Source organism: Vibrio sp. JZG10, assembly GCF_054064075.1.
Genome location: NZ_JBSUGE010000024.1, coordinates 1 through 57,671, shown reverse-complemented (window position 1 = coordinate 57,671; position 57,671 = coordinate 1). Strand labels below are relative to the sequence as shown.

The following is a 57,671-nucleotide window of genomic DNA, read 5'->3' as shown; positions in this document are numbered from 1 at the left end:
AATTAGCAAGAACTTCGCGACCTAGGTCAGCGTTAGTACCTTCTAGACGAACAACAACAGGTACGCTTACACCTACTTCTTTAACCGCACCGATAATACCTTCTGCGATCATGTCACAACGTACGATACCACCGAAGATGTTAACAAGTACCGCTTTCACGTTGTCATCTGATAGGATGATCTTGAATGCTTCAGCAACACGCTCTTTCGTCGCGCCGCCACCTACGTCTAGGAAGTTAGCTGGTTTGCCGCCGTGTAGGTTTACGATATCCATCGTACCCATTGCTAGGCCTGCACCGTTAACCATACAGCCAACGTTACCGTCTAGTGCTACGTAGTTCAGTTCCCACTGAGCTGCGTGTGCTTCACGCTCATCTTCTTGTGATGGATCGTGCATTTCACGAAGCTTAGGCTGACGGTAAAGAGCGTTTGAATCGATGTTGATCTTACCATCAAGACATAGCAGGTTGCCTTCACCAGTAACCACAAGCGGGTTGATCTCAAGTAGAGCAAGGTCGTACTGAGAGAACATAGTGCCAAGACCCATAAAGATCTTAACGAATTGTTTGATTTGGTCACCTTCAAGACCAAGTTTGAACGCAAGCTCGCGACCTTGGTAAGCTTGTGGGCCTACTAGTGGATCGATTGCTGCTTTGTGGATAAGCTCCGGCGTTTCTTCCGCAACTTTTTCGATTTCCACACCACCTTCTGTTGAAGCCATGAAAACGATCTTACGGCTTGCACGGTCAACAACCGCACCTAGGTATAATTCGTTTGCAATGTTTGAAGCTTCTTCAACAAGGATTTTTGTAACTGGCTGACCGTTAGCGTCAGTTTGGTAAGTCACTAGGTTTTTACCTAACCACTTTTGTGCAAACTCTTTAACGCCTTCTTTTGTATCGTGCAGCTCTACACCGCCCGCTTTACCACGGCCACCAGCGTGAACCTGACATTTAACTACTTTCTTTTCTGTACTGATACGGCCTGCGGCTTCAAAAGCTTCTTGTGGTGTATCACACGCGTAGCCTTCTGGCACAGGCAAACCGAATTCTGCAAACAGCTGTTTGGCTTGGTATTCATGCAAATTCATTTCGATATTCCGTTTGTTTTTCCCTTAAGGGATTTATTATTTCCATAACGCTGCAGTCTTGGCTGCTTGTACGTCTGTAGGGTCTTCTCAAATCAATCCCTCATCACGAGTCCTCATGGTGTGGGATTCAAATGAAGGCCAGACGTTGAGCCAGTCTAGCCATTGAAATTTTTAACGTCTAGCTACCTACGATAACTAGACGTTTTAGCGATATTAAACGTCTAATAGGAGACGGGCTGGATCTTCTAGCAACTCTTTAATCGTCACTAGGAAGCCAACAGACTCGCGACCATCAATTAGGCGGTGATCGTAAGACAGCGCTAGGTACATCATCGGCAAGATTTCAACTTTGCCATCCACTGCCATCGGACGCTCTTGGATCTTATGCATACCAAGAATCGCTGATTGAGGTGGGTTGATGATTGGTGTAGACATTAGTGAACCGAACACACCACCGTTTGTGATAGTGAAGTTACCGCCCATTAGCTCGTCTACCGTTAGCTTGCCATCACGACCTTTGATAGCCAGTTCTTTGATGCCTTTTTCAACATCAGCGAAACCAAGCTTGTCACAGTCTTTTAGGACAGGTGTAACTAGACCACGTGGCGTTGATACCGCCATGCTAATGTCGAAGTAGTTGTGGTAAACAATGTCATCGCCATCAATCGAAGCATTTACTTCTGGGTAACGCTTAAGCGCTTCTGTTACTGCTTTTACGTAGAAAGACATGAAGCCCAAACGAATACCGTGACGCTCTTCGAACTGATCTTTGTACTGCTTACGAAGGTCCATGATTGGTTTCATGTTCACTTCGTTAAACGTCGTTAGCATTGCCGTGTTGTTCTTCGCCTCTAGTAGACGGTTAGCGACTGTCTTACGCAGGCGAGTCATTGGAACACGTTTTTGGCTACGAGCCGCTGCCGGCACGTCAACCACTGCTGGTGCTTCTTCTTTTGGCGCAGCTTTAGCGTTCGCAAGATGCGCTTCAATATCTTCGCGCGTAATACGACCACCAACGCCAGTGCCTTTCACTTGGCTTGCTTCTAAGCCATGCTCAGCCAATAAACGACGTACTGCTGGGCTTAGTGCATCATTGCTTTCTTCGCTAAGCGCAGCTTTATGACGTTTATCAGGAGATGCTTCCGTACCTTCTGTTTTGTCTGCGGTAGGCTCACCTGCAACTGCACCTGGCTTCAATTTAGCAATGATTTGTTTAGAAAGTACTGTCGCACCTTCTTCTTCAACGATAGCTTCCAAAACGCCTGCTTCCGGAGCTGGCACTTCTAGCACGACTTTGTCTGTCTCGATGTCAACCAAAACCTCGTCACGCTCTACTGCGTCGCCTGGTTGTTTGTGCCATGTCGCTACGGTTGCATCAGCAACTGATTCAGGTAAATCTGGAACCAGAATTTCAATTGTCATATCTGTTTCTTCCTTTCACTTCTAGTTCTTAATTCGAAGTTTTTGAGTTCACGTTCAGAGCGTCTTCAACCAACGCTTTTTGTTGTTTCAAGTGCACCGACATGTAGCCAACTGCTGGCGAAGCAGAAGCTGGGCGACCTGCGTATTTAAGATCTGCACCTGCAGGAATAGCGGCACGGAAGTTGTGTTGGCTACAGTACCAAGCACCTTGGTTCTGAGGCTCTTCCTGACACCACACGAAGTCTTCAACGTTGGTGTATTGAGCAATCGCTGCTTGTACTTCTTCCATCGGGAATGGATAAAGCTGCTCGATACGCACGATAGCGACATCGTCTTGCTCGTTATTACGGCGCTGCTCCAGTAGGTCAAAATAAACCTTACCTGAACAGAACACGACGCGTTTTACTTTGCTTGGGTCTAAATCATCTACTTCTGGAATTGCAGATTGGAATGTACCGTCCGCTAAGTCTTCAATTGTCGAAGTACATAGAGGATGGCGCAGCAAAGATTTTGGCGACATAACAATCAGAGGTCGACGCATTGGGCGCACAACTTGACGACGAATCATGTGGTATACCTGAGCCGGTGTTGAAGGAACTACAACCTGCATATTTTGCTCAGCACACAACTGAAGGTAACGCTCTAGACGTGCAGAGGAGTGCTCAGGGCCTTGACCTTCGTAACCGTGAGGTAGAAGCATTGTGAGACCACACAAGCGTGCCCATTTCTGCTCACCTGACGAAATGAATTGGTCAATCACAACCTGCGCGCCGTTGGCAAAGTCACCAAACTGCGCTTCCCAGATAGTCAAACCACCTGGCTCTGCTGTTGCGTAACCGTATTCAAATGCCAATACCGCTTCTTCTGACAGTACTGAGTCAAACACTTGGAATGGACCCTGATTGTCATGAATATTCGCTAATGGAATGTACGTACTTGCATCTGTTTGGTTATGAAGAACCGAGTGACGGTGGAAGAAAGTACCACGACCCGAATCCTGACCAGAAAGGCGAATACGCTTGCCATCATCAACTAATGTTGCATACGCCAATGTTTCGGCCATACCCCAGTCGATTGCTTTTTCACCGGTCATCATTGCTAGGCGATCGTTGTAAAGCTTATTAACACGGCTTTGCAGTTTATGGCTTTCTGGATACTGACAAAGACGATTACCCAACTCGATAAGACGCGTCTTGTCATATTTTGAATCCCACTCCATATCCCATTCATGCCCTAAGTAAGGGGACCAGTCTACAGAGTGCAACGCCATTGGACGCCATTCTTTAACCACCACTTCACCGCGGTCTAATGCGTCGCGGTACTCATTGACTAACTGAGTCGCTGTCTCGATATCTGATTCGTTTTTATCGATCAGAATATCCGCATACAATTTGCGTGGTGTAGGGTGTTTTTTGATTTTTTGGTACATCAAAGGCTGAGTCGCGTTTGGCTCATCGGCCTCGTTGTGACCATGGCGACGGTAACACACCAAATCAATCACGACATCGCGCTTGAACTCGTTGCGGTAATCCAAAGCAATACGAGTAACAAAAGCAACCGCTTCTGGGTCATCGGCATTCACGTGGAAAATTGGCGCCTGAACCATCTTCGCGATATCTGTACAGTACATCGTTGAACGCGTGTCACGAGGGTTAGACGTCGTAAAGCCAACTTGGTTGTTAATAACGATACGCACCGTACCACCGACTTGGAAACCACGAGCCAGTGACATGTTGAACGTTTCGGCAACCACACCCTGACCAGCGATTGCAGAGTCACCGTGGATAGTGATAGGAAGCACTTTGCTACCTTGATTATCACCCAAGCGATCTTGACGTGCTCGCACCGACCCCATGACTACTGGGTTGACGATTTCTAGATGCGATGGGTTAAATGCAAGAGCTAAGTGAACATCACCACCTGGGGTAGCAAAGTCGGCAGAGAAACCTTGGTGATATTTCACATCACCGGTGCCCCAAGTTTCGTCGTGTTTACCGGCAAACTCATCGAATAGATCTTGAGGCTTCTTACCAAGCACGTTCACCAGCATGTTCAAACGACCACGGTGAGCCATACCGATAACCACTTCACGCATCCCACTTGTTCCCGCGTGACGGATCAACTCTTTCGTCATCGGAATCAGTGCGTCACCACCTTCTAGAGAGAAACGTTTTGCACCTGGGAATTTCGCTCCGAGGTAACGCTCCAAACCTTCAGCGGCTGTTAGCTCTTCTAGGAATGTGCGCTTCTCATCTTTGTTGAATGATGGCTGGCCTACGACAGACTCAAGACGTTGTTGGATCCAACGTTTTTGCTCTGTGTCAGTCATGTGCATGTATTCAGCACCGATGGAACCGCAGTAAGTTTTGTTGAGGGCTTCATAGATGTCTTTCAACTTCATGGTTTCTTGCCCAACAGCAAAAGAACCTACGTTGAAAGTTTCTTCGAAGTCATCTTCGGTAAGATTATGAAAAGCAGGGTCTAACTCCGCCACGGTTGGGCGTTGCCATAGACCTAGTGGGTCTAATTCTGCAGCTTCATGTCCGCGGAAACGGTATGCGTTGATTAGCTGTAGAACTTTTACTTGTTTTGCATCGACATCTGGGTCACTAACTTGGACATTGTAATGCTTTGTTTCTCTAGCGAGTCGACGGAAGTAGTCACGGACACGTGAATGTGGTTGTTCTGCCACTTCTTCTGACGGCTTAGGTAAGCCTTCAAAAACACGTTTCCACTCCTCACTTACCAGATCGGGATCACTTAGATACAGTTCGTAGAGGTCCTCTACATACGTTGCATTGGCGCCAGCCAAGTGTGAAGACTCGAGCCATGCCTTCATCACGCCGTTGTGCATATTTTCCCTTAACCAGTAGTTTTCACGTTTGCTTCGGTCTTTGCCGAGCTATAAGAGCCGACCAGAACTAGTCGGCAATTTTTGTATTCTTTACTCGAAATATTCTTGAAGCAGTGAAGCGGTCATATCGGGTGATCCGCAACACTGCGACATTCCTAAGAGCGAGTAAATTAAACCGAGCGATTAACCAGCATCGACTTAATATGGCCGATGGCTTTTGTCGGATTTAATCCCTTAGGACAAACACTTACACAATTCATGATGCCATGGCAACGAAAAACGCTAAATGCATCATCAAGATCAGACAAACGTTCATCTGTTGCCGTATCACGGCTATCAATTAGCCAGCGGTACGCCGCAAGAAGACCTGCTGGACCGATGAATTTGTCAGGGTTCCACCAGAATGATGGGCAAGACGTTGTACAACATGCACACATAATACATTCGTACAATCCATCTAAATGCGCACGATCATCAGGCGATTGTAGGTTCTCGCGTGATGGTGGTAATGCACCATCATCAATCAAGAATGGTTTAACTTTCGCATAGTTATCATAGAACTGCGTCATGTCAACGATAAGATCGCGCACGACAGGTAACCCTGGCAGTGGACGAATAACTATCTTATCACCTTGTAGAGCAGATAACGGTGTGATACACGCTAGACCATTTTTACCATTCATGTTCAAACCATCAGAACCACATACCCCTTCACGGCATGAGCGACGGAACGCGATGCTTGGATCTTGCTCTTTTAGCAGAATCAATGCATCAAGCACCATCATGTCTGAGCCTTCGTCTACCTCAAGGGTATACTCTTTCATGTAAGGCTTGGTATCTACATCCGGATTGTAACGGTATAAAGAGAAGTTCAATTTCATAGTCGTATCCTCCCTTTAGTATGTACGTACTTTCGGCGGGAAAGCTTCACGATGCGTTGGCGTCATGTTCACATCACGCTTAGTCATCGCTTCTGTTTCCGGGTTGTAGATAGAGTGGCATAGCCAGTTCTCATCATCACGCTCAGGGAAATCGAAACGTGCATGTGCGCCACGGCTTTCAGTACGGTAGTTCGCCGCTACGGCTGTAGAGAATGCTGTTTCCATCAAGTTGTCTAACTCTAGACACTCAATACGTTGCGTGTTGAATTCAGAAGACTTGTCCGCTAGGTGCGCATCTTTCAGACGTTCGCGAATTACTTTCAACTCTTCTAGACCCGTTGCCATTGCATCGCCTTCACGGAATACCGAGAAGCTGTTTTGCATGCAAGCTTGTAGGTCTTTACGGATTTGAACTGGATCTTCACCGCCAGTACTATTTTCCCAACGCATGGTACGCGCTAGAGATGCTTCAATATCAGATTCAGTTGCAGGGCGTGCCTCAGCTTGCGCTGCGAGCGTTTCGCCAAGATGCAAGCCTGTCGCGCGACCAAATACGACTAAGTCTAGTAATGAATTGCCGCCTAGACGGTTTGCTCCGTGTACTGATACAGAAGCAATCTCACCACATGCATATAGACCTTGTACTTCCATCTCGCTGCCGTCAGCCTTTTGCTTGATTGCTTGGCCAGACACTTGAGTCGGTACACCACCCATCATGTAGTGACAGGTTGGAATTACTGGAATTGGCTCTTTCACTGGATCAACGTGCGCGAAAGTACGAGACAGCTCACAGATACCAGGCAGACGTGACTCAAGCACTTCTTTACCAAGGTGATCCAACTTCAGCTTAATGTGTGGACCCCAAGGACCATCACAACCACGGCCTTCACGAATTTCGATCATCATTGAACGTGCAACTACGTCACGACCTGCAAGGTCTTTCGCGTTAGGAGCATAGCGCTCCATGAAGCGTTCGCCATCTTTATTTAGAAGGTAACCACCTTCACCACGACAACCTTCTGTTACAAGAACACCTGCACCAGCGATACCCGTTGGGTGGAACTGCCACATTTCCATGTCTTGCATAGGTACACCCGCACGCAATGCCATACCTACACCGTCACCAGTGTTGATGTGTGCGTTAGTGGTCGACGCGTAAATACGACCTGCACCACCTGTTGCTAGAATCGTTGCTTTTGATTTGAAGTAACAGATCTCGCCTGTTTCCATACAAATCGCAGTACAGCCCATTACGGCGCCGTCTTGGTTTTTCACCAAGTCTAGTGCATACCATTCCGAGAAAATGGTGGTTTTGTGTTTCACATTTTGTTGGTAAAGCGTATGAAGAAGCGCGTGACCTGTACGGTCCGCAGCTGCTGCTGTACGTGCAGCTTGCTCACCACCAAATTCTTTTGACTGACCACCGAATGGACGTTGGTAGATAGTACCGTTATCAAAACGAGAGAATGGAAGGCCCATTTTTTCTAGTTCGATAACGGACTCAGGGCCATTCTTACACATGTATTCAATCGCATTTTGGTCACCGATGTAATCGGAACCTTTAACGGTATCGTACATGTGCCATTGCCAATCGTCTTTGTGCGAGTTACCCAGAGCGACGGTAATACCGCCCTGTGCAGACACAGTATGAGAACGTGTTGGAAATACTTTTGACAACAAAGCACATGATAGGCCTTGTTCTGAAATTTGTAGTGCAGCGCGCATACCTGCACCACCAGCGCCGATTACTACGGCGTCAAACTCACGAACTGGAATAGACACTTACGCACCCCACAGAATAAATAGACCAGAGAAGACATAGCCGAATAGCACGGCAATAACACCAAGTTGCAGTGCGCCACGCAGTTTCGCGCACTTAATGTAATCCGTTAATACCTGCCACAAACCGACCCATGCGTGGATCAGGATCGAGACAAGTGCCAACATGGTGAATACTTTAGTGAAGGTACCACCAAAGAATTGGGTCCAAGATGCGTAAGAGATATCTGAAAATGCACAGAAGCTAATCAGATAAATCGTGTATAGCGTCATAATGATTGCAGTTGCACGAATTAGTAGGAAATCGTGTACACCATTACGACCAAATGAAGATACGTGTTTTACCATACCAAGATCCCCGCCAATAATGATAATACTGCTGTTGCACCAAACGCGACTTTAGCGCTCATCGTGCCAGAATCTAGCTCTTCAAAGTGACCTAGATCCATCAACAAGTGACGGATACCACCTGCAATGTGGTAGGCAAGTGCAGTAAGAATTCCCCACAGGATGAATTTTACGAAGAAGCTATCGACGATGTCAGCGGCTTCCATAAAACCCATTGGGGATGACAGAGAAATGGACAGTAACCACAGTAGTATACCCACCGCAACAAACGTAATTACCCCAGACACACGGTGTAGGATGGATGCGATTGCTGTGATAGGAAAGTGGATGGTCTGTAAATCTAAATTAACAGGTCTTGACTTTCTTTCTTTCACGGGCTTGCTCACTCAGCTCCATTGAGCATTTATTGTTATAACCAATTTCAGCTTCCAAACGTACAAAAGTTAACATCTATTTAACAAATATCGCGAGTAACCACCCAGATAATTGTAAACAACTTGTTAACAATCGGAGTCCAGCAACAAACCTCACTCTTTGTTTCTAGCCCCGAATTTATAAGGATTTAACTAAAATTTTCTTAGCCAATATACGGCGAGCAACATTCTAATACAATTGGTGTAACAAATTATGCTACATAGAACAGATTTTTAACGATTTTCATGAGAAAAATCATAACAAGTGCACACAAAGATGGAGAAAAATTGACTTTAAGCTTTAACAACAGTACAAAAATGGCACATAAACATCCTGGACGGATTAAATAATAAACAAAGGAGATTGTTATGGCGGATAAGAAAGCGACCCTTCATGTTGAAGGTCAAGCGCCAATCGAACTGCCAATTATGGACGGTACGCTAGGTACACCTGTAATTGACGTTCGTAAGCTGGGAGCCAATGGTTACTTTACTTTTGACCCAGGTTTTCTTGCCACTGCATCTTGTGAATCATCAATCACGTACATCGATGGCGGCAAAGGTATTCTTTTGCACCGCGGTTTCCCGATTGATCAATTAGCCAATAACGCAGATTACTTAGAAGTATGTTACATCCTTCTTTATGGTGAAGCCCCTACCCGAGAACAATACGAGCAATTCAAGACGACCGTAACGCGTCATACTATGGTCCACGAACAAATCGCAAGCTTTTTCCATGGCTTCCGACGTGATGCTCACCCAATGGCAGTAATGTGTGGTGTAGTCGGTGCACTTGCAGCCTTCTACCACGACTCTCTTGACATCAACAACGACGAGCACCGCGAGATCGCGGCGTACCGTCTGCTATCGAAGATGCCGACACTGGCTGCAATGTGTTACAAATACTCTATCGGTCAGCCATTTATCTACCCACGCAACGATTTGAGCTACGCAGAAAACTTCCTACACATGATGTTCGCAAACCCTTGCGAAGAGTATGAAGTAAACCCTGTCGTTGCTCGTGCAATGGATAAAATCTTCACGCTACACGCAGATCACGAACAGAATGCGTCGACGTCAACTGTACGTCTAGCTGGCTCTTCTGGTGCTAACCCATTTGCATGTATTGCCGCTGGTATTGCATCACTTTGGGGACCTGCTCACGGTGGTGCAAACGAAGCGTGCTTGAGAATGCTAGAAGAGATTGGCAGCGTCGATAACATCCCTGAGTATGTAGACCGCGCGAAAGACAAAGATGACCCATTCCGCTTAATGGGCTTTGGTCACCGCGTTTATAAAAACTACGATCCACGTGCGACAGTAATGCGCGAAACGTGTCATGAAGTTCTCAAAGAGCTAAACATTCAAGACCCTCTACTAGATGTAGCAATGGAACTTGAGCGCATTGCGCTTTCTGATGAGTACTTCGTTTCTAAGAAGCTGTACCCGAACGTAGACTTCTACTCAGGTATCATTCTTAAAGCGATTGGTATTCCAGTTTCTATGTTTACGGTTATCTTCGCGATTTCTCGTACCATCGGCTGGATTGCTCACTGGAACGAAATGCACAGCGATCCACTGAACCGCATCGGTCGTCCTCGTCAGCTATACACTGGTGAGACACAGCGTGAGTTTTCTCCACTTCACGAACGTGAATGATCTTTTTAGTTAGAAGATAAACAAACAAAAGGGTTGAGATTTTGTCTCAACCCTTTTTTCTTTTCAGCGTCTCACGTTATGAATAGCGAACACTAAACCGGATTATCAATATCGATAAACTCCACATGTAGGCCGTATTCATCCGCTAGCCATTTTCCTAAAGCCTGAACACCATAACGCTCAGTAGCATGATGACCTGCAGCAAAGTAATGAATGTCCATTTCTCGCGCAGTATAGGTTGTACGCTCAGAAATTTCGCCAGAGATAAACGCATCTAATTCGTGTTGTACAGCAAGCTCAATAAAATCCTGCCCTCCACCAGTGCACCAACCGACTGTCTCAATCATCTTATCAGTATTCTCTGGCGCAATATGTAGTGGTTCTCTATCAAGTACTTGATTGATCTTGCTCGCAAACTCAGCACCAGACATCGGTTTTTTCAAGCGTCCAAACATGGCTACTGATTGAGGATGTCCTTCAAGTCCACCTTCTACTTCGATTTCAAGTAAGCGAGCTAATTCGGCGTTGTTGCCTAGCTCTGGGTGAATATCCAGAGGAAGGTGATAACCATATAAGTTGATATCGTTTTTGATCAGACTACGAATTCGTTTACCTTTCATACCACGAATTGGCTCAGGTTCACCTTTCCAAAAATAACCGTGATGAACGAGTAATGCGTCTGCATTAAGCTCAATCGCTTTATCGATTAAGGCTTGAGAGGCAGTTACGCCAGTGATAACACGCTTTACGGCTGGCGTCCCTTCTACCTGTAACCCATTTGGTGCGTAATCTTTAATTAACTGCGGTGACAGTTTGTCATTAAGAATCTGTTCTAGCTTTAAGTTATTCATTATTACTTCCAATTTCTAGCGCATGTAAACCTAAATAACCTCTCGATGAAATCAGACCGAGAGTGTGCAACCTAGTTGATACAACAACGTTTTGACATCTGGCACCTTGATATCATTTAGGTACTTAAAGTGTATCTCGAACCCCAATATCGATGCTAGCCACCCTACCCTCAAAAGCAAATTTAGTTACAATAACAAAGCTTGTCGCCTCACCATACATATAGGGATACGGATGAACCAACTGCAACGCTTTTACCAATGGATCGCCACTTCACCTCCTCTTTTCAAGTTACGCCCTCCGTTTACAACCTTAGAGGATCTTTCGGTAACGCCTTTAAATAACGCTGAGCAATACAATGGTAATCCAAGATTGGGCTTTTTATATCAGCACTTATGCACTGCAGTTCTCTCTAGTTCAGAACGATATCAGGTTATCGCGGAAGAGGTTCAGTTAAACGACATCGAAGGTAAGACCATTGGTGCTATCGACTTGGTGTTGCGGAATACAGAATCAAATCAAATAGAACACTGGGAAGTGGCGATTAAGTTTTATCTTCTTTATAACGGCGTTTGGTATGGTCCGAATGCTCACGACCAGCTGCATACAAAACTGAATAGAATGCTTACTCATCAGTTGAAAATGAGCGATCGCCCGGAATTTCAAAAAATAATTCCGTTAAACGACGCCCCACAAGAACGTCTATTGATGCAAGGACGACTCTATATTAATCCGTTTACTCCAGAGCCAACTCCTAGCGAGTGCTTGGGTTATGAACTAAATCCAAGTCAGATTAGTGGTTACTGGTGCTACCAGAGCCAATGGGAGTTAATCGGTAAGCCACTTTATCATTTACACAAACCATGCTGGGCGATTGGTACGGACGATTTATCTCAACCCATTGAAAAGCCTTCAGACAGATTTGTACATGCACAAACGGAGGACGGTCAATTCTGGTTTGTGGTACCGGATTCCTGGCCCGGAAACAACTGAGTTCAGGAATCTTAAAACGCAAAAGGGTTGATGCTTGCACATCAACCCTTTGTTTTCTAAATCGACTATTGAATGGTTTACAGGCCGGCAGCTGCAAACACTTGATTAACGATCTCTTGTGCTTCTGCTTCAATTTGTTTTAGGTGCTCTTCACCTTTGAAGCTTTCACAGTAAATCTTGTAGATGTCCTCTGTGCCTGATGGACGAGCAGCAAACCAGCCGTTTGCCGTCGTTACTTTTAGACCACCGATTGCAGCACCATTACCAGGCGCATGCGTTAGACGAGCAGTGATAGCATCACCCGCTAGAGTTTCAGCCGCTACCATTTCTGCTGACAACTTCTTCAGTACGTCTTTTTGAGGGCCATTCGCTACAGCTTGAATACGGTTGTATTTCGACTCACCGTGTTTCGCCGCTAGCTCTTCATAGTAGTCTTGTGGGTTCTTACCCGTTACCGCAGTGATCTCTGCCGCTAGAAGACATAACAAGATGCCGTCTTTGTCTGTTGACCAAGGCGTACCATCTTTACGAAGAAAAGATGCCCCGGCACTTTCTTCGCCACCGAAGCCGAATTTACCAGTGTACAGACCATCAACAAACCATTTAAAGCCTACTGGTACTTCACATAGCTCACGACCTAGATCCGCAACAACACGGTCAATCAGTGCACTTGATACTAGTGTTTTACCAACCGCTACATCTTTACCCCATGCGTCACGATGGCGGTATAGGTAGTCGATACAAACGGCTAAGAAGTGATTCGGGTTCATCAAACCTTTTGGCGTAACGATACCGTGACGGTCGTAGTCAGGATCGTTACCAAATGCTAGATCGTACTCATCTTTCAATGCCAATAGACCCGCCATTGCGTAAGGAGAAGAACAGTCCATACGTACAACACCGTCTTTATCGAGAGACATGAATTGGAAAGAAGGATCAATCGCTTCACTTACTAGCGTTAGGTCTAGGTTGTATGCCTGACCAATTTGACGCCAGTAATCGATGCCGCTGCCACCCAATGGATCTACACCAATCTTCAGATTTGCTTTTTGGATTGCTTCCATATCGATAACGTTCACCAGATCATCGATATAGGGTTTAACCAAGTCCATCTCCACAAACAGATCCGATGCTTTTGCTTCTGCTAGTGGTAAGCGTTTAACACCTTGTATACCTTCGGCAATCAGTGCGTTCGCACGATCTTCTATAGCTTGAGTCAACTCAGCTTCTGCTGGACCACCGTGAGTCGGATTGTATTTGATACCGCCGTCTTGTGGTGGGTTATGAGATGGCGTAATCACAATACCGTCTGCTTTTTCATCGTGCTTGATGTTGTAAGTCAGAATTGCGTGCGAGATACCTGGTGTTGGCGTGTAGCCGTTATCCTGCTGTACGATGACTTTTACGCCATTCGCAATCAAAACTTCAATCACGCTAGAAAATGCAGGTTCAGACAAAGCATGCGTGTCTTTACCGACAAACAAAGGACCTGTGGTCCCTTGCTGGGCACGAACTTCTGCAACCGCTTGAGCAATAGCCAAAATGTGGTTTTCGTTAAATGTATGCTTATCAGCGGTACCACGGTGACCTGATGTGCCGAATTGAACCTTGTGATCGGGGTTCTTAGCATCAGGTTGAAGCAAGAAGTAATTGGCAACAAGTGCCGGAATATTATGAAGATCTTCCTGCTGCGCTTTTTGCCCAGCACGAGGGTGCATAGCCATGTTTGACATCCTTTCTTTAAATACAAATAAAATTAAAAAAGCCTCATAATATCCGCTAACTGCGACACATTATGAGGCTTCTATCAGGTTTCTTAGATTGAACCTGTTACTTTTTCTATTAAGTCAGGTTGGTACCCCATGTGTGTCATCACTTGTTCAACCATCTGTCTTTTACGACTGGTATTGTTGTTCGTGATAACCCAAAACGGTGTGCCAGGAATGGCTTTTGGCTTGGTCGTGTTGCCATTTGCCAACAAGGTTTCTTCATTATCTGCAAAGTACACGCGTTTGCGTCCCTTTACATTCGTAGCCTGCGCGAAACCTTCTGGATTTAATTTATGTAAGGTCGATAGTACTAACATAAAGCGATCAATCGCTTTTTTTAGACCGGCAAACTCATCAGAAATAAGCAGCGAACGCATTTCTTTCACTACATCAACAGATTCCGTTTTACCCGCATCTTTACTTACTACAATCCCTTGTGGCTTCTCTACTACAGGCGCGGCTTCAGCTTCCTGCAACTGACCATCAAGGTTTAAAAGGCGTCGCAAAATATCCGAGGCGCTTTCACCGATATGCTTAGTTTGGCTAGCAATGTAACGGTATAGATCCTCATCAACCTCAATTGTTTTCATTCGCTTTTCACATTCTCAATGTTTAAACTCTGGGGGATTATAACGAGATCCTCTCGGATACTCCACGTTAAACCCATCACGAATAAGATAAAATGTCAGCATTACTCAACTATAAGCAGGAAGGCCAAGGCCAAACAGTTGTTTTGATTCACGGATTGTTTGGTAGTTTAAGTAATCTGGGTCTACTAGCCCGCGATCTTATTAAAGATCACACGGTGATCAGTATTGATCTGAGAAATCACGGCCTCTCTTTTCACTCAAACATTCATAATTACGCCGACATGGCAAAAGATGTGGCACAACTCCTACAACACTTAAATGTTGATCCATCTATTATTATTGGGCATTCAATGGGTGGAAAGGTCGCGATGACACTGGTGGACATTGCTCCAGAGCTCGTCAAACAGTTGGTTGTGCTCGACATGGCACCTGTCGCCTACACAGCAAACCGTCACGACAATGTGTTTAATGGTTTACACGCCGTAATTAACGAAAAGCCAGCAAGCCGTCAACAAGCGATGGATATCCTAGCTCAACATGTTGAGATCGACGGTGTAAGACAATTTCTCTCTAAGTCACTATACAAAAATGGCGATAAAATGGACTGGCGGTTTAACGTACCGAGCCTTTTTGAGAATTACGCACAAATTATCGGCTGGCAGGAAATTGCCCCAACAGACATACCCACTCTGTTTATTAAAGGTGGTGATTCCGATTACTTAATGCCAGAGCACCAACCTGCGGTGCAAAAACAGTTCAAACAAGCAAAAGCACATATTATCGCTAATACTGGCCACTGGCTTCACGCCGAAAAACCGGCTGAAGTAATGAGAGTCATTCGGAAATACATTTCGAGTTAACAAATTCGAAAAGCAACAATAGATTATTGAAATAACCCTTCTTGTAGTGCATTAACTTTACCGTTTAACAGTGGTATAGTGCGCCCAAGATTTTTCGGCATGAAGGACTAAAATGCTTTACGACTATATGGATATGCTCGAGTCTATTGGGCTCGATCTTCTTTTTGCTGCTATCTTCTTTTTCATCGGGATGGCGATAAAAGATGTGCTAAAGCAAGGCAATGTACCTGTTTTTGGTCGTCGTATTGTGTGGTTAGTCCTTTTCCTAGGCTGTGCTGGCTTTATTGCAAAAGGTGTAATTCAGCTAACTTGGGAAGGCTCTGGGTTAGGTTAAACCCTTAGTACCATCGCCAATAACAAACAATGTAAAGGTATAGACTCTATGGCAAGTGTAGGTATCTTCTTCGGTAGCGACACAGGTAATACTGAAGCCGTTGCAAAGATGATTCAAAAGCAACTAGGTAAGCATCTAGTTCACGTTCAAGACATCGCGAAAAGCAGCAAAGAAGACATTGATAACTTCGATCTTCTTCTTCTAGGTATCCCAACTTGGTACTACGGTGAAGCACAATGTGATTGGGATGATTTCTTCCCTGAACTTGAGCAAATCGACTTCTCTACTAAGCTAGTGGCTATCTTTGGCTGTGGCGACCAAGAGGACTACGCAGAATATTTCTGTGACGCGATGGGCACAGTACGTGATATCGTTGAGTCTAAAGGCGGCACAATTCTTGGCCATACTTCAACAGAAGGCTACGAATTTGAAGCGTCTAAAGCACTTGTTGAAGGCGACGACAGCCAGTTCGTAGGTCTATGTATCGATGAAGACCGTCAACCGGAACTGACTGACGAGCGTGTTGAAAACTGGGTTAAACAGATTTACGAAGAAATGTGTTTAGCTGAGCTTGAAGGCTAAATAAATCGAATTATACAAAGACCTCCGATTGGAGGTCTTTTTGTATATTTTCACAAAGCATCGGTGAGCACTTCCTCTTCGCGATACTGAGGTTTCTTTCTTACATAAAGCTTGCGTTGAACCTCTGAAACCACATTCCCCTGCTTATCTTTTACATGGGTAATAAATTCAGGAAAACACTTTTCTCCATTCCGTGTCATTTGATAAATGTTTTCTAGCATTCCTTCAGTGACCTCGAATTCTGCAAATAAATCACTTTGCCCTGGCTTAATAAAGTTAATACTCGCCTCTTTATCCCACACATAATACTCCTCGCGTAGAATCCCCATCAGCATCAACGAGTAAATGGGATCAGTTAAAGAGAAAATACTGCCACCATACTGAGTACGATTGGCGTTTTTATTCCACCAGCGAAGTTTCAAACGCACCTTCACAGTACGAAAGTCTTCAGAAATATGTAAGATTTTAATACCAGCGCCCCAAAAAGGTGGCCAAATATTGAGTGCGAATTTTACAATTCCTGGTTTGTATATCTTCGCAAGTCGCTTATTCATCGCAGTCCGTGCCCTCTCCAAGCTCAATGTTACATAATTGTAACTGGTCAGATCTGTAATATAATCGACCTGTTTCTAATTTACAAAAAGATTCTATTAACCCTTTGAAGTTCGTGGTTTAATGTTCTGAGCGCTTATCCTATAATGGTAGGAAGATTGAATTCTGTTAAATCGCTGCAGATGATCCAACGGGAAAGTATATGTCAGATAATAATCAGGCGCTGAAGGATGCGGGTTTAAAAGTAACCCTTCCAAGGCTAAAAATTCTAGAAGTACTTCAGCAGCCAGACTGCCAGCACATCAGTGCTGAAGATTTGTACAAAAAGTTGATTGATCTAGGTGAAGAGATTGGCCTAGCAACTGTTTACCGAGTTCTAAACCAATTCGATGATGCTGGTATTGTAACTCGTCACCACTTTGAAGGTGGTAAGTCAGTCTTCGAATTATCGACTCAACATCACCACGACCATCTAGTGTGTCTAGACTGTGGTGAGGTAATTGAATTTTCTGACGATCTTATTGAAGAACGTCAAAAAGAGATTGCAGCTAAGTACAATGTCACGCTAACAAACCACAGCTTATACTTGTACGGCAAGTGCAGTGATGGTGGTTGTAAAGACAATCCAGATGCACACAAACCAAAAAAATAACGGTTTGTTGATTTAAAATAAACGTCAGCTCATGCTGGCGTTTTTTGTTTCTGAGGGCGATATCTTTCAATAGCTGAATTGCCGTACCAACTTTTGTAAAGCGTCGATTAGACTTACCAATTCAAACCTTAATAAACATCATTGTTTTGCCTCCAAACCGAACATTTATCAAACGTCCCTCGTTCTTAAGCAACTCCCTACACTACCTATAACCGCCGCATTACGATAATGAGAATAAAAAATGCCAGCATTTGCTGGCATTTTTATCGGCTTTTGCATTAATCGAGATTATTGGTTCTCAATTTTTGCCCAAGTATCACGTAGACCAACCGTGCGGTTGAATACTAGTTTATCTGCTGAAGAATCTTTCGAGTCTGCGCAGAAGTAACCCATACGCTCAAACTGGTAGCCTTTTTCTGCTACTGCAGACGCTAAGCTAGGCTCTACAAAACCATTGATCACAACTAATGATTCAGGGTTGATTGTAGAAGCAAAGTCTTCTGCTGCACCCGGGTTTGGAACCGTAAATAGACGATCGTACAGACGGATTTCCGCTGGTAATGCTTTATCAGCTGATACCCAATGAATCACACCTTTTACTTTACGGCCATCAGCCGGGTTCTTACCTAGTGTGTCTGCATCGTAAGAACAGAAGATAGTCGTGATGTTGCCTTCGGCATCTTTTTCAACACGCTCTGCTTTGATCACGTAAGCACCACGTAAGCGAACTTCTTTACCTAGCACTAAACGCTTGTACTTTTTGTTCGCCTCTTCACGGAAGTCTTCACGCTCAATCCACAACTCACGAGTGAATGGTACTTCACGCACACCCATCTCTGGTTTGTTTGGGTGATTAGCAACCGTCAAGTTTTCTACTACACCTTCTTCAAAGTTTTCGATAACAACTTTAACAGGATCCAGCACAGCCATTGCACGCGGAGCGTTCTCGTTTAGGTCATCACGAATACAAGATTCTAATGAGCTAAACTCGATCATATTTTCTTGCTTCGTTACACCAATACGCTTACAGAACTCACGGATAGATGCTGGCGTGAAGCCACGACGACGCAGACCTGAAACTGTTGGCATACGTGGGTCATCCCAACCGTTAACCAGTTTTTCAGTGACGAGTTGATTAAGCTTACGCTTAGACATCACCGTGTATTCAAGGTTTAGGCGACTAAACTCGTACTGATGTGGACGGCTTTCGATCGTGATGTTGTCCAGAACCCAGTCGTACAGACGACGGTTATCCATAAACTCAAGCGTACAGATAGAGTGTGTAATGCCTTCTAATGCATCAGAGATACAGTGCGTGAAGTCGTACATTGGGTAAATGCACCACTTATCACCAGTTTGGTGGTGCGTAGCAAAACGCACACGGTATAAAACTGGATCGCGCATAACCATGAATGAAGAACCCATGTCAATCTTGGCACGAAGACACGCTTTACCTTCTTCAAATTCACCAGCGCGCATTTTTTCAAATAACGCTAAGTTCTCTTCAACAGAACGGTCACGGTATGGGCTTGGTTTACCTGGCGCCTTTAGCGTGCCACGGTATTCACGAATCTGCTCTGGACTTAGCTCATCTACATACGCTAAGCCTTTGTTAATCAATTCAATTGCATATTCGTAAAGCTTATCGAAGTAGTTTGATGAGTAACATACTTCACCACTCCACTCAAAGCCCAACCAGTTTACATCTTTCTTGATAGACTCAACGTATTCGATGTCTTCTTTTTCAGGGTTCGTATCGTCGAAACGTAGATTACATTGACCCTGGTAGTCCTGAGCAATACCGAAGTTCAAACAGATAGACTTAGCATGACCGATATGCAGGTAGCCATTTGGCTCCGGCGGGAATCGAGTATGCACGCTAGTGTGTTTACCATCCGCTAGATCTTTATCAATGATCTGGCGAATAAAGTTTGATGGACGAGCATCAGCTTCACTCATCTATAGCACCTCAAAAATATTAGTATTGTCAGAGAAAACGGAACTCTGCATCCAAGTATGGTTTTGCAGAGTACATTGTTTCTAATGATCCACAATTCTAAGCAATTAGACAACAAGAACTCGCGCTAAAACGACAATATTTATCGAGTTAGAGCGAAAGCACAGCAGATTCAAAGTGCCAAAACAAAAAAAAGACCTCCCGAGGGAGGTCTTTAGTCAGATATCAGTTCGATGTAATTAAGGCAATTTTACATTCGATAGGTCTTCATTAGCACCGATTGCTTTCATTTCGCCAGCAACGATTTCAGCTAGAGGGCCAAGGATAACTTGAAGGTTGTTTTCACCAAGTTTAACCACACCTTTCGCACCCAGTTTCTTCAGTACTTCCTCATCAGCGACTGAACGATCTTTTAGCGTCAAGCGTAGTCGAGTGATACATGCGTCGATTGAAGTTAGGTTGTCATGACCGCCAAGTGCTTTTAAGTATTGGCGAGCTAGGTCACCACTTTTCTTCTCACCAGCAGGCGCTGCAGCTTCGCTGTCGTCATCTTCACGACCAGGCGATTTCAAGTTGAATGCGCGGATTGCGAAGCTGAATGTGAAGAAGTATAGAGCACCAAAGCCAAGACCAACTGCACCAAGTAGTAGCGGTTTAGTTGCTAGACCGTAGTTCAACAAGTAGTCAATTAGACCAGCTGAGAATGTGAAGCCGTGTAGCGTACCAAGCATGTTAGCAACAACTAGCGACAGACCAGTGAACACGGCGTGAATCGCGTATAGTGCAGGCGCTAGGAATACGAACATGAACTCTAGAGGCTCTGTGATACCAGTTAGGAATGAACAGAATGCAACAGAGAACAATGCACCACCAACTTGGCTACGTTTCTCAGCAGGAGCCGCTAGGTACATTGCAAGCGCCGCACCAGGTAGGCCGAACATCATTACTGGGAAGAAACCGTTCATGAACACACCAGCGCTCTTATCGCCGCCGAAGAAACGGTGTAGGTCACCAGATTTAACTGTTTCAGTTACTTCCTTCACTGTTGCAGTGATTTCAGGAGTGACAGCATTAGCGAATTCAAATGTATGAGTTTGACCTGCAACAAGCGTTTTCGCTAGCGCAGGATCCACACACAGTTGTTGTAGAGCAGGAAGCGCTTGACCCGCAGCGTTTGCACCAGTTACTAGCACTTCTTGACAAGACCCCATACCAAACCAGAAGAATGAGTTAAGTACGTGGTGTAGACCTACAGGAATAAGGGCTCGGTTCAGTGTACCGTAGATAAACTGACCAATAGCGCCAGAAGTTGAGATGCCATGAGCAAGCGCATCTAGACCACCTTGAATTGTTGGCCATACAATGCCACCAACTGCACCAGCAACTAAAGCGAATAGACCTGCCATAATCGGCACTAAACGTTTACCAGAGAAGAAAGCAAGCCACTCAGGAAGACGTGTAGCATGGAAAGCGTTGTAAGAGTGGCCAGCAATAATACCTGCGATGATACCACCAAAGAACGACATGTTTACTGATGCATCAATTGTTGACGCTGTCGCTGTCAGTACAAAGTACGCAACTGCACCAGCAAGGCCAGCTGCACCTTGACCGTCTTTAGATAGACCGATCGCAATACCAAGGCCAAATAACAATGGAAGGTTAGAAAAGATTGAGTTACCTGCTTGTGCCATAAATGCGATGTCAAAAACATCCGGCTGGCCCAAGCGCAGTAACAAGCCTGCGATTGGCAAAGTCGCAATAGGAAGCATAAGAGCTTTACCTAACTTCTGCGCGTATCCGAGAATATTCACCTTAAGTTCCCCCTATAGGATTAGATGTTATGTTGAATGACTTATTTCAGTCGTCCAATTTAGTCATCCTCAGTTTATGACATTAATTTTGCTCCGCAAATTAAAAGCTCACCGTTTGTGATCATAATCACCACAATTTGCCCTTTCGGAAGGTTTTTGCTAGCGAGATCATAAAACTTATTTTATTATACGAAAAAATAGCGTTTTAAAGATAATATTCTCGCACTTTATGCAAGGCAGAATCAGTGTTATTTTGGTATCTAGGCGGGTAAATCACTGTAACTTTGCTCTGAAAAAGAATCATAAAAAACCATACAATTATTACTTTTCAGTTAGTTACTATGACAATAACATCGATAAAACGCGACTTGCTGTATGTGACTCGTTATCTAATTCAGTGATACAAACTAAGTACCCATATGACTAAAGCAGTCGCCACTTAGGTAACGATATAGAAATTGAATTCTCATCTATAAGGACTAGCTGACTATGTACGCGCTAAGTAACTGTAAAATTTATACCGGTAGTGATGTTCTTACCGATCATGCGGTCATCATCGAAAACGACCTTATTCAATCTATTGTACCGGCTGCAGAGCTACCTCAGGGCATCGAAGTGAAAGACCTCGCAGGCGCAAACCTAAGTCCGGGCTTTATCGACCTGCAACTGAATGGCTGTGGCGGTGTAATGCTAAACGATGCAATCACACCGGAAACCATGCAAATCATGCACGAAGCAAACCTCAAGTCCGGCTGTACTAGCTTCTTACCAACGCTCATTACTTCATCAGACGAAGATATGCGAACTGCAATTTCTGCCGCTCGTGAATACCACAACCAATATCAAAACCAATCACTTGGTCTACACCTAGAAGGTCCTTATCTTAACGTCGCGAAAAAAGGTATCCACAACGTCGATTTTATTCGCCCGTCAGATGAAAGCATGATTGATCTTATCTGCGCAAACGCCGATATCATCGCTAAAGTAACGCTTGCACCAGAGCAAAACGATCCAGAACATATTGCACGATTAAAAGCAGCCGGCATCGTGGTTTCTATTGGTCATACAAATGCGACCTACGCCGAAGCGCGTAAAGGCTTTGAAGCAGGTATTACTTTTGCCACACACCTATTTAATGCGATGACACCAATGGTTGGTCGTGAACCTGGAGTTGTTGGTGCAATTTACGATACTCCTGACGTTTATGCTGGCATTATTGCTGATGGTTTCCACGTAGACTACGCAAACATCCGAATTGCTCATAAAATCAAAGGTGAAAAGCTTGTTTTGGTGACGGATGCCACAGCTCCAGCAGGTGCTAACATTGATCACTTTATTTTTGTCGGTAAGAAAGTATATTACCGAGATGGTAAGTGTGTTGATGAAAACGGCACACTAGGCGGCTCAGCTTTGACAATGATAGAAGCAGTTCAGAATTCAGTTGAGCACGCGGGGATCGCTTTAGACGAAGCTCTACGAATGGCCACGTTATACCCAGCAACTGCAATTGGTGTTGAGGATCGCCTTGGCCGAGTTCGAAAAGGGATGGTTGCAAACCTAACCATTTTCGATCGTGACTTCAAAGTAAAAGCGACGGTTGTTAACGGACAATACGAGCAAAATTAAGCATGAATGGCGGACAGATTGGTAATGTAGATTTAGTAAAACAGCTTAACAGCGCTGCGGTATATAGGCTGATTGATCAGCAAGGTCCTATCTCCCGTATTCAAGTCGCAGATGTGAGCCAGCTCGCACCTGCTAGTGTTACCAAAATAACCCGCCAACTTTTAGAGCGCGGCCTTATTAAAGAGGTCGCCCAGCAAGCTTCAACTGGTGGTCGTCGTGCAATCTCTCTGACCACCGAAGTCAAACCCTTCCACTCTATTGCGGTTCGTTTAGGTCGAGATTACGTACAATTTTGTTTGTACGATTTAGGTGGCACTGCACTTGCGGAAGATCAGCACGAACTGCATTACACCAACCAAGCTGACTTGATCGCTGGGCTTATCGATTTACTTAAAGAATTCGTAAACCGTTGCGAAGACAAAATTGATCAGCTCATCGCAATTGGTATTACACTACCGGGCCTTGTAAACCCAACAACAGGCGTAGTTGAGTACATGCCGAATACCGATATCGATAATCTGGCGCTGGGTGAAATTGTTGGAGAGAAGTTTAATACCGCATGCTTTGTTGGGAATGACGTACGTGGCATGGCGTTAGCGGAGCACTACTTTGGGGCAAGCCAAGACTGTCAGGACTCCATTTTAGTTAGCGTTCACCGCGGTACTGGCGCAGGTATTATCGTTAACGGCCAGGTTTTTCTTGGCTTTAACCGCAACGTCGGTGAAATTGGTCATATTCAAATCGATCCGCTTGGTGAACAGTGCCAATGTGGGAACTTTGGTTGCTTAGAAACCGTAGCAGCGAACCCAGCCATTATCCAACGAGTAAAACAACTGATTGCTCAAGGCTATGAGTCAAGCTTGACTGACCTTGAAAACATCACGATTGAAGCTGTGTGTCAGCATGCAATGGATGGTGACGAACTTGCAAAGCAAAGTTTAGTGCGAGTGGGTAACCAGTTAGGTAAAGCGATTGCAATTACCGTTAACTTGTTTAACCCTCAGAAAATTGTCATTGCGGGCGACATTACTGCCGCACAAGACATAGTCTTCCCTGCCATTCAACGCAATGTCGAAAATCAATCTCTCAAAACTTTCCATAACGACCTTCCTATCGTGGCTTCACACATTGATAAGCAGCCAACGATGGGTGCATTTGCGATGATTAAACGCGCAATGCTAAACGGAGTTTTGTTACAAAAGTTACTTGAAGACTAAGTTTATACAACTAATTGAGTTACAATCTCGGGCTGTGTTTTCACAGCCCGTTTTTGTATATCAGGAATACAGCTCAACAGTATGGAAATTATTCTAATTACAACAGCTTTTTTAGCTGGCTTTATTGCGCTTAAATGTAGCCTCCCTCCCCTCGTTGGTTTTCTACTGGCAGGATTTGGTTTGCATGCATTTGGCTATCAAAGCAATGACGTTATCGTCACTCTTGCAGATCTTGGTGTCACTCTTCTTCTATTCACGATCGGACTCAAGCTTGATGTCAAAACGCTACTGTCCAAAGAAATATGGGGAGGAGCGACCGCCCACAACATACTGTCTACCGCTTTTTTTGCACTAGCGCTATCAGGTTTAAAACTACTGGGCTTAACTTCGCTCGCCAGTATGGATAGCGGTCAAATCCTACTTTTAGCTTTTGCACTATCGTTCTCCAGTACCGTTTTTGCCGTAAAAGCATTGCAAGAAAAAGGGGAAATGAACGCTACCTACGGCACACTCGCGATCGGTATCTTGGTTATGCAAGATATTTTTGCCGTGGTATTCCTGACTGCTTCAACTGGCAAAGTCCCAGAATGGTATGCCATTGGTTTGTTCGCATTGCCTTTCCTTCGTCCGCTATTCTATAAGCTGTTAGATAAAGTTGGCCACGGCGAAATGCTGGTGCTGTTCGGTATTTTCTTCGCGCTTGTTGTTGGGGCAGGGCTATTCGAACTGGTCGGTATGAAACCAGACTTGGGCGCGCTGATTTTAGGCATGTTGCTCGCAGGCCACCCTAAAGCTTCAGAGCTATCCAAATCGCTATTCAATATGAAGGAGCTGTTCTTAGTCTGCTTCTTTTTAAACATTGGCTTGTCCGCTTCATTGAGCGTCAATGGCGTCGTACTCGCCCTACTATTTATCTTACTGCTGCCAATAAAAGGGCTCTTGTACTTCGTCACGATTAATCACTTTAAGTTTCGAGTACGTACCTCTTTGCTCGCCTCTTTATCGCTGTTCAACTACAGTGAGTTTGGCCTTATAGTAGCAGGGTTGGCCTATAAAATGGGCTGGATGCCAAGCGATATGCTCGCTGCGATTGCGGTTGCGGTGTCTGTGTCCTTTATTATTTCTGCGCCACTTAACCGCCTTAGCCACAAAATTTATCAACACTCCGGCAAGTGGCTGCAAGAGACAGCCGCAGAAAAGCTTAACCAGCGTGACCAACTCATTAACCCTGGGCATGCCCAGGTATTGATCTTAGGCATGGGGCGCATCGGGACTGGGGCCTATGATGAATTACGTGCGCGCTATGGCAAAATTTCACTAGGCATAGAAATTCGTGAAGATGCAGCACATCAGCACCGTTCAGAGGGAAGAAACGTGATCGCTGGCGATGCCACAGACCCAGATTTTTGGGAACGAATTTTAGATACAGGTCATGTCAAACTGGTGCTGCTTGCCATGCCTCATCATCAAGGTAACCAAACCGCACTTGAGCAGCTTAAACGCAGAAAATATAAAGGGCAAATAGCTGCTATCGCCGAGTACCCAGATCAGTTGGAAGGTTTGCTGGAAAGCGGAGTTGACGCCGCATTCAATATATACAGTGAAGCAGGTAGCGGTTTTGCTCGACATGTGTGTAAACAACTCGAACCTCAGTTCACACCAATAAAATAAGCAACCATACTAATATTTTTTAAAAGCCTTTCTATCAATAGAAAGGCTTTTTTGTATGGTTTTTATACCAAACCTTGATTTCATTCACCAAACGAGCCATTAAATTAAATAATATTTACACAACAAGGCTTTTTATCATTTTTATAATCACAAAACGTTGCTTTTTTTACTAGTAATGGCAAATTGAAGCCATACCGATTAGAAATTATTTAGTTTAGTAAGGATGTAGTATGTGTTCAGTATTTGGCATTTTAGACATTAAAAGCGATGCAGCCGCATTGCGCCCTATCGCATTAGAAATGTCGAAAAAACTTCGTCATCGTGGCCCTGACTGGTCTGGGATTTACTCTTCAGAGCGCGCTATTTTAGCGCATGAGCGCTTGGCGATTGTTGGTCTAAATAGTGGTGCACAACCGCTATACAGCCCTGATAAAAAGCTCATCCTTGCAGTCAATGGTGAAATCTACAACCATAAAGAAATTCGTGCTCGTTACGAAGGAAAATACGAGTTTCAAACCGATTCAGACTGTGAAGTCATTCTTGCACTGTACCAAGATATGGGTGCAGATCTCCTTGAAGAACTAAACGGTATTTTCGCTTTTGTTCTGTACGATGAAGAAAAAGACGAATACTTAGTCGGTCGCGACCACATTGGCATTATCCCTCTTTATCAAGGTCATGATGAGCATGGCAACTACTATGTTGCATCAGAGATGAAGGCACTTGTTCCAGTATGTAAAACAGTGAGCGAGTTCCCTCCTGGTAGCTACTACAGCTCAAAAGATGCCGAGCCAACGCGTTACTATGTTCGTGACTGGAACGAATACGCTGCCGTTCAAGGTAACACCACCAGCAAAGAAGAACTGACTGAAGCGCTAGAAGCAGCGGTTAAACGCCAACTAATGACTGACGTGCCTTACGGTGTACTTCTTTCAGGTGGTCTAGATTCTTCTATTACATCTGCGGTAGCAAAACGCTTTGCAGCGATGCGTATTGAAGATGATGAAAAGTCTGAAGCTTGGTGGCCACAACTGCACTCTTTTGCTGTTGGCCTAGAAGGCGCGCCTGACCTGAAAGCCGCTCGCGAAGTTGCCGACCAAATCGGTACCGTTCACCATGAAATGACTTATACAATTCAAGAAGGTCTCGACGCGATTCGCGACGTGATTTACCACATCGAAACGTACGATGTGACCACCATCCGCGCATCCACACCTATGTTCTTAATGGGTCGCAAGATCAAAGCGATGGGCATTAAGATGGTACTTTCTGGTGAAGGTGCAGATGAGATCTTTGGTGGTTACCTATATTTCCACAAAGCACCAAACGCGAAAGAGTTCCACGAAGAAACAGTACGTAAGCTGCTTGCTCTGAACATGTTTGACTGCGCGCGCGCAAACAAATCGCTAGCGGCATGGGGGGTTGAAGGCCGAGTACCGTTCCTTGATAAAGAGTTTATTGATGTTGCAATGCGCCTAAACCCAGCAGATAAGATGTGTGGCAACGGCAAAATGGAAAAACACATTCTACGCGAGTGTTTTGAGCATTACTTGCCAGAGTCGATCGCATGGCGTCAAAAAGAACAGTTCTCTGATGGTGTAGGTTACAGCTGGATTGATACGTTGAAAGAAGTCGCAGAGCAAAAAGTGACGGATCAGCAGATGGAAACAGCTCAATACCGATTCCCATACAACACGCCAACCACAAAAGAAGGTTACGTGTACCGAGAAATCTTTGAAGAGCTATTCCCACTACCGTCAGCGGCTGAGTGTGTGCCAGGTGGTCCTTCGGTAGCTTGTTCATCAGCGAAAGCGATTGAATGGGATGAGTCATTCCAAAACTGTGTAGACCCGTCAGGTCGTGCGGTGCAAACCGTCCATAACGACGCTTACTAAGCAACTAAGTAGGGTGTCATGCCCTACTCCTAATCGGTAATCATCGTTGTTTTGCTAAGCTCGCTAACAGCGTCCCACTGCTGGTGATTACCAGCAAGATTAAAAAAGAGGTGCCAAAGCACCTCTTTTTTTGTTTGTACGTATTAGCTATTGCAAGTCTAAATCGCTGTTGTCAATGCTGACAGGCACTCGTTTAGTGATCATCTGCACTAACATGATTGAGCGTTTCTCACCATCTTGCTCTTGGAAGATAGCATCTATACCTGCAAACTGACCGCTCTTAACTCGGATTTGATCACCTGGTTTTGGCATACACTCAGAAGCGGCATTTTCATTACAGCATTTTTCTAGCTGCATCAATTCAAAGACTAAGTCACCTTGGACTTCTTTTGGTTGAGCACCAAAACGCACAAAATCAACAACCCCTCGAGTGGAGCGGACTGAGGTGAAGTTAGGTCCCTGTTCATAATCAAAGTAAGCAAACACATAACAAGGAAACAGCGGCTCTTCGACTTTTTGTCTTTTCCCGCGCAAAATCTTCTCAACTTCTACAGTTGGATAAAAGCACTCTACACCTTGGTTTTCAAGGTGCTGTTTCGCCCTAACCTGCTCCCCACGTTTACAATAAAGTAGATACCAACGTTTCATCTTTTTTACTAGCCAATTCTATTTTGTTTTTATCCTAGCATTAAGCCAAAGTTGAGTCATTGACATTCAGTTTATCTATAAAAGTATGATTATACATCGCTCGCATTAACGGTATCTTTTCAAGAGCTTACGAGAAGAAGTCCATAGACAAAAATGGAAATTAAGTTTGTAACACAGCCAACACACCATCATATCATCTGCAAATTCATCCAAAAACAGTCACTTAACAAACAGATTTAGTCGTAAGGCAAAATTTTATTGTTTGTCACTCATTAAATTGCAATGTATACGTAGAAGTCGTTAAAAAATGTAATAACTATTATTAGAAGAGCTTATGTCAAACCAACATCAATATTTCGGCCATCCTCGTGGCTTGTTCTTATTGTTCGGTACTGAACTGTGGGAACGCTTTTCTTACTACGCAATGCGCGCCATTCTAGTACTTTACCTTACAGATACAACGATGAATGGCGGCCTTGGCTGGTCAACCAAAGACGCACTAGACCTATACGGTATTTATACTGGTCTTGTGTATATCACACCTCTCATCGGAGGTTACTTAGCGGATAACTATCTAGGTCAACGCCGTTCAATTTTGCTTGGTGGCGCGTTAATGGCTATCGGCCAGTTTACACTTGCACTTCCTGCTGACGCTCTGGGTATTGGTTCACTACACAGTTTCTATTTAGGTCTTGGTCTGCTTATCACTGGTAACGGCCTCTTTAAGCCGAATATCTCAACCATGGTTGGCGATTTATATAAAGAGGGTGACAACCGTCGTGACGGTGCATTCACCATCTTCTACATGGGGATCAACTTAGGTGCATTGCTTGCAGGCGTCGTTTCTGGCTCTGTGACAACCTCTTACGGTTGGAAAGCCGGTTTTGTGGCCGCAGGTGTAGGTATGATTATTAGCTTAGTGATGCAAATGGTGCTAGCTCAGTCTTGGCTTGGTGACATCGGTCGCGAGCCCGCAGCAAAACGAGATCTAAGCAACAAAAACTCAACCACGAAGCAACCCCTAACGAAAGAAGAAGTAAACCGACTAAAAGTAATTTTGGTTATGAGCTTATTCACTATCGTCTTCTGGGCTGGCTTTGAGCAGGCCGGTGGCCTAATGAACATCTACACTCAACAATATACTGATCGTATGATTGGTGGTTTTGAAGTACCTGCTGCGTGGTTCCAATCGCTAAACCCATTTTTCATTATTACCCTAGCACCAGTTCTGGCGGTCCTTTGGGTAAAACTGGGTAAACGCGAACCTACGTCACCAGTGAAATTTGCGATGGCACTATTTTTCTTGGCAATTGGCTTCCTATGTATGGTTGGCGCTGTGCTAGAACAAGGTGGAGACACAACGGTAAAAACATCAATGTTGTGGCTGGTGGGAGCTTTCTTCTTCCATACATTGGGCGAACTGTGCTTATCTCCAATTGGTCTTTCACTAGTGACCAAGTTAGCACCGCTTCGCTTAGCTTCACTCATGATGGGTGCATGGTTTGGCTGTAATGCGATTGCAAACTACGTTGCGGGCTATGTGGGATCTCACGTAGGAGAATTGGGCGCAATGGCTATCTTTAGTGGCATTGCAGTCAGCGCTACCGTGAGTGGTGTCATCCTACTTCTGTTCTCGAATACGCTCGTTCGCTGGATGCATGGTGCAGAGAATACTCACAGCACAGCAGAACAAGTCGAAGAGCAGCAAGTACAAGTCGCTTAATCGCTCTACAAAAAAGGGTCGCTTAATCGCTCTACAAAAAAGGGTCGCTTTTGCGACCCTTTTTTGTACCTAAAGCTTAGAGTGAACTAACTCAGCCATCATTTCTATATGAAGCTCACTATCGTTCAAACAAGGAATGTAAGTAAAGCTTTCACCACCTGCTTCAAGGAAAATCTCTTTACACTCTTCCGAGATCTCTTCCAACGTTTCTAAACAATCCGAAGAGAATGCTGGTGTCACAACATTGATATTCTTTACCCCTTTTTCAGGAAGTGCCTCTAGGGTTTTATCGGTGTAGGGCTGTAACCACTCTTCTCGGCCAAATCGAGACTGATACGTCATACCTATCTGTTGCTCGTTTAACCCTAACGCTTCAGCGAGTAAGCGAGTCGTTTCTTCACAGTGCTGAGGGTAAACATCTCCATTATCAGCGTAACGTTTTGGAATACCGTGATAAGAACATAGCAAGTAGTCTCCCTTACCATACTCTTGCCAATGATCACGAACTGAATGCGCTAACGCTTCAATGTATTTCGGGTGATTGTAGTAATCCCGAATAAAGCTAAAGCCCGGCATCACGGGCAGGTTTTTAAACGCTTTAGTGATTCCGTCAGAAACCGCTGCCGTTGTTGTGCCCGAGTATTGCGGATACAAAGGTAAAACGATGACTTCCTCTACCCCTTGGGCCAACAGCGCTTCAAAACCTGATTGCAAACTTGGATTTCCATAAGTCATGCCAAGTTCGACTGGCATATCAAGCTTTTGAGCCAACTTTTCTGTTTGACGCTTAGAGTACACCATCAGTGGCGAGCCCTCTTCCATCCAAACTGATTGGTAGAGTTTAGCAACCTTGGGAGCTCGGATTGGAAGGATAACGCCGTGCAATAGCGGACACCAAAGCCATCGAGTCATGTCTACCACTCGGTGATCATGAAGAAACTGACTTAAAAAGCGCTTTACGGCAGGAGCGGTTGGTGCGTCAGGAGTACCCAGGTTCACTAGGAGTACACCCTGTTTATTATTCTCTTTCATAACATCCTATTCATGGTAAACGGCTTGGTTCATATACTTAAATAGCCTCAAAGTGCTGCATCGCTGCAGCTTGAAGTTATTTAGATATATGTTTACGAGTAAACTAAAAAAGCGACCACTTGGGTCGCTTTCAATATATCAAAATATTAAATTTTTGACTTCAGCAAATTAAGAAAGTGCTTTCTCGATATCTGCACTAACTTCAGCTACTTGCTTAGTACCATCAAACTTAAGGTACTTAGTGTTGCCTGCTTCAGCTTCTTTACCGTAGTAGTTGATTAGTGGTGCAGTTTGCTCGTGGTAAACACCTAGACGTGCACGTACTGTTTCTTCTTTGTCGTCATCACGAACAACAAGATCTTCACCAGTTACGTCATCTTTACCTTCCACTTTAGGTGGGTTGTAAACAACGTGGTAAGTACGACCAGAAGGAAGGTGAGCACGACGACCTGCCATACGCTCAACAATCACATCGTCAGCAACGTCAAATTCGATAACGTAGTCTACATCAACGCCCATTTCTTTTAGGCCGTCAGCTTGAGGAATAGTACGAGGGAAACCATCCAGTAGGAAACCGTTTGCACAGTCTTCTTGAGCGATACGCTCTTTGATAAGACCAAGGATGATTTCATCAGAAACTAGCTGACCAGCGTCGATAACAGCTTTAGCTTGTTTACCAAGCTCTGTACCTGCTTTGATAGCAGCACGAAGCATATCACCAGTAGAGATTTGTGGAATACCGTATTTTTCCATGATGAAGTTTGCTTGTGTGCCTTTACCTGCACCTGGAGCACCTAGAAGAATGATGCGCATGATTTATCCTCTTTAATATTTAAGATTTATACCGAAGCTCACAATAGCTGGGCTTCTTAGACACAAGCCCGAGAAGCACTCGCAACGATAAGTTTCGGTATAACGTATATAGGCGAGCAAAAATACACGCCTTATTACTCACATTCAAGTCGCAGATTCTATCACAGGTTCGCCGCGCAAAGAGTGTATTAAGACTAAAGAATGTTAACGATACCCTCTTTCACGCCCTATTGATTATTAACTCAACACCTGAGATGCAAAATTTTGCGACAACAAACAAAAAGCTCGCGAAATGCGAGCTTTTTGATGTACTGAGGTTATTACACCTTAGTCAAAAGTTTATTAACAGCTCCTAAGAACTCCGTCGGGTCCTCAATTGAGCCTCGCTCTGCAAGCATTGCTTGACCAAGCAGGACTTCTACCCAACGACCAAATGCCTCTTCATCCGCTTCGTCAGCCATGCGCTTAACCAGCTCGTGCTCAGGGTTTAGCTCAAAGATGTACTTCACTTCTGGCACTGCCTGACCCGCCGCTGCAAGAAGCTTCGCCATTTGAGTGCCCATTTCGTAATCGTCCGTTACCACAACAGCAGGTGTAGACGCGAGTTTAAAGGTCGTACGAACTTCTTTCACACGATCGCCTAGGTAAGACTTCGTGCGTTCTACAACCGACTTAAACTCTTCTTCAGTTTCTTTCTGCTTCTCTTTTTCTGCTTCATCTTCAAACTGACTTAGATCGAGCCCAGCTTTTGTGATTGACTGGAACTGCTTGCCGTCAAACTCAGTTAAGTAGTTCATCAGCCACTCATCAATGCGGTCGTACATCAAGATAACTTCAATGCCTTTCGCTTTGAACTGCTCTAAGTGAGGGCTGTTTTTCGCAGCTGCATAGCTGTCTGCCGTCAAGTAGTAGATCTTATCTTGACCTTCTTTCATGCGCTCAACGTAAGCAGCTAGACCCACGGTTTGCTCCGCAGAATCCACTTCAGTTGAAGCAAAGCGCAATAGGCCTGCAACTTTCTCTTTGTTTGCGAAGTCTTCTGCCGGACCCTCTTTCATCACAAGACCAAACTCTTTCCAGAATGATTGGTATTTCTCTTCATCATTCTTAGCCATGCGCTCTAGCATCGTTAGCACACGCTTAGTACAAGCATTACGTAGAGACTGAGTCACTTTGTTGTCTTGTAAGATCTCACGCGAAACGTTGAGTGGCAGATCATTGGAGTCTATTAAGCCACGTACAAAACGTAGGTAAGACGGCATGAACTGCTCTGCATCGTCCATAATGAACACGCGTTGTACGTACAGTTTCAAACCTGATTTGTGGTCGCGGTTCATCATATCCCATGGCGCTTTAGATGGGATGTAAAGCAAGCTCGTGTAATCGTTTTTACCTTCTACACGGTTATGGCTCCAAACCAATGGATCGGCAAAGTCATGTGATACGTGCTTGTAGAACTCTTGATACTCTTCATCTGAGATATCCGATTTATTACGCGTCCACAGAGCTTGAGCTTTGTTGATTTGCTCCCACTTCTTCTCATCCGTTTCTTTGCCTTCGTCATCGCGAACAACAGTTTGGATGGAAACTGGGATGCCAATGTGATCCGAGTACTTGCTGATCACATCACGTAGACGCCATTCATTTAGGAATTCTTTACCTTCTTCACGCATATGAAGAATGATGTCAGTACCACGCGATTCTTTAGTGATGTTTTCGATGGTGTACTCACCTTCACCGGCTGAGTGCCATTGTACTGCTTCATCAGCGGCTAGGCCCGCAGCACGAGTGCGTACGGTGACGGCATCAGCAACGATAAACGCCGAGTAGAAACCAACACCAAACTGACCAATAAGCTGAGAGTCTTTGCTCTGCTCTTCAGACAGCTTTGAGAAAAACTCCGCGGTCCCAGATTTTGCGATCGTACCTAAGTGCTCGATCACATCATCGCGGCTCATACCGATACCGTTATCAGAAATGGTTAAGGTATTTGCGCTTTCATCAAACGACAGTTTCACGCAAAGGTCTGCATTACCTTCATATAAGTCTGGGTTAGATAGCGCTTGGAAGCGCAGCTTGTCCGATGCATCTGATGCGTTAGAAATCAGCTCGCGCAAAAAGATCTCTTTATTTGAATAAAGAGAATGGATCATTAAATGCAGTAGTTGTTTTACTTCTGATTGAAAACCACGAGTTTCTTTGTTTTGAGATACGGTTTCGCTCATGTGTGCTCCATAACATCTAAACTAATTGGTTTTTTCATGGAGATAAGTTTGTGACTTTCCCCTTGAAATTACCTTACTGAGATGTCATTTAACATGTGGCTGACAAATGTAAATTCAAGGTCAATATTGCTAAAAACGGTGTTTTTTTAGAAAAATTTAATTATCCTACCAGCCTAAAAGCATCTAAAATGTCGTGCGCACTCCATGCGCTTCGGTAATTTTGTGACATAAATCACTATAATTACAACATCATCCATCTAAGAAGAACTAAATGACTAACATCGGCACCAAATTTCTACTTGCTCAAAGGTTCACCTTTGATCCAAATAGTAATTCGCTCGCTGACCAACAAAACGGCAACGACGTTGTACGATTAGGAAGCAACGAAAGCCGTATACTTCTGATGTTGGCAGAGAGACCAAACGAAGTTTTAACCCGTAACGAGCTTCACGAGTTTGTTTGGCGTGAGCAAGGTTTTGAGGTGGATGACTCAAGCCTGACTCAAGCGATCTCTACTCTGCGTAAGATGTTGAAGGACTCAACAAAATCTCCAGAGTTTGTTAAAACGGTTCCTAAACGCGGTTATCAACTCATTTGTTCAGTGGAACGCTTAAGCCCATTATCTGCTGACTCTAATACTGACGTTGAAGAAGCCACTTCTGAAAATGAAGTGCACGCTGCGGAAATAGAAACAAGTGACGCGCCGTCAACAGAAGCGGCGACAGACACCACGACTGAAGTAGAGCCTCAAGTAGAACTACCTAAGGCACAGCCAAAACCAGCAGCTAACACTAATAACTGGCTGCCGCGTATGATCGTTCTTTTGTCTCTGCTGCTTCCTATTTGTGTATTGCTCTTCACCAATCCTGCAGAATCCCAATTCCGTCAGATTGGTGAGTATCAAAATGTACCTGTGATGACGCCAGTGAACCACCCGCAAATCAATAGTTGGTTGCCGTCCATTGAGCAGTGCATTGAACGCTACGTAAAATACCATGCAGAAGATTCAATGCCGGTAGAAGTGATTGCTACAGGTGGCCAGAACAATCAGCTGATTCTGAACTACATTCATGACAGTCAACATTCATATGAGAACGTGACATTGCGTATTTTCGCTGGTCAAAATGACCCAACCGATATCTGTAAATAAGGAGGCCAGAATGAAGATAAAATTAGCATCTGCGGTTTTGGCCGTATCCGTTCTTTTCAGTGGTTGGTTATATTGGGGTAGCGACCTAAAAGTGGAACAGGTCCTCACTGCCAATGAGTGGCAGTCAACCATGGTGACGGTCATTACAGACAGCTTGCCTGACGATCCTGTCGGCCCACTGCGTCGTGTTAATGTTGAATCAAATGTGAAATATCTCCCTAATGGGGACTATATTCGCGTAGCAAATATCAAACTATTCGCTCAAGGTTCAACGGCAGAATCCACGATTAATATCTCGGAAAAAGGGCGCTGGGAAGTCAGTGACAACTATTTGTTGGTTTCGCCTTCTGAGTTTAAAGATATTTCATCTTCTCAATCAAAAGACTTCTCCGAAGCACAGCTACGTTTGATCACTCAAATCTTTAAGCTTGATGCTGAGCAAAGTCGCCGTATTGATGTCGTGAACGAAAAAACGCTATTGCTCACTAGCTTGAACCACGGTTCTTCGGTGCTGTTTAAAAACTAACTTTGATTTGATGATAAGGGGGCAAGACGCCCCCTTTATTTTGCTTATGGATTGGCTAGATACCCTCACCCTCTTTTTCGGCTCACTTATCGCCAATACTCTGGCTTCGCTTTCTGGCGGCGGTGCAGGCTTACTTCAATTCCCTTTGCTCATCTTTCTCGGCTTGCCATTCTCGGTTGCGCTGGGGACACATAAAGTGGCTTCCGTCGCTTTAGGCTTAGGGGTAGTAAGCACACACTTAAAAGCAGGCACAATTAAATGGAAGGTCGCGCTCTACCTTATAGTCTCTGGCAGCATTGGCGTAGTCTTAGGGGCGAACCTAATTGTCCAAATACCTGATGGTGTGGCGGAAAAAATGCTAGGGAGCATGATTCTCGCGCTCGGCATCTACTCACGATTTAAGAAATCGTTAGGCCAATCAGAAATAATACGTAACCGTCACCCAATCGGTTGGGTCATCGGCGGTGTCGGACTAATGCTCATCGGTATCATCAACGGGTCGCTGACCGCAGGTTCTGGTTTACTCGTGACATTATTTTTAGTTCGCTGGTTTGGGTATAACTATAAACAAGCCGTTGCTTACACCATGATTTGCGTCGGGTTGTTTTGGAATGGCATTGGAGGCATTGCCGTCGTCCAAGCTGGCGCTCCGATACATTGGGCTTGGTTGCCTGTTTTATTGTTAAGCTCATTTCTAGGCGGCAGTTTAGGCGCATGGGCCGCGACTCGATACAGCAACCGAGTGATTAAAATTGCATTCGAAATTCTCACGTTTTCCGTGGGTATCAAGTTGCTAGTTTAAACCGATTAAAAGGAAAGTTTCATGGATAAAGCAATCATTGATATTTATTACTGCCGCCAATGCAACTGGATGTTGCGTTCAACTTGGCTATCGCAAGAACTACTGCATACTTTTAGCGAAGAAATAGAAACGATCAGCTTACACCCAGATACGGGTGGTCGCTTCGAAATTTTCTGCAATGGCCAGCAAATTTGGGAACGGAAAAAAGACAGCGGCTTTCCTGAAGCAAAGGTGCTAAAACAGCGCGTAAGAGACATTATCGACCCAGAACGCGATTTAGGACATTCAGACACAAAATAGGGAGCAATTCGCTCCCTATATTTTTACTTAGTAAAACCGTTAAATCATGGTTTGTGCTAATACTTCGCCTTCTGGCGTTTTTACCGTTAGCGTATTGTCTTCTAAAGTACCAAAGCTTCTTGGTAAACCATTACGTGGAAATGTCATCGAGCCTGGGTTAAAAATAATGACCCCATCTTGCATCTCTGCGACAGGAACATGCGTATGACCGTGGGCGATGATATCACCTTCACGCAGTGGCGGCCGTTTTTCAGAGTTGTACAAGTGACCATGAGTCAAAAAGATTCTCTTACCAGATTCAAGTAGCACCCACGAGTAATCCATCATCATTGGAAACTTCAATAGCATTTGGTCCACTTCACTATCGCAGTTACCACGCACAGAAATAATTTGATCACTGTATTGGTTCAGTAGCTCCGCCACCTGCGGTGGGTTGTAACCTTCTGGAATCGGGTTTCTTGGCCCGTGGTTTAGCGTATCCCCCAACAAAATCAGGTGCTCCGCACCAGAGGCTAAAAATAGCTCAATAGTTTCTTTAGTTGCTGGCAAAGAGCCATGCAGATCTGAGGCAAAAAATAGTTTCACGACATCGTCTCCTCACAAAGTACGAGGTCATTCTACGGCATTTTTATGACAGCTCAACCAACGACTACTGATAACGCAATGATTCAATGACCATAGGCAAAATATAGAACCATGCGGCATACGCAGTTCCAACCAACACCAGTATCCAAAACACCATCGACATAAATTTTGACTTAGCTAGGTGGTGCAGCGGGTCTGGCTCTCCGCATCCTGGACATGCGTGAGCGCGCTTTGAGATTTGTTTCTCACACACAGGGCAAGAGACTAAAGGCATGATACAAATTCCTCGACAATAGACTTAGGGCGCAAAGAATAATGGTGAATTAACACATATGCAACCTAACATATATTAAATATTTTAGTTCTTTGTAACAGTCGCTGACTTGAGAAAAATGCGTTGATTTTTCATTTATATCAACCTATTACACTTCTTCTCTCACCATGCCATTGATGACAATATTGTTATAACTCACCATGCCAATGACCTCCCCATCTTCAATGACCGGAGCTCGGCTAATGCCAAATCGTTCAAATAGGCGCGCACAATATTTCACATTCATATCAGGGTCGACACACAAAGCGGGCTTGGTCATGATCTCATAAATATTCGTGCGCTGTGGAGAGCGATTATTCGCCAACACCTTTTTGGCGATATCATTCATCAAGACGATGCCATATTCATCGTTGTCATCTCGCTTTTTCACCACCAGCGCTTTGACTTGGTATTTTTTAGCCAACGTTATGCCTTCATAAACTGTCATTAGCCCATCAACCATGACATAAGTAGCCGCCATTACATCTCGAACTCTAATTATCGTTTGACTGCTCATAACTCATCCTCGACCACTTTGGTCAACGTCTCTACTTGATGCGCGACACCGACTGCATCCTCAATATCGATCTGAATAGCAATGCCCTGCCCCGACTCTCGGTCGAACTCACCAACTTCATTGATGGTTTCTAATATGTGTCGAGAAAGGTGCTCCTCAACGACAAACAGCAGCACATCTTTTTGTACTTCCAGCGTTAAGCCAAAAAACGTTCGCTTTTGATTTAAACCTTGCCCGCGAGCATTGTTAATCACTGTAGCACCGGTCGCACCAGCATCGCGTGCAGCGTCCAGTACCTTGTCTGTTTTGCTGTCTTCAACAAACGCAAGTATCAATTTAAAGCGCATTTTCTTCGTCCTCCGAGACATCTTTATTCAGCCATTGGGTTATTTGCGCATAGCCCATCACAGAGATCATAGGAAACAGACTGGCAAAAGCGATCAAGCCAAAGCCATCAATCATTGGGTTTCTTCCTGGGACGGTAGAAGCAAGCCCCAGCCCTAATGCGGTTACAAGCGGAACAGTGACAGTAGAAGTCGTGACGCCTCCAGAATCGTAGGCGAGTGGAACAATAAGCTTTGGCGCATAAAACGTTTGAATCACAACCACGATGTAACCCGCAATGATGTAATAGTGAATAGGGTCACCGACAACAATCCGATAGCTCCCTAGCGCGATGCCAATGGCTACCCCAAATGCAACGGCCACGCGTAAGCCGTTAATACTGATGCTGCCACCAGAAACTTGGTTTGCTTTTATCGCTACAGCGATTAGAGAAGGCTCAGCAATCGTGGTACTAAAACCGATAAAAAAGGCGAAGGTATACACCCAATAGTAGTCGACCCACACTAAGGCTTTTCCCACAGAGACTTTAAACTCTTGTAAAAATTCCGGTGCCGTCAGTTGCACGGCCATGGTCTCTCCGAGCGGAAACAGAGCCATTTCTAATCCGAGCAAAAAAAGAGCGAGCCCAAGAATCACATAAACAAACCCAAGCAAAACCTTCTTAAGGTTGTTAACTGGACGCCTTAACACCGCTAACTGAAAACCAAAAATAATGCTGGCGATGGGAATGACATCTCGAACGGTCGATAATAAAGTGTCTAGGAAATGTTCAATTGAAATCATGTTACGACCATTCCGTAAACCATCACAAACATCATCGGTAGCAGCGAGGCAAAAGCGATCAAACCAAAACCATCCACCATGGGGTTGCGCCCTTTAATCGCCGATGCTAAACCAACCCCTAGTGCAGTGACCAAAGGCACGGTGATAGTCGACGTCGTCACACCTCCAGAATCATAAGCAACGCCAATAATGGCTTCCGGTGCAAACCACGTCAGGACGACAACGCCGACGTAGCCGCCGATGATCATGTAATGAATTGGCCACCCTTTTAAGATGCGCAGAACGCCAATAACGATGGCGATCCCCACCGAAAGTGCCACCGTTACTCGTAGCCCTTGTCCATAATCCTGCATCGATTGCTCTGAGTTTGTGATCATCCCTCCTTCTGCCGCAACTTCTGATGCTTCTTCTGCTACGGCCGTTAATGCAGGCTCGGCGATCGTGGTGCCAAAGCCTAGACAAAACGCAAAAACTAACAACCATAATACGCTGCCTTTTTTTGCAAAGGCTTGAGCCATACTCTCTCCGATAGGAAAAAGACCAAGCTCTAGACCAAAAATAAAAAACGTTAACCCTAAAACCACAAGCAATAAGCCAAAAAGAATGGAGATGAGATTAGGAAGTGGCTCTTGCAAAACAACTAATTGAAAAAAAGTGATAACAACAACGATGGGTAGCAGATCGCGAGCACTATTAAGGAGCGCTCGAAAAAGAGCAACAAATGCTTCCATACCTATCCTCCTTGATGGTGCAAACTGATTACGCTTGTTCCGTTAGCGATGTTTTTAGTCTGGCATAGATTTAGTTCTCCTACCGTGAACGAATTAGCGCCATGCATAACATTTGGTTACATTTTTTCAATATGTGAAGTCAGTAGCCTCGCTACAGGCTTGCCACTATCCTAGAAATAATAGTCGTGAGATGATCAAGCTCAGCACAAAACGACTATAATGTTCTAATACGTGTACATTCAAAGAGATAACATGAAGATATTACTCACAGGTGGCACTGGGTTTATTGGTTCGGAGTTGCTCAAGCTGCTATCCACTCACCAAGTTATGCTACTTACGCGCTCTCCAGAGCATGCAAAACAATGCCTCCAGCACGCTGATTTGGGTAATATCGAATACCTTGACTCGCTTGAGTCATTCGCCGATCTCAATCACATTGATGCCATAATTAATCTTGCGGGTGAGCCTATCGCAGATAAAAGATGGACCAGCGAGCAGAAAGAAAAAATCTGCAAAAGTCGCTGGAAAATTACCGAACAAATCGTTGAGCTGATCCACGCCAGCACAGAACCTCCCGCTGTTTTTATTAGTGGCTCGGCCGTTGGTTACTATGGCGATCAACAAGACCACCCGTTTGATGAGTGCCTGCATGTTAACAGTGAAGACTTTCCTCACGAGGTTTGTGCAAAGTGGGAGCAAATAGCCAAACGCGCAGAGTCTGAACAAACACGTGTTTGTCTATTGCGAACTGGCGTGGTGCTCGGTCTTAATGGCGGGGCTTTGGCGAAAATGCTCTTACCTTACAAACTTGGCGTAGGCGGCCCGCTCGGGAACGGTAACCAGTACATGCCTTGGATTCACATTCTGGATATGGTCCGCGCCATCATGTACTTGCTTGAAACACCACATGCCCACGGTGCGTTCAATATGTGCGCACCTCACCCTGTGACTAACCGTATCTTTAGCGGCACGTTGGCAAAAACGCTCAAACGACCACATATCTTGTTCACGCCTAAATGGGCAATGGAACTCCTAATGGGTGAATCTTCCTGTTTATTGTTCGATAGCATGAGAGCCAAACCCAAAAAGCTCACCGAACTTGGCTTCAAATTTAGCTACTCCAGAATAGAGCCGGCACTCAAGCACTTGCTTCATGACCGGAGCTGATGAATGATGACCTCATTCAATGTTGCTTGAGGCTGAATTTATGAAAAAGTCGATTCTTATTACGGGTTGCTCAACCGGTATCGGTTACGTGTGCGCTCACGCCCTGCAAAACGAGGGATTTCATGTCATAGCATCTTGTAGGAAAGAGCAAGATGTCCAACGCCTAATTAATGAAGGCCTAACCTGCATCAAGCTAGACCTAAACAGCCCTGAAAGTATTTCTTCGGGCGTAAAGCAAGCATTAGAACTAGCAGAAGGTAAGCTTTATGCCGTGTTCAATAATGGTGCCTATGGCCAGCCCGGTGCATTGGAAGACTTGCCCACCGAGGCTCTTCAAGATCAATTTCAGACCAACTTTTTTGGTTGGCACCAGTTAGTCAGAGAAGTGCTTCCTCACATGCGCATACAAGGCGAAGGACGGATAATACAAAACAGTTCTGTTCTTGGCTTTGCTGCAATGAAATACCGCGGCGCCTACAATGCGTCAAAGTTTGCCCTAGAAGGCTGGACTGACACACTACGGCTAGAGCTTGCGGATACGAATATCAAAGTGGCATTGATAGAACCTGGGCCTATCGAAACTCAATTTAGAAACAATGCATTAAAAGCCTTCGAGAAGTGGATTGATATTGAATCCAGCCCTCACCGCCTCGCCTATGAAGGACAAAGAGAGCGACTCAACAAAGACAAATCTAATAATCGATTTGTTTTACCTGCAGAGTCCTGCGTCGCACCTGTTCTTCATGCATTAACTAGCGCTTCACCTAAAATTCGCTATCGAATTACTACGCCGACTAAATTATTCGCAATCTTGAAAAGGTTATTACCAACCCGTGTGCTTGATAAAATTTTGCGACAAGCTGCATAAAAAAGTTTTGTCACAATGTAATTTCATCGTAACAATGTGATGTCATTATGAGCATGTAGGTTAAAAAAACCTCAAGCAAACGAATCAATTTCTACGCAATTCAGTGAGCACTATTCAACCTAAAGTGAATGAGTTGCTTAGATTTGGTATCGCCACCCATTACGTTTTGTAGCAATGTTTTTACTACTGCGAGGCAACAATGACATTAAATCAGCTTAACTGGCTTAGTGTGGGTGTAGTGTTGACCATGTTCATCCTATTTTGATACCGCACTAACAAATAGCATTAGAACTGCGCTGCTTCGGCAGCGTTTTCTTTTTGCCTTACACCTACTCAGCAGTAACACTATTCTCTTACCGCATCCTTTCACAAAATAGAATGATTCATTATTGATGACGATTAGCAACCATCGCTTGAATTTCCCTTAAATCAACTCCATATCTATTATCAACGACAAGACACAAAGCAAGGATACTCTGATGCAATCCCCATTTATCGTTGAGATAACAGAACAGAACTTTCGCGAAACTCTTGAAGGATCAATGAACACGCCCGTTCTGATCCACTTTTGGGCCAATGCTCAACCAGAAAGCGCACAGATACTCCCTGAGTTGCAATCTCTTGCTCAACAGTACAACGGTGCATTTACGCTTGCTTTATTAAATTGTGAAGATCAGCCGGCTCTAGCGTCTCAATTTGGTGTGCAAGTATTGCCAACTATCGCGCTGTTTATAAATGGTCAAGCCGTCGATGGATTGGGTGGCCCTCAGCCAATTGATGCCATTGCAACCATGCTACAAAAGCATTTGCCAAGCCCAGATGAACAGCTATTAAAGCAAGTCAGTGAACTTCTTCAGCAAGGTGAGCATGCTCAGGCTTTAAGCATCATCCACACTTTGCCGCCAGAACTGCAAGAGCGTGGCGATGTGAAACTCGCGATGGCTGATTGTTTATTAGAAACCAAACAATTTGATGTCGCCCAAGAGCTACTGAACGCTATCCCTCTTGAGTATCAAGATAACTACTACAAGAGTCTAATAGCCAAGCTCGAGCTGCATTTGCAGGCTGCAGATAGCCCTGAGTTACAACGACTAGAACAAGCATACGCAGCAGACATGGCAAACTTCGAACTTGCTTGTGAATTGGCGGTACAGTATAACCAAGTGGGTCGTGATGAAGAAGCGCTGGAACTGCTGTGGAATATTCTTAAAAAAGACTTGGGCGCCCAAGACGGTGAAGTGAAGAAGACTTTTATGGATATTCTCAGCGCGCTAGGTCAAGGCAACGCATTAGCAAGCAAATATCGCCGTCAGCTGTATTCGATTCTGTACTAACTCGCTGAAAAGCGAAACTTCAACTAAAGGCCGGATATTCCGGCCTTTGTTATATAAAAAAACCAATAACCTCTTAAGGTTCTCAGAACTTCAATTGTCTATTGTCTATAAATAGGTAAAAATGAATCGGACATTATGCACTTAAGGGAATAACTCATGCCAATTGATTCACTGATTACCATCGGTATTTTCGTCGTTCTTGCTGTAGTTATCTTATCTTCAGCCATTAAGACGGTGCCACAAGGAAATAACTGGACAGTCGAACGCTTCGGACGCTACACCCATACGCTAAAACCCGGCTTAAACTTGATCATCCCATTTGTTGATAAGATAGGGCAAAAAGTCAACATGATGGAGCGCGTTCTTGATATTCCAGCGCAAGAAGTTATTTCAAAAGACAACGCTAACGTGGTTATTGATGCGGTCGGATTTGTTCAAGTCATCGATGCTGCCAAAGCGGCTTATGAAGTCAACGATTTGGAACATGCCATTAGAAATTTAACTCTCACCAATATCCGTACCGTTTTAGGCTCAATGGAGTTGGACGAAATGCTGAGTCAGCGTGACATGATCAACTCCAAGCTGCTGGCAATTGTTGACCAAGCCACCAACCCGTGGGGTGTAAAAGTCACGCGAATTGAAATAAAAGATGTCCAGCCACCATCCGATCTAACAGCGGCGATGAATGCTCAAATGAAAGCCGAGCGAAATAAACGAGCGGAGATTCTCGAAGCAGAAGGGGTACGCCAAGCTGAAATTTTAAAGGCTGAAGGTCATAAGCAATCGGAGATATTAAAAGCTGAGGGCGAAAAGCAGTCTGCTATTCTCCATGCTGAAGCTCGAGAACGCGCCGCGCAGGCAGAAGCAAAAGCGACTTATATGGTTTCTGAAGCGATTGCCAAAGGCGATATGCAAGCCGTCAATTACTTCATTGCTCAGGGCTATACCGAAGCGATCAAAAGTATTGGTCAAGCCGAAAACGGCAAAATCATTATGCTTCCATTAGAAGCGACCGGACTAATGGGCTCGGTTGCAGGGATAGCAGAGATGTTTAAACAACAAGATAAAGAATAACTTATGGACTTTTTCAGTTTGCTGGAAGGCGTCTCTTTCTGGCATTGGCTAGCCTTCGGTTTTGCACTTCTAGCGGTAGAACTACTTGGGACTGCGGGATATTTTCTCTGGCTCGGAGTTTCTGCACTTATCGTTGGGGCACTAATGACCGTTTTGCCAATGAGCTGGCAATTACAATGGCTTTGCTTTGCAAGTTTCAGCTTAATCACCACTTGGTTATGGTGGCGACGACAATGGTCTCAAGACAAGAAAGAAGACCAAGAAAGAGATCTGAACCAAAAGTATAAGCAGTTAATCGGACGCACACTTACCATTGAAGAGGACTTTTCTGTTGGGCTCAATCGTATCAAGGTTGCCGATACCACGTGGTCGGCACAGTCGGATCAAGCACTTCCAGCAGGAACGCGCGTTAAAATAAAAGATATCGATGGTATTATTTTAATCATTGAGCCTGATTCTAAGTAATTTATGCCAAAGTAATGGGGCATAACTATGCTCCATTACTTTAATCTAAACAACCGCTTTCATTTCATTGATTTAATTAAAATCGAACAAAAAATAAGTAGCAGAAATATTATTAATACCTACCCTCTTCTTCCAATTATTTAATTCTTCATCATACGATAATCAATAAGATAGAAATATATCGATATAAATTATCTTTCTAAATTTATTTTAAAAAATAAAACTTTATTGAATTATTTTTTGATCTTTTTGCCCCCCCATACATACTTAACGCATAAGCATTTAAGTTGAATGCTTTTTATTTGGTAAGTAAGAGGATGTACTATGAAGAAACTTCTCTTTTTAATGTTATGCGGTATCTTTTCTTTTTCTTCCTTTGCCTACACCAACGGAAATGGTGGTACAACTAATTTAGGACCGATAGTCGAATGTAAATTGCCAAGCGGTGATGTCACTAATATTCCAAGTGAAATGTGTCGATTTAGAGGCGGAGAATGGAACTAATATAGAAGTCAGTAGTTAGTTCGATATAAGTAAACTATTGATACCTTACTTTTAAGTAAAGTCATTATTTACCCAAGCAAGTAGATATTCAATGTCTACATTAAGGTGATGATTATGAGATTTTTAGCTAGTCTATTGTTAGCATGTTTTGCCCTAGCTCCATTAACTACTCATGCCAATGGTGCTTCAGGTGGACGTACGCTAGCCCCAGAGATAAAGTGTGAGTTACCAAACGGTAACGTGCATATGTTACCGCCGTTATATTGCAAAATATATGATGGTCGAGAAGTAAAATAAAAAAGGAGCCTAGCGGCTCCTTTTTATCATCTCACTAAGTATTAGTGGAAGCTGTAAGGGATAAGAACTTGTAGACGTAGGTCTGTTTCATCCGCATCACCAGCACCAGCGTACTCATCGCGCTCTAGGATTGTACCGTGTAGACGGATCGTAGAACCTTTCAGTGCGCCACTCTGTAGAGAGTAAGATACTGTCGCGTTAACTGCGTATTCACTTTCGTAATCCCAGTCACCTGATGCACCGCTTGCTACAGAATCAGCTCCAGTACCGTAACCAAAGCCTAGGTAGTAGTTCCAGCCGTTACCTTGGTTGTAAGATAGACGGTTGTACCACGCTAGCTCACCCGCTTTGTTCCAGTCAGACAGTGCATCCCACCACTGAGACCAAGTACCGTTGTTCATACCGTAAGTATGAATTGTACGTGGAACGAAGTCAGCACGGTTGTCTGTGTCTGTGTAGCGTAGCTCAGACATCCAAGCTAGCTTGCCGAAAGATTGATTCAAAGATAGACCAGTGTGGAAACCTAGACCATCGTATTTCACATCATCGTCAACACCGTAGAAATCAAATGCTAGAGTTGTACGGTCACTCACAGTGTACTTCAAGTAAGCCTTGTAAGAAGTGTTGTCAGTTTCGTTGTGGTAGCTAGTTACTTGACCTGCACCCCAGTCGATACCATTTGCATATTGAACGCCAGTAGCTTGACCCAAACCAAGTTGCATAAACAAGCTGTCAGTTAGGTTACCGTTTAGGCCTAGAGAGTGTAGGTAGCTCCATGACGTGTCAGACCAAAGCGCTGGCGCGTAGTCATCTTCGTGAAGTAGCCAAGGTGCTGTAAATTGGTCTGCACCAAAGTAGCTTAGGTTGAAATCACCTAGTTTAGCGTTCAGTTCGAAACCACGGTAAGTACCAGGTACGAAACTCCAAACGTTACCAATAGTACCGTTACCACCCGCTTGTAGCATACCAAAGCGCGCGTTGAAGCTTTCGTTTGCTTTGAACTTCAGTGCTGCTTTGTAAACTTTAAGCTGTTGACCATCACCTGCACCCCAGTCTAGGTTGTTACAAGTTGAAATTTCGTTACATAGGTAGCCTTCGTTTGAATTGTAAAGGCTATCGTTGTAAAGGTCGCCAGAATAGTAAGCCGCAACATCTGCACCAACCCAACCATCGTGGTAGCCAGAAGTAAAGTCTAAAATTGCGTTGTAAGAAGAGTAGTTTAGACGACTCCAACGGTCACCGTTTTCACCGCCAGGCTTACCTGTTGTACGAGTACGAGAACGAGTATCAACTAGAAATAATGCATTAAGACTAGAGTCTTGCATAAATTCGTTCACTTTCTCGACGTACTCGCCACCTGCTGCACTTTCAGTAGACGCTGTAGCTGGAGCAACAGCAACAACACCAAACATTGCTGCGGTTAACGCTGAAACCTTAAAAAATTTGTCCATGGAAAAACTCCTAAAAATGGATATAGCTGTATTTTTCTATCTCACCTTTAGTTGGCCGCCGAAGGAGAGAAGTAAATTCCTGATCAAACCTCATTATTTCTAATTTGGCTTTTTTTAGTTCCTGCATACACACCGTGTATCCACGTGATTAAGACTAACTTCGCAGCTAAAAACATCCAAACGGAACTTATTTTTTTTCTAAAAAAATATGAGCCAGTCCAAAGTTCCATATAAGTTGTTGATCCAGATCTTACTTTTAACAACACCAACACAAAAACACAGTTAAACATTAAATATCAATAACTTAAACCACACCCTAGAATTCCAACTTGAAGTCACTCGCAGACTAAAGAAGTAAAAAACCTTAATAATTCAATGGGAGATCTTGATCACTGAAAAGATAAAAAGCACAAATAACTCAATCAAAAAGCACTTAATTATGAGCAAGAAAAAGCCCCACATGCTTACCATGTGGGGCTTTTAGTTATTTTTTAGCTTTTTTGATAATACTTAATTCATCAACTCGAGTAAGTCTTGTTCTGTTTTGATCTCGATACCCAGTTCTTGTGCCTTTGCCAACTTCGAACCTGCATTTTCACCAGCAAACAAAATATCCGTTTTCTTAGAAACACTACCTGTCACTTTTGCACCTAGGGATTGGAGGGCTTCTTTAGCCTCTGTGCGACCTAATTGAGAAAGTGTTCCTGTCAATACAACTGTCTTACCTTCTAACGGTAGCTCTCCTACCTGCTCAGTCGTATTAATCTCTGGCCAGTGGATCCCTTGTTCAAGCAAATCTTTAACCACTGCTTGGTTCTGCTCTTCACTGAAGAAAGTCGTAATATGTTGAGCAACCACAGCACCGATGTCTTGCACTTCAATTAACTGCTCTTCGTTAGCATTTTGGATGGCTTCCAACGTTTTAAAGTGCATTGCTAGGTTTGCGGCGGTTGCTTCGCCAACTTCACGAATCCCAAGCGAATACAAAAAGCGAGGTAACGTTGTTTCTTTGGATTTTTCTAACGCATTCACAATGTTCTGCGCAGACTTTGGCCCCATGCGATCTAATACCGTTAAAATCCCAGCAGATAACTTAAATAAGTCAGCAGGAGTTTTCACCATCTCACGGTCAACAAGTTGCTCGATCACTTTATCGCCTAGACCGTCAACGTCTAACGCTTTACGAGACACAAAGTGCTTTAGCGCTTGTTTACGTTGAGCTTGGCAAACTAAGCCACCCGTGCAACGTGTTACCGCCTCTCCTTCGATCCGCTCAACATGCGAACCACAAACAGGACACTGAATTGGAAAAATAATATCTCGCGCTGTTTCTGGTCGACGCTCTTTGATGACAGAAACAACTTGAGGAATAACGTCACCCGCTCGACGAATCACAACGTGATCACCGATCTTAACTTGCAGACGTTCTATCTCATCTGCGTTATGAAGCGTCGCATTACTTACCGTTACCCCGCCAACAAATACAGGCTCTAGTTTAGCAACAGGTGTAATCGCACCAGTACGACCGACTTGGAATTCCACCTCATTCAACGTCGTCATTTCTTCCTGAGCCGGGAATTTGTAGGCGATCGCCCAACGTGGAGCGCGAGCAACAAATCCAAGACGCTCTTGCACGGCAATATCGTCAATTTTAATGACGACACCATCGATCTCATAAGGAAGGGCATCACGACGCTGCAAGATATCTTGGTAGTAAGCTTTTACATCCGCCAAACTTTCAACTCGCTTGGTCTCCGGGCACATTGGTAATCCCCAAGATTTAATTTGCAAGAAGCGTTCGTAGTGACTTGCCGCCAATTCAGCGCCTTGCACCACGCCTACACTGTATGCATAGAAGCTAAGCGGACGAGAAGCCGTAATGCGTGAATCCAATTGTCGTAAGCTACCTGCCGCAGCATTACGTGGATTAACAAAGATTTTCTCGCCTTTCTTCCTTGCTAATTCATTAAGCTTTTCAAACCCAGCTTTCGGCATAAAGACTTCACCACGAACTTCAAGACGATTTGGCCAGTCATTACCCCTGAGTTTTAAAGGAATGGCTTTAATCGTACGTACATTTTCTGTGATGTTCTCGCCAGTAGTGCCATCGCCTCGTGTTGCCGCCTGAACTAACACACCGTTCTCATACAGTAAACTAACTGCGAGTCCATCCAGTTTCGGCTCACAACAGTATTCTTTTACACTCTGACTGCCCACCCGCTCTTGTGCTCGCTTATGGAAACTATCAAGTTCGCTGTCATCAAACGCATTATCAAGCGAAAGCATCGGTACTTCATGTGTCACTTGGCTAAACGCAGAGAGAGGTTGTCCACCGACACGTTGACTTGGTGAATCTACGGTAATTAAATCAGGGTTCTCAGCTTCAATATCCAGGAGCTCTCGCATTAAGCGGTCGTACTCGGCATCAGGGATCTCTGGGTTATCTTCCACGTAGTAACGCACAGCGTGGTAATGCAACGACTCTTTTAGTTCTTCTAATCGCTGAAGTACTGATTCAGACATAGTAAAGCCCCGTGTATTTTCAATCGGTGAGGTTGGGAAATCCAAGAAAAAGGGCTCCATCCGGAGCCCTATTATTATTTGCTGTTAAGATTATGCGTTAGCGGCATTAAACTCAACTATTTGACGTCGATAAGACGCTAAACGGTCTGGCGTCATTAAGTTACGCTGGTCATCAAGCACGTTGCCACCTAAATCATCAGCAATTTGCTGCGCAGTTCGGAGCATTAAGTTGAAGTTCTGTTCAGCCTCGCCATAACAAGGCAATGTCATGAAGAATGAAATACCCTTCGTTGTAAACTCAGCAGGATCAGCATGCTCAAACGTACCAGGGTGCATCATATTAGCGACGCTAAACAGCACTTTGCCGTTACCGGACAAGTCGACATGACGGTGGAAAATATCCATCTCGCCATAAATTAAGCCGTTTTGTTGCATACTCTCAAATAAAGCAGTACCAACAAATGGCTCTTCACCCGCGCAGTGCACATTCAATACAATCACTTGCATTTCAGGTTCAGGCTTTGGCTCTTCCTTAGGCTCAGCAAGGACAGGGTCGCTAACCGTTTCGACTTGCTGTTCTTTCTCCGTAATATCAAACGCGGCGGGAATAGCTTCTTCTTCCACAGCAGGCTGGAGTGGCTCTTCAACTACTGGTGCTTGAACAACAGGCTCAACGTCCTCTTCTTTATCTTTTTCTGCAACAAATGAAGGGATGTCATCTGGCTCCTGCTGTGTCTGTTTTACTTCAGATGGACCACCGAATAACGGGTCAGATTCAAACTTGTTGTCGAAAGAACTCGCCATCCCAAAATCTGGTTCTTTGCGATCTTTACGAATGATCTCAAAGTCATCTTCAGGAGCGGGAGCGAAGTCTCGTTCTTTCTCGACAATATCATTTTTGTCCCCTTGGTCAACATCCAGCTTACCAAGCGGCTTGTTACCAAACTTTGCTTTGCCTTCTTTTTTACTGCTCCATAAACCATGAAACAGTAATGCCGCGATGGCTAATGCGCCAACAACAATGAGTACGAATCGCAATTCCTGCATTATTTACTCTCAATATACTTGTTTTTACTACTCGCAGTTCCTTGAGCAGCAACCCAAGTGCAATAAATCTGAATGATACGTTTACTTTACCAAAACTATATGTAGATTTAGAACAACTTAATGCAAGAAGTTCCGTTTTTTGTTGTGATTCTTGCCACGATTCCACTTAACAAGACGTCATTTGTCAGGGCATTGAAAGAAAAGTCCTCACAGGTACAATGAGTTTTCATTTACACGAAGCCAAAATAGACATGAAGCAAAACAATCAGCAGAGAACCGGGTTCGGTTATTTTCTATACGGGATACAATTGGCACTTGCCCCTAAAATCAGGCGCTTTGTCATCTTACCTCTACTTGCAAATATCTTGCTTGTAGGTGGTGCCATCTTCTATCTATTTTCAAACCTTAATATATGGATAGAAGGCTGGATTGGGCAGCTGCCTGAGTTTTTATCCTGGTTAACTTACATTCTTTGGCCTTTACTCGCTCTGACGATACTCGCTACCTTCTCCTATTTTTTCAGCACGCTCGCGAACTTTATCGCCGCGCCATTCAATGGCCTCTTAGCTGAAAAAGTGGAAGAGTACTTAACGGGACAAAAAGTAAATGATGATGGATTCACTGCCGTTCTGAAAGATGTTCCTCGCGTTTTAGCTCGTGAATGGAGAAAGCTGCTTTACATCTTACCTAAAGCAATAGGCCTATTCCTGTTATTGCTCATCCCTGCCCTTGGGCAAACAGTAGGCCCATTTTTATGGTTTATTTTTACCGCTTGGATGCTCGCGATTCAATATTGTGACTACCCGTTTGATAACCATAAAATCCCATTTAACGACATGCGTTACAAATTGAAACAAAAGCAAGGTAAGGCCTATGGCTTTGGGGTATTGGTGTCTGTGTTTACGACGATCCCAATTTTGAACCTCATTGTCATGCCTGTAGCAATATGTGGCGCAACCGCTATGTGGGTGGCGGAGTTTAAGCACCAACGATAGTCGATTAGAGATTAAGGAAAGGGATCTGCGCCAGCTTTTCCCTTTTCTTTTATCGAGTTCTGGGCCAACCTAATAAGATATAACTTTTTAATCCTTTTCCCTTTTTTTCATACCGCATATTCTTCTATCCATATTCACACAACGTGTAATGAAGGAACATCACTATGAGCAAAATCTACGAAGATAACTCTCTTACTATCGGTAATACACCTCTCGTTCGTCTAAACAAAGTAAGCAAAGGCAAAGTTCTCGCGAAAATTGAAGCGCGTAACCCTAGCTTCAGTGTTAAGTGCCGTATCGGTGCAAACATGATTTGGGAAGCAGAGAAAGCGGGGCTTCTTAAGCCAGGTGTAGAGCTTGTAGAACCTACCAGTGGTAACACAGGTGTTGCTCTAGCATTCGTAGCGGCCGCTCGCGGTTACAAGCTAACATTGACCATGCCTGAATCAATGAGCCTAGAACGCCGTAAGCTACTTAAAGCACTGGGCGCTAACCTTGAGCTGACTGAAGCGGCGAAAGGCATGAAAGGGGCGATTGCTAAAGCAGAAGAAATCGTAGCAAGCAACCCTGAGAAGTACCTACTTCTTCAACAATTTGACAACCCTGCGAACCCAGAGATCCACGAAAAGACTACGGGCCCTGAGATTTGGGAAGCTACAGACGGTGAAATCGACGTATTCGTTGCTGGTGTCGGTACGGGCGGTACTATCACAGGTACAAGCCGTTACATCAAAGGTGAAAAAGGCAAAGCCATCACTTCTGTTGCAGTTGAGCCAGCAGAGTCTCCAGTTATTGCACAAGCACTTGCTGGCGAAGAAATCCAACCTGCTCCGCACAAAATCCAAGGTATCGGCGCTGGTTTCATCCCAGGTAACCTCGATTTAGACATTATTGACCGTGTTGAGCAAGTCACCTCAGAAGAAGCGATTGAGATGGCTCGTCGCCTAATGGAAGAGGAAGGTATCCTAGCTGGTATCTCATCCGGCGCGGCTGTTGTTGCAGCTAACCGACTTGCAGAACTCCCTGAATTTGAAGGAAAAACAATTGTAACCGTTCTACCAAGTTCAGGTGAGCGTTACCTAAGTACAGCACTCTTTGCAGGTATCTTTACCGAAAAAGAGAACCAACAATAATATGTGTTCAAATCAATTTTTAGTTTAAAAAAGCCCCGTTTAGGGGCTTTTTTGTTGATCCCTGCCCTACCTTTGGTAATATCAGGGTGTTTTATTTCTAGCTTCAAAATAAAGAAGCGGAACACAAAAAGGTTTCAAAGTGATTACGCACGCAAACAGTTGCGTAGTTACCAAACTTTTGACTAGTATCAGAACTGACGCGCTTTGAACTCTTCCCGTGCTAGCGCACAAGATGTAAAGCAGTTAAGCTAAAATCTAGTCACAAACTAACAAAAAAATACATTTATTGGGGTATATCACATGTACGAGAAGCAAGTAGAAATCACAGCAGAAAACGGCCTTCACACTCGTCCAGCTGCACAGTTTGTTAAAGAAGCAAAAGCATTCGACGCAGACATCACTGTGACTTCTAACGGTAAAAGCGCTAGCGCTAAGAGCCTATTCAAACTACAAACACTAGGCCTAGTAAAAGGTACTCAAGTAACTATTTCTGCTGAAGGCCCACAAGCTCAGCAAGCAGTTGACCACCTAGTTGCTCTAATGGACCAACTACACTAATCCGGTCTCCTACTCCAGAAGCCATTTTGTGAAAGCAAAATGGCTTCGTTGGAAATAGGCTCAAAACTAAGCTAAAACTATTCGTTAGCGCACCCATTATTCTCCCGTTTTATAAAGTTGACCAAACTTAAGGTAAGGCTATGATTTCAGGCATCCTAGCATCTCCTGGTATTGCAATCGGTAAAGCACTACTACTTCAAGAAGATGAAATTGTCCTAAACACAAACACTATTTCTGACGATCAAGTAGAAGCTGAAGTTCAGCGTTTCTTCGACGCTCGTAACAAATCTGCAGCTCAGCTAGAAACTATCAAGCAAAAAGCGCTTGAAACGTTTGGTGAAGAAAAAGAAGCGATCTTTGAAGGTCACATCATGCTTCTTGAAGACGAAGAGCTAGAAGAAGAGATCCTAGCACTTATCAAAAACGACAAGATGACTGCGGATCACGCTATCCACTCAGTTATCGAAGAGCAAGCATGTGCTCTTGAGTCACTAGATGACGAATACCTAAAAGAACGTGCAACTGACATCCGCGATATCGGTTCTCGTTTTGTGAAAAACGCACTGGGTATCAACATTGTTTCGCTTAGCGACATCAATGAAGAAGTTATCCTAGTTGCTTACGACCTAACGCCATCTGAAACGGCACAAATTAACCTAGACTACGTACTTGGTTTTGCTTGTGATATCGGCGGTCGTACATCTCACACTTCAATCATGGCTCGCTCTCTTGAGCTTCCAGCTATCGTTGGTACTAACGACATCACGAAAAAAGTTAAGAATGGCGATATGCTGATTCTTGACGCGATGAACAACAAGATTGTTGTTAACCCATCAGAAGCTGAACTAGAAGAAGCGAAAGCGGTTAAAGCGGCATTCCTAGCTGAAAAAGAAGAGCTAGCGAAACTGAAAGACCTGCACGCAGAAACGACTGACGGTCACCGTGTAGAAGTTTGCGGTAACATCGGTACAGTGAAAGACTGTGACGGTATCCTCCGTAACGGCGGTGAAGGTGTTGGTCTGTACCGTACTGAATTCCTATTTATGGACCGTACTGCACTTCCAACTGAAGAAGAACAGTACCAAGCGTACAAAGAAGTTGCGGAAGCAATGAACGGTCAAGCTGTGATCATCCGTACTATGGATATCGGCGGCGATAAAGATCTCCCATACATGGATCTTCCAAAAGAGATGAACCCATTCCTAGGCTGGCGTGCTGTACGTATCAGCCTGGATCGTCGTGAAATCCTTCGTGATCAGCTACGTGGCATCCTACGTGCTTCTGCACACGGCAAACTGCGTATTATGTTCCCAATGATCATCTCTGTCGAAGAAATCCGTGAGCTTAAGAAAGCGATCGAAGAGTACAAAGAAGAGCTACGTGCTGAAGGCCACGCGTTCGACGAAAACATCGAAATCGGTGTTATGGTTGAAACTCCTGCTGCTGCTGCGATCGCACACCACTTAGCGAAGGAAGTGTCTTTCTTCTCTATCGGTACAAACGACCTAACTCAGTACACGCTAGCGGTAGACCGTGGTAACGAGATGATCTCTCATCTTTACAACCCACTATCACCAGCAGTACTAACCGTGATCAAGCAAGTTATTGACGCTTCTCACGCAGAAGGTAAATGGACTGGTATGTGTGGTGAACTTGCAGGTGACGAGCGTGCAACGCTTCTACTTCTAGGTATGGGTCTGGACGAGTTCTCAATGAGCGGCATTTCAATCCCTAAAGTGAAGAAAGTAGTTCGTAACTCTAACTTCGCAGAAGTGAAAGCAATGGCTGAAGAAGCCCTTTCTTTACCAACAGCTGCAGAAATCGAAGCCGTGGTAGAAAAGTTTATTGCTGAGAAAGCTCAGTAATCGGTAGTACCAAGTAATTCAATACTTAATGGCCATTAGACGGCGAAAAAAGTCGTCTAATGCGCTATATTGGTATACTATAATTCGACAGAATAAAACCAAACCTTAGGAGCATGACACAATGGGTCTGTTTGACAAACTTAAGAAGCTTGTATCTGATGACAGCGCTGACGCTGGTGCTATCGAAATCATCGCGCCACTTTCTGGTGAGATTGTAAACATCGAAGACGTGCCAGATGTTGTTTTCGCTGAGAAAATCGTTGGTGACGGTATTGCTATCAAGCCAGCAGGCAACAAAATGGTAGCTCCTGTAAACGGTACTATCGGTAAGATCTTCGAAACTAACCACGCATTCTCTATCGAGTCTGACGACGGTGTTGAGCTTTTCGTTCACTTCGGTATCGACACAGTTGAACTAAAAGGCGAAGGCTTCACGCGTATCGCTGAAGAAGGTCAAACTGTTAAAGCTGGCGACACTGTAATTGAATTCGATCTAGCTCTTCTAGAAGAGAAAGCGAAGTCAACGCTAACTCCAGTTGTTATCTCTAACATGGACGAAATCAAAGAGCTGAACAAGCTTTCTGGTTCTGTGACTGTTGGTGAAACTCCAGTTCTACGTGTAACTAAGTAATTTTTACTTAGCCGAACACGAAAAAACGCTGCCATTGGCAGCGTTTTTTATTACCTGAAGTTTATGCTTTCTTACCAGATTCAACTGAGTAGACCAAGTGCCGAACTCGGCCTTTGTTTTGCCTGAGCCAATAACGCAGTTGTCGCATCTTGGAGCACTTGAGAACGCACCATTTCCGTAGATTCTCTTGCGAAGTCTGTATCTCTTATTCGACTCTTGGATTCCGTAACACTCCGATTCACGGTATTTAAGTTATCCACAGAACCATTTACACGATTCTGAAAGCTGCCAATTTCACTTCGGTGCGAATCAACGTACTTGATCGCTGCATCAATCACCCCAATTGAAAGCTGCGCCTTACCAGCCGTCGACATATCGATGTCATCCATTGTGACTAATTGACCAGTGCTTATATCAAGCTCATCCGCTAAACTGCCTTCTAACTCCACTCCTTCTGGCGTATTCATCGTAGAGGCAAAGAATTGCAGTTCATTGTTTTCCGTTACTGAGGCACTCACTACCAATTGTTGAGCATTGATGTAAGTGGCGACCTGTTCTATGCGATCACCCAATTTGAGCCCAATGGATTCCGTTTGGGTTTGCCCTTTACTGTCTTGGTATTCGACTTTTAGAGTTTGGTTATCTTTAGTGACTCGCCAATCTTTATCAACCGCATCACCAACATAATGCTGCCCTCCCATCTCTGGGATATGGCTACGCATATTACGTAACGTCAAAGAGATTGAATTAGCGTTCGCTCCAATATGGAAACTTTGTGAACCGTAAGATCCATCAAACAGGTTTTTATCCGCAAATGTTGTCGTGATCGCGACACGATCAAGCTCATCCTGCAGCGCTACGACCTCGTATTGGATGCTTTGTCGGTCACTGGTATCGTTACTACCATTTGCCGCTTGAAGCCCTAGAGAGCGTAACCGTTGCAAAATATCACTGCTCTCATGTAACGCGCCTTCCGCGGTTTGCGCGACCGAATAAGCATCGTGCGCATTTCTTAAGGCGACATCAAGCCCTCTCGTTTGCACATGGAGAGTATTGGATATCTGTAAACCTGCCGCATCATCACTCGCCGAGTTAATTCGAAAACCAGAAGTGAGGTTGCGTTGTGATTCGACGTTTTGCGCTGCTGCTTGACTCAAGTGTCTCTGCGCCACCATCGCGGCAACATTGGTATTTAAAGAGACCATCTAATCGATATGAGTGCCTTGTCGAACATCCTGTTGGGACGCATCTAAACGTTATAGCCGATAAGCAAAAAAGCCAGGGATGAGCCTGGCTTTTGTATCTTGTCTTATTAAGGTGCTTAACCTAGCAGACTTAGCGCTGAGTTTGGCGCTTGTTTCGCTTGCGCAAGGATTGAGCTTGACGCTTGCGATAGAATTTGTGACTTGGTCATTTGAGTCGTTTCTTTCGCGAAGTCAGTATCTTTGATACGGCTCTTCGA

Annotated in this window: 54 protein-coding genes (1 of these 54 running past the window's edge); 26 read left to right on the top strand and 28 right to left on the bottom strand. The window is 44.4% G+C overall.

Going from position 1 to position 57,671, the window contains the following annotated elements; translation table 11 throughout:
• From sucC to sdhC, 7 genes are all read right to left on the bottom strand, one after another.
• Positions 1 to 1,090, bottom strand: partial view of an ADP-forming succinate--CoA ligase subunit beta gene (gene sucC / locus ACWYVB_RS20925; RefSeq protein ID WP_054867849.1) — the 5' portion only. 77 nt of this gene lie to the left of the window's left edge; 1,090 of the gene's 1,167 nt are visible here — the first part of the coding sequence; the start codon lies at positions 1,088 to 1,090; its stop codon lies beyond the left edge, outside the window.
• A 213-nt stretch (positions 1,091 to 1,303) separates the two neighbouring features.
• Positions 1,304 to 2,512, bottom strand: a complete 1,209-nt coding sequence (odhB, locus tag ACWYVB_RS20920) for a 2-oxoglutarate dehydrogenase complex dihydrolipoyllysine-residue succinyltransferase (RefSeq protein ID WP_005393012.1) — start codon at positions 2,510 to 2,512, stop codon at positions 1,304 to 1,306.
• Positions 2,513 to 2,540: 28 nt separating this feature from the next.
• Positions 2,541 to 5,366, bottom strand: coding sequence for a 2-oxoglutarate dehydrogenase E1 component (gene sucA, locus ACWYVB_RS20915; protein WP_005393014.1), 2,826 nt, complete (start codon positions 5,364 to 5,366; stop codon positions 2,541 to 2,543).
• A 170-nt stretch (positions 5,367 to 5,536) separates the two neighbouring features.
• The gene (locus ACWYVB_RS20910) at positions 5,537 to 6,247 is read right to left on the bottom strand and encodes a succinate dehydrogenase iron-sulfur subunit (RefSeq protein WP_005382174.1); all 711 of its coding nucleotides are present in this window, start codon (positions 6,245 to 6,247) and stop codon (positions 5,537 to 5,539) included.
• 15 nt (positions 6,248 to 6,262) lie between these two features.
• Entirely contained in the window at positions 6,263 to 8,029 is a 1,767-nt protein-coding gene (gene sdhA / locus ACWYVB_RS20905) for a succinate dehydrogenase flavoprotein subunit (RefSeq protein ID WP_005393016.1), read from the bottom strand.
• Positions 8,030 to 8,374: a succinate dehydrogenase, hydrophobic membrane anchor protein gene (sdhD, locus tag ACWYVB_RS20900; RefSeq protein WP_005382169.1), complete on the bottom strand. Its 345-nt coding sequence runs from the start codon at positions 8,372 to 8,374 to the stop codon at positions 8,030 to 8,032.
• Positions 8,368 to 8,760: a succinate dehydrogenase cytochrome b556 subunit gene (sdhC, locus tag ACWYVB_RS20895; protein WP_017634811.1), complete on the bottom strand. Its 393-nt coding sequence runs from the start codon at positions 8,758 to 8,760 to the stop codon at positions 8,368 to 8,370. The genes sdhD and sdhC overlap by 7 nt, the downstream gene beginning before the upstream one ends.
• A gap of 396 nt (positions 8,761 to 9,156) precedes the next feature.
• Between sdhC and ACWYVB_RS20890 the strand changes: the two genes are divergently transcribed.
• A complete protein-coding gene (locus ACWYVB_RS20890) occupies positions 9,157 to 10,446 on the top strand; it encodes a citrate synthase (RefSeq protein ID WP_005382163.1) in 1,290 nt (429 codons plus the stop codon).
• Positions 10,447 to 10,538: 92 nt separating this feature from the next.
• Here ACWYVB_RS20890 and ACWYVB_RS20885 read toward each other — a convergent pair whose 3' ends face one another.
• Positions 10,539 to 11,297, bottom strand: a complete 759-nt coding sequence (locus ACWYVB_RS20885; protein WP_256955885.1) for a Nif3-like dinuclear metal center hexameric protein — start codon at positions 11,295 to 11,297, stop codon at positions 10,539 to 10,541.
• Positions 11,298 to 11,529: 232 nt separating this feature from the next.
• On the opposite strand from ACWYVB_RS20885, the gene ACWYVB_RS20880 reads away from it, so the two are divergent.
• Positions 11,530 to 12,288 carry a DUF1853 family protein gene (locus ACWYVB_RS20880; protein ID WP_457530017.1) on the top strand — a complete coding sequence of 253 codons (759 nt, stop codon included), beginning with the start codon at positions 11,530 to 11,532 and terminating at the stop codon, positions 12,286 to 12,288.
• A gap of 77 nt (positions 12,289 to 12,365) precedes the next feature.
• Here ACWYVB_RS20880 and pgm read toward each other — a convergent pair whose 3' ends face one another.
• On the bottom strand, positions 12,366 to 14,012 hold the full coding sequence (gene pgm / locus ACWYVB_RS20875) for a phosphoglucomutase (alpha-D-glucose-1,6-bisphosphate-dependent) (RefSeq protein WP_457530015.1): 1,647 nt from the start codon (positions 14,010 to 14,012) through the stop codon (positions 12,366 to 12,368).
• Positions 14,013 to 14,104: 92 nt separating this feature from the next.
• Positions 14,105 to 14,647, bottom strand: a complete 543-nt coding sequence (gene seqA, locus ACWYVB_RS20870) for a replication initiation negative regulator SeqA (RefSeq protein ID WP_005393026.1) — start codon at positions 14,645 to 14,647, stop codon at positions 14,105 to 14,107.
• 92 nt (positions 14,648 to 14,739) lie between these two features.
• On the opposite strand from seqA, the gene ACWYVB_RS20865 reads away from it, so the two are divergent.
• The 3 genes from ACWYVB_RS20865 to fldA all read left to right on the top strand — a co-directional run bounded on the left by ACWYVB_RS20865 (position 14,740) and on the right by fldA (position 16,423).
• A complete protein-coding gene (locus ACWYVB_RS20865; protein ID WP_046874257.1) occupies positions 14,740 to 15,507 on the top strand; it encodes an alpha/beta fold hydrolase in 768 nt (255 codons plus the stop codon).
• Positions 15,508 to 15,619: 112 nt separating this feature from the next.
• A complete protein-coding gene (locus ACWYVB_RS20860) occupies positions 15,620 to 15,841 on the top strand; it encodes a DUF2788 domain-containing protein (protein WP_005393038.1) in 222 nt (73 codons plus the stop codon).
• 48 nt (positions 15,842 to 15,889) lie between these two features.
• Positions 15,890 to 16,423: a flavodoxin FldA gene (gene fldA / locus ACWYVB_RS20855; protein WP_005393040.1), complete on the top strand. Its 534-nt coding sequence runs from the start codon at positions 15,890 to 15,892 to the stop codon at positions 16,421 to 16,423.
• Between the two features lie 50 nt (positions 16,424 to 16,473).
• Here fldA and ACWYVB_RS20850 read toward each other — a convergent pair whose 3' ends face one another.
• The gene (locus tag ACWYVB_RS20850; RefSeq protein WP_005393042.1) at positions 16,474 to 16,977 is read right to left on the bottom strand and encodes a DUF4442 domain-containing protein; all 504 of its coding nucleotides are present in this window, start codon (positions 16,975 to 16,977) and stop codon (positions 16,474 to 16,476) included.
• Between the two features lie 200 nt (positions 16,978 to 17,177).
• On the opposite strand from ACWYVB_RS20850, the gene fcrX reads away from it, so the two are divergent.
• Entirely contained in the window at positions 17,178 to 17,627 is a 450-nt protein-coding gene (gene fcrX / locus ACWYVB_RS20845; RefSeq protein ID WP_005382141.1) for a ferric iron uptake transcriptional regulator FcrX, read from the top strand.
• Between the two features lie 288 nt (positions 17,628 to 17,915).
• Here fcrX and glnS read toward each other — a convergent pair whose 3' ends face one another.
• A complete protein-coding gene (gene glnS, locus ACWYVB_RS20840; protein ID WP_457530011.1) occupies positions 17,916 to 19,586 on the bottom strand; it encodes a glutamine--tRNA ligase in 1,671 nt (556 codons plus the stop codon).
• A 237-nt stretch (positions 19,587 to 19,823) separates the two neighbouring features.
• Positions 19,824 to 21,395, bottom strand: a complete 1,572-nt coding sequence (nagE, locus tag ACWYVB_RS20835) for an N-acetylglucosamine-specific PTS transporter subunit IIBC (protein WP_457530009.1) — start codon at positions 21,393 to 21,395, stop codon at positions 19,824 to 19,826.
• A 489-nt stretch (positions 21,396 to 21,884) separates the two neighbouring features.
• Here nagE and nagA point away from each other — a divergent pair, with 489 nt between their 5' ends.
• From nagA to asnB, 4 genes are all read left to right on the top strand, one after another.
• A complete protein-coding gene (gene nagA / locus ACWYVB_RS20830) occupies positions 21,885 to 23,021 on the top strand; it encodes an N-acetylglucosamine-6-phosphate deacetylase (RefSeq protein ID WP_005393048.1) in 1,137 nt (378 codons plus the stop codon).
• A 2-nt stretch (positions 23,022 to 23,023) separates the two neighbouring features.
• On the top strand, positions 23,024 to 24,238 hold the full coding sequence (nagC, locus tag ACWYVB_RS20825; RefSeq protein WP_005393050.1) for a DNA-binding transcriptional regulator NagC: 1,215 nt from the start codon (positions 23,024 to 23,026) through the stop codon (positions 24,236 to 24,238).
• 81 nt (positions 24,239 to 24,319) lie between these two features.
• The gene (locus ACWYVB_RS20820) at positions 24,320 to 25,909 is read left to right on the top strand and encodes a cation:proton antiporter family protein (protein ID WP_006742714.1); all 1,590 of its coding nucleotides are present in this window, start codon (positions 24,320 to 24,322) and stop codon (positions 25,907 to 25,909) included.
• A 230-nt stretch (positions 25,910 to 26,139) separates the two neighbouring features.
• Positions 26,140 to 27,804 (top strand): asparagine synthase B, encoded by a 1,665-nt coding sequence (gene asnB, locus ACWYVB_RS20815; protein ID WP_005393054.1) that lies wholly within the window; start codon positions 26,140 to 26,142, stop codon positions 27,802 to 27,804.
• 147 nt (positions 27,805 to 27,951) lie between these two features.
• Here the strand turns inward: asnB and rfaH are convergent, their stop codons facing one another.
• Positions 27,952 to 28,452: a transcription/translation regulatory transformer protein RfaH gene (gene rfaH, locus ACWYVB_RS20810; RefSeq protein WP_053807091.1), complete on the bottom strand. Its 501-nt coding sequence runs from the start codon at positions 28,450 to 28,452 to the stop codon at positions 27,952 to 27,954.
• A 334-nt stretch (positions 28,453 to 28,786) separates the two neighbouring features.
• Between rfaH and ACWYVB_RS20805 the strand changes: the two genes are divergently transcribed.
• Positions 28,787 to 30,175 carry a peptide MFS transporter gene (locus tag ACWYVB_RS20805; protein ID WP_005393058.1) on the top strand — a complete coding sequence of 463 codons (1,389 nt, stop codon included), beginning with the start codon at positions 28,787 to 28,789 and terminating at the stop codon, positions 30,173 to 30,175.
• A 69-nt stretch (positions 30,176 to 30,244) separates the two neighbouring features.
• On the opposite strand, the gene hemH is transcribed toward ACWYVB_RS20805, so the two are convergent.
• The 3 genes from hemH to htpG form a co-directional block, all read right to left on the bottom strand.
• On the bottom strand, positions 30,245 to 31,207 hold the full coding sequence (gene hemH / locus ACWYVB_RS20800; protein WP_457530005.1) for a ferrochelatase: 963 nt from the start codon (positions 31,205 to 31,207) through the stop codon (positions 30,245 to 30,247).
• 168 nt (positions 31,208 to 31,375) lie between these two features.
• Positions 31,376 to 32,020, bottom strand: a complete 645-nt coding sequence (adk, locus tag ACWYVB_RS20795) for an adenylate kinase (protein ID WP_005393061.1) — start codon at positions 32,018 to 32,020, stop codon at positions 31,376 to 31,378.
• Positions 32,021 to 32,340: 320 nt separating this feature from the next.
• Positions 32,341 to 34,245: a molecular chaperone HtpG gene (htpG, locus tag ACWYVB_RS20790; protein WP_005393063.1), complete on the bottom strand. Its 1,905-nt coding sequence runs from the start codon at positions 34,243 to 34,245 to the stop codon at positions 32,341 to 32,343.
• Between the two features lie 271 nt (positions 34,246 to 34,516).
• On the opposite strand from htpG, the gene ACWYVB_RS20785 reads away from it, so the two are divergent.
• The 4 genes from ACWYVB_RS20785 to ACWYVB_RS20770 are packed head-to-tail and all read left to right on the top strand — an operon-like array spanning position 34,517 to position 37,023.
• Positions 34,517 to 35,395 carry a transcriptional regulator gene (locus ACWYVB_RS20785; RefSeq protein ID WP_046874266.1) on the top strand — a complete coding sequence of 293 codons (879 nt, stop codon included), beginning with the start codon at positions 34,517 to 34,519 and terminating at the stop codon, positions 35,393 to 35,395.
• A 10-nt stretch (positions 35,396 to 35,405) separates the two neighbouring features.
• The gene (gene toxS / locus ACWYVB_RS20780; RefSeq protein WP_005393067.1) at positions 35,406 to 35,921 is read left to right on the top strand and encodes a transmembrane regulator ToxS; all 516 of its coding nucleotides are present in this window, start codon (positions 35,406 to 35,408) and stop codon (positions 35,919 to 35,921) included.
• A gap of 46 nt (positions 35,922 to 35,967) precedes the next feature.
• A complete protein-coding gene (locus tag ACWYVB_RS20775) occupies positions 35,968 to 36,723 on the top strand; it encodes a sulfite exporter TauE/SafE family protein (RefSeq protein ID WP_457530002.1) in 756 nt (251 codons plus the stop codon).
• 21 nt (positions 36,724 to 36,744) lie between these two features.
• Positions 36,745 to 37,023, top strand: coding sequence for a SelT/SelW/SelH family protein (locus ACWYVB_RS20770; RefSeq protein WP_005382088.1), 279 nt, complete (start codon positions 36,745 to 36,747; stop codon positions 37,021 to 37,023).
• Positions 37,024 to 37,062: 39 nt separating this feature from the next.
• On the opposite strand, the gene yfcE is transcribed toward ACWYVB_RS20770, so the two are convergent.
• The 6 genes from yfcE to ACWYVB_RS20740 form a co-directional block, all read right to left on the bottom strand.
• Positions 37,063 to 37,608, bottom strand: coding sequence for a phosphodiesterase (yfcE, locus tag ACWYVB_RS20765; RefSeq protein ID WP_104974381.1), 546 nt, complete (start codon positions 37,606 to 37,608; stop codon positions 37,063 to 37,065).
• A 64-nt stretch (positions 37,609 to 37,672) separates the two neighbouring features.
• Positions 37,673 to 37,882, bottom strand: a complete 210-nt coding sequence (locus tag ACWYVB_RS20760; protein WP_005393073.1) for a hypothetical protein — start codon at positions 37,880 to 37,882, stop codon at positions 37,673 to 37,675.
• A gap of 148 nt (positions 37,883 to 38,030) precedes the next feature.
• Entirely contained in the window at positions 38,031 to 38,438 is a 408-nt protein-coding gene (locus ACWYVB_RS20755; protein WP_005393075.1) for a CBS domain-containing protein, read from the bottom strand.
• On the bottom strand, positions 38,435 to 38,785 hold the full coding sequence (locus tag ACWYVB_RS20750) for a P-II family nitrogen regulator (protein WP_005382084.1): 351 nt from the start codon (positions 38,783 to 38,785) through the stop codon (positions 38,435 to 38,437). The genes ACWYVB_RS20755 and ACWYVB_RS20750 overlap by 4 nt, the downstream gene beginning before the upstream one ends.
• Entirely contained in the window at positions 38,775 to 39,566 is a 792-nt protein-coding gene (locus tag ACWYVB_RS20745) for a DUF1538 domain-containing protein (protein ID WP_046874269.1), read from the bottom strand. Before ACWYVB_RS20745 ends, ACWYVB_RS20750 begins: the two co-directional genes overlap by 11 nt.
• Entirely contained in the window at positions 39,563 to 40,297 is a 735-nt protein-coding gene (locus tag ACWYVB_RS20740) for a DUF1538 family protein (RefSeq protein WP_457529997.1), read from the bottom strand. The genes ACWYVB_RS20745 and ACWYVB_RS20740 overlap by 4 nt, the downstream gene beginning before the upstream one ends.
• A 252-nt stretch (positions 40,298 to 40,549) precedes the next feature.
• Between ACWYVB_RS20740 and ACWYVB_RS20735 the strand changes: the two genes are divergently transcribed.
• The 6 genes from ACWYVB_RS20735 (at position 40,550) to ACWYVB_RS20710 (ending at position 45,709) form a co-directional block, all read left to right on the top strand.
• Positions 40,550 to 41,464: a TIGR01777 family oxidoreductase gene (locus tag ACWYVB_RS20735; RefSeq protein WP_074191007.1), complete on the top strand. Its 915-nt coding sequence runs from the start codon at positions 40,550 to 40,552 to the stop codon at positions 41,462 to 41,464.
• A 40-nt stretch (positions 41,465 to 41,504) separates the two neighbouring features.
• Positions 41,505 to 42,332, top strand: a complete 828-nt coding sequence (locus tag ACWYVB_RS20730) for an SDR family oxidoreductase (RefSeq protein WP_104974383.1) — start codon at positions 41,505 to 41,507, stop codon at positions 42,330 to 42,332.
• Positions 42,333 to 42,811: 479 nt separating this feature from the next.
• Positions 42,812 to 43,666 carry a co-chaperone YbbN gene (locus tag ACWYVB_RS20725; RefSeq protein WP_048626123.1) on the top strand — a complete coding sequence of 285 codons (855 nt, stop codon included), beginning with the start codon at positions 42,812 to 42,814 and terminating at the stop codon, positions 43,664 to 43,666.
• Positions 43,667 to 43,822: 156 nt separating this feature from the next.
• Entirely contained in the window at positions 43,823 to 44,740 is a 918-nt protein-coding gene (locus ACWYVB_RS20720; protein ID WP_005393087.1) for an SPFH domain-containing protein, read from the top strand.
• A 3-nt stretch (positions 44,741 to 44,743) separates the two neighbouring features.
• Positions 44,744 to 45,205 carry an NfeD family protein gene (locus ACWYVB_RS20715; RefSeq protein ID WP_005393089.1) on the top strand — a complete coding sequence of 154 codons (462 nt, stop codon included), beginning with the start codon at positions 44,744 to 44,746 and terminating at the stop codon, positions 45,203 to 45,205.
• Positions 45,206 to 45,529: 324 nt separating this feature from the next.
• Positions 45,530 to 45,709, top strand: coding sequence for a hypothetical protein (locus tag ACWYVB_RS20710; protein ID WP_074191004.1), 180 nt, complete (start codon positions 45,530 to 45,532; stop codon positions 45,707 to 45,709).
• 338 nt (positions 45,710 to 46,047) lie between these two features.
• Here ACWYVB_RS20710 and ACWYVB_RS20705 read toward each other — a convergent pair whose 3' ends face one another.
• The 3 genes from ACWYVB_RS20705 to zipA all read right to left on the bottom strand — a co-directional run bounded on the left by ACWYVB_RS20705 (position 46,048) and on the right by zipA (position 51,027).
• A complete protein-coding gene (locus tag ACWYVB_RS20705; protein ID WP_257889165.1) occupies positions 46,048 to 47,457 on the bottom strand; it encodes an OprD family porin in 1,410 nt (469 codons plus the stop codon).
• Positions 47,458 to 47,967: 510 nt separating this feature from the next.
• A complete protein-coding gene (gene ligA / locus ACWYVB_RS20700; protein ID WP_395200664.1) occupies positions 47,968 to 49,980 on the bottom strand; it encodes an NAD-dependent DNA ligase LigA in 2,013 nt (670 codons plus the stop codon).
• 90 nt (positions 49,981 to 50,070) lie between these two features.
• Positions 50,071 to 51,027, bottom strand: coding sequence for a cell division protein ZipA (gene zipA / locus ACWYVB_RS20695; RefSeq protein ID WP_395200665.1), 957 nt, complete (start codon positions 51,025 to 51,027; stop codon positions 50,071 to 50,073).
• Between the two features lie 251 nt (positions 51,028 to 51,278).
• Between zipA and cysZ the strand changes: the two genes are divergently transcribed.
• From cysZ to crr, 5 genes are all read left to right on the top strand, one after another.
• Positions 51,279 to 52,022 carry a sulfate transporter CysZ gene (cysZ, locus tag ACWYVB_RS20690; RefSeq protein ID WP_025998633.1) on the top strand — a complete coding sequence of 248 codons (744 nt, stop codon included), beginning with the start codon at positions 51,279 to 51,281 and terminating at the stop codon, positions 52,020 to 52,022.
• Positions 52,023 to 52,186: 164 nt separating this feature from the next.
• Complete coding sequence (cysK, locus tag ACWYVB_RS20685; RefSeq protein ID WP_005382045.1) at positions 52,187 to 53,155, top strand: cysteine synthase A; 969 nt, start codon at positions 52,187 to 52,189, stop codon at positions 53,153 to 53,155.
• A gap of 300 nt (positions 53,156 to 53,455) precedes the next feature.
• Positions 53,456 to 53,713 (top strand): HPr family phosphocarrier protein, encoded by a 258-nt coding sequence (locus ACWYVB_RS20680; protein ID WP_005382043.1) that lies wholly within the window; start codon positions 53,456 to 53,458, stop codon positions 53,711 to 53,713.
• Between the two features lie 140 nt (positions 53,714 to 53,853).
• A complete protein-coding gene (ptsI, locus tag ACWYVB_RS20675) occupies positions 53,854 to 55,578 on the top strand; it encodes a phosphoenolpyruvate-protein phosphotransferase PtsI (protein ID WP_005393100.1) in 1,725 nt (574 codons plus the stop codon).
• Between the two features lie 121 nt (positions 55,579 to 55,699).
• Positions 55,700 to 56,209, top strand: coding sequence for a PTS glucose transporter subunit IIA (gene crr, locus ACWYVB_RS20670; RefSeq protein WP_005382041.1), 510 nt, complete (start codon positions 55,700 to 55,702; stop codon positions 56,207 to 56,209).
• Positions 56,210 to 56,289: 80 nt separating this feature from the next.
• On the opposite strand, the gene ACWYVB_RS20665 is transcribed toward crr, so the two are convergent.
• Both ACWYVB_RS20665 and ACWYVB_RS20660 read right to left on the bottom strand, forming a co-directional pair.
• The gene (locus ACWYVB_RS20665; protein WP_395200666.1) at positions 56,290 to 57,414 is read right to left on the bottom strand and encodes a flagellin; all 1,125 of its coding nucleotides are present in this window, start codon (positions 57,412 to 57,414) and stop codon (positions 56,290 to 56,292) included.
• A gap of 116 nt (positions 57,415 to 57,530) precedes the next feature.
• A partial coding sequence (locus ACWYVB_RS20660; protein ID WP_331442293.1) for a flagellin occupies positions 57,531 to 57,671 on the bottom strand: 141 nt, incomplete at its 5' end.

What these genes read in the sequence shown, in the direction of transcription:
- ACWYVB_RS20680 (WP_005382043.1), top strand. Translation starts at nt 53,456, where the DNA reads ATGTACGAGAAGCAAGTAGAAATCACAGCAGAAAACGGCCTTCACACT.
- fldA (WP_005393040.1), top strand. Translation starts at nt 15,890, where the DNA reads ATGGCAAGTGTAGGTATCTTCTTCGGTAGCGACACAGGTAATACTGAA.
- htpG (WP_005393063.1), bottom strand. Translation starts at nt 34,245, where the DNA reads ATGAGCGAAACCGTATCTCAAAACAAAGAAACTCGTGGTTTTCAATCA.
- ACWYVB_RS20710 (WP_074191004.1), top strand. Translation starts at nt 45,530, where the DNA reads ATGAAGAAACTTCTCTTTTTAATGTTATGCGGTATCTTTTCTTTTTCT.
- sdhD (WP_005382169.1), bottom strand. Translation starts at nt 8,374, where the DNA reads ATGGTAAAACACGTATCTTCATTTGGTCGTAATGGTGTACACGATTTC.
- sucA (WP_005393014.1), bottom strand. Translation starts at nt 5,366, where the DNA reads ATGCACAACGGCGTGATGAAGGCATGGCTCGAGTCTTCACACTTGGCT.
- nagA (WP_005393048.1), top strand. Translation starts at nt 21,885, where the DNA reads ATGTACGCGCTAAGTAACTGTAAAATTTATACCGGTAGTGATGTTCTT.
- ACWYVB_RS20740 (WP_457529997.1), bottom strand. Translation starts at nt 40,297, where the DNA reads ATGGAAGCATTTGTTGCTCTTTTTCGAGCGCTCCTTAATAGTGCTCGC.
- rfaH (WP_053807091.1), bottom strand. Translation starts at nt 28,452, where the DNA reads ATGAAACGTTGGTATCTACTTTATTGTAAACGTGGGGAGCAGGTTAGG.
- ACWYVB_RS20805 (WP_005393058.1), top strand. Translation starts at nt 28,787, where the DNA reads ATGTCAAACCAACATCAATATTTCGGCCATCCTCGTGGCTTGTTCTTA.
- ACWYVB_RS20725 (WP_048626123.1), top strand. Translation starts at nt 42,812, where the DNA reads ATGCAATCCCCATTTATCGTTGAGATAACAGAACAGAACTTTCGCGAA.
- nagC (WP_005393050.1), top strand. Translation starts at nt 23,024, where the DNA reads ATGAATGGCGGACAGATTGGTAATGTAGATTTAGTAAAACAGCTTAAC.
- pgm (WP_457530015.1), bottom strand. Translation starts at nt 14,012, where the DNA reads ATGGCTATGCACCCTCGTGCTGGGCAAAAAGCGCAGCAGGAAGATCTT.
- ACWYVB_RS20785 (WP_046874266.1), top strand. Translation starts at nt 34,517, where the DNA reads ATGACTAACATCGGCACCAAATTTCTACTTGCTCAAAGGTTCACCTTT.
- fcrX (WP_005382141.1), top strand. Translation starts at nt 17,178, where the DNA reads ATGTCAGATAATAATCAGGCGCTGAAGGATGCGGGTTTAAAAGTAACC.
- toxS (WP_005393067.1), top strand. Translation starts at nt 35,406, where the DNA reads ATGAAGATAAAATTAGCATCTGCGGTTTTGGCCGTATCCGTTCTTTTC.
- ACWYVB_RS20760 (WP_005393073.1), bottom strand. Translation starts at nt 37,882, where the DNA reads ATGCCTTTAGTCTCTTGCCCTGTGTGTGAGAAACAAATCTCAAAGCGC.
- ACWYVB_RS20705 (WP_257889165.1), bottom strand. Translation starts at nt 47,457, where the DNA reads ATGGACAAATTTTTTAAGGTTTCAGCGTTAACCGCAGCAATGTTTGGT.
- ACWYVB_RS20775 (WP_457530002.1), top strand. Translation starts at nt 35,968, where the DNA reads ATGGATTGGCTAGATACCCTCACCCTCTTTTTCGGCTCACTTATCGCC.
- ACWYVB_RS20770 (WP_005382088.1), top strand. Translation starts at nt 36,745, where the DNA reads ATGGATAAAGCAATCATTGATATTTATTACTGCCGCCAATGCAACTGG.
- ACWYVB_RS20820 (WP_006742714.1), top strand. Translation starts at nt 24,320, where the DNA reads ATGGAAATTATTCTAATTACAACAGCTTTTTTAGCTGGCTTTATTGCG.
- ACWYVB_RS20910 (WP_005382174.1), bottom strand. Translation starts at nt 6,247, where the DNA reads ATGAAATTGAACTTCTCTTTATACCGTTACAATCCGGATGTAGATACC.
- ACWYVB_RS20885 (WP_256955885.1), bottom strand. Translation starts at nt 11,297, where the DNA reads ATGAATAACTTAAAGCTAGAACAGATTCTTAATGACAAACTGTCACCG.
- seqA (WP_005393026.1), bottom strand. Translation starts at nt 14,647, where the DNA reads ATGAAAACAATTGAGGTTGATGAGGATCTATACCGTTACATTGCTAGC.
- ptsI (WP_005393100.1), top strand. Translation starts at nt 53,854, where the DNA reads ATGATTTCAGGCATCCTAGCATCTCCTGGTATTGCAATCGGTAAAGCA.
- cysK (WP_005382045.1), top strand. Translation starts at nt 52,187, where the DNA reads ATGAGCAAAATCTACGAAGATAACTCTCTTACTATCGGTAATACACCT.
- ACWYVB_RS20745 (WP_046874269.1), bottom strand. Translation starts at nt 39,566, where the DNA reads ATGATTTCAATTGAACATTTCCTAGACACTTTATTATCGACCGTTCGA.
- ACWYVB_RS20665 (WP_395200666.1), bottom strand. Translation starts at nt 57,414, where the DNA reads ATGGTCTCTTTAAATACCAATGTTGCCGCGATGGTGGCGCAGAGACAC.
- ACWYVB_RS20865 (WP_046874257.1), top strand. Translation starts at nt 14,740, where the DNA reads ATGTCAGCATTACTCAACTATAAGCAGGAAGGCCAAGGCCAAACAGTT.
- asnB (WP_005393054.1), top strand. Translation starts at nt 26,140, where the DNA reads ATGTGTTCAGTATTTGGCATTTTAGACATTAAAAGCGATGCAGCCGCA.
- ACWYVB_RS20890 (WP_005382163.1), top strand. Translation starts at nt 9,157, where the DNA reads ATGGCGGATAAGAAAGCGACCCTTCATGTTGAAGGTCAAGCGCCAATC.
- ACWYVB_RS20850 (WP_005393042.1), bottom strand. Translation starts at nt 16,977, where the DNA reads ATGAATAAGCGACTTGCGAAGATATACAAACCAGGAATTGTAAAATTC.
- ACWYVB_RS20750 (WP_005382084.1), bottom strand. Translation starts at nt 38,785, where the DNA reads ATGCGCTTTAAATTGATACTTGCGTTTGTTGAAGACAGCAAAACAGAC.
- ACWYVB_RS20720 (WP_005393087.1), top strand. Translation starts at nt 43,823, where the DNA reads ATGCCAATTGATTCACTGATTACCATCGGTATTTTCGTCGTTCTTGCT.
- ACWYVB_RS20735 (WP_074191007.1), top strand. Translation starts at nt 40,550, where the DNA reads ATGAAGATATTACTCACAGGTGGCACTGGGTTTATTGGTTCGGAGTTG.
- ACWYVB_RS20880 (WP_457530017.1), top strand. Translation starts at nt 11,530, where the DNA reads ATGAACCAACTGCAACGCTTTTACCAATGGATCGCCACTTCACCTCCT.
- glnS (WP_457530011.1), bottom strand. Translation starts at nt 19,586, where the DNA reads ATGAGTGAAGCTGATGCTCGTCCATCAAACTTTATTCGCCAGATCATT.
- odhB (WP_005393012.1), bottom strand. Translation starts at nt 2,512, where the DNA reads ATGACAATTGAAATTCTGGTTCCAGATTTACCTGAATCAGTTGCTGAT.
- ACWYVB_RS20755 (WP_005393075.1), bottom strand. Translation starts at nt 38,438, where the DNA reads ATGAGCAGTCAAACGATAATTAGAGTTCGAGATGTAATGGCGGCTACT.
- ACWYVB_RS20715 (WP_005393089.1), top strand. Translation starts at nt 44,744, where the DNA reads ATGGACTTTTTCAGTTTGCTGGAAGGCGTCTCTTTCTGGCATTGGCTA.
- hemH (WP_457530005.1), bottom strand. Translation starts at nt 31,207, where the DNA reads ATGAAAGAGAATAATAAACAGGGTGTACTCCTAGTGAACCTGGGTACT.
- cysZ (WP_025998633.1), top strand. Translation starts at nt 51,279, where the DNA reads ATGAAGCAAAACAATCAGCAGAGAACCGGGTTCGGTTATTTTCTATAC.
- ACWYVB_RS20730 (WP_104974383.1), top strand. Translation starts at nt 41,505, where the DNA reads ATGAAAAAGTCGATTCTTATTACGGGTTGCTCAACCGGTATCGGTTAC.
- ACWYVB_RS20860 (WP_005393038.1), top strand. Translation starts at nt 15,620, where the DNA reads ATGCTTTACGACTATATGGATATGCTCGAGTCTATTGGGCTCGATCTT.
- adk (WP_005393061.1), bottom strand. Translation starts at nt 32,020, where the DNA reads ATGCGCATCATTCTTCTAGGTGCTCCAGGTGCAGGTAAAGGCACACAA.
- zipA (WP_395200665.1), bottom strand. Translation starts at nt 51,027, where the DNA reads ATGCAGGAATTGCGATTCGTACTCATTGTTGTTGGCGCATTAGCCATC.
- crr (WP_005382041.1), top strand. Translation starts at nt 55,700, where the DNA reads ATGGGTCTGTTTGACAAACTTAAGAAGCTTGTATCTGATGACAGCGCT.
- ligA (WP_395200664.1), bottom strand. Translation starts at nt 49,980, where the DNA reads ATGTCTGAATCAGTACTTCAGCGATTAGAAGAACTAAAAGAGTCGTTG.